The sequence below is a fragment of the Paenibacillus sp. FSL M8-0142 genome (assembly GCF_038597315.1).
Lineage (GTDB): Bacteria > Bacillota > Bacilli > Paenibacillales > Paenibacillaceae > Paenibacillus_AQ > Paenibacillus_AQ lactis.
In genome coordinates this window covers 3,166,937-3,224,607 of the sequence record NZ_CP152008.1, presented here as the reverse complement: position 1 = coordinate 3,224,607, position 57,671 = coordinate 3,166,937, and the positions used below count along the sequence as shown (strand labels likewise).

The 57,671-nt window shown below is 48.8% G+C and carries 49 protein-coding genes and 1 other annotated feature (2 of these 50 running past the window's edge); of the genes, 8 read left to right on the top strand and 41 right to left on the bottom strand.

What is annotated here, in order from left to right:
- The 3 genes from NSQ46_RS14995 to NSQ46_RS14985 all read left to right on the top strand — a co-directional run.
- Positions 1–129, top strand: the end of a protein-coding gene (locus NSQ46_RS14995) for an NAD(P)-dependent alcohol dehydrogenase (protein WP_213615683.1). It extends 912 nt beyond the left edge of the window; the window shows 129 of its 1,041 coding nt (coding positions 913–1,041); the start codon falls outside the window, past its left edge; its stop codon occupies positions 127–129.
- A gap of 414 nt (positions 130–543) precedes the next feature.
- Complete coding sequence (locus NSQ46_RS14990; protein WP_341341951.1) at positions 544–1,425, top strand: AraC family transcriptional regulator; 882 nt, start codon at positions 544–546, stop codon at positions 1,423–1,425.
- Between the two features lie 108 nt (positions 1,426–1,533).
- Positions 1,534–2,820 carry a glycoside hydrolase family 27 protein gene (locus NSQ46_RS14985; protein WP_342576933.1) on the top strand — a complete coding sequence of 429 codons (1,287 nt, stop codon included), beginning with the start codon at positions 1,534–1,536 and terminating at the stop codon, positions 2,818–2,820.
- 149 nt (positions 2,821–2,969) lie between these two features.
- On the opposite strand, the gene NSQ46_RS14980 is transcribed toward NSQ46_RS14985, so the two are convergent.
- Positions 2,970–3,923: an ArsR family transcriptional regulator gene (locus NSQ46_RS14980; RefSeq protein WP_051425220.1), complete on the bottom strand. Its 954-nt coding sequence runs from the start codon at positions 3,921–3,923 to the stop codon at positions 2,970–2,972.
- 173 nt (positions 3,924–4,096) lie between these two features.
- Between NSQ46_RS14980 and NSQ46_RS14975 the strand changes: the two genes are divergently transcribed.
- Entirely contained in the window at positions 4,097–5,587 is a 1,491-nt protein-coding gene (locus tag NSQ46_RS14975; RefSeq protein ID WP_028406862.1) for a glycoside hydrolase family 43 protein, read from the top strand.
- 93 nt (positions 5,588–5,680) lie between these two features.
- Here NSQ46_RS14975 and NSQ46_RS14970 read toward each other — a convergent pair whose 3' ends face one another.
- The 3 genes from NSQ46_RS14970 to NSQ46_RS14960 all read right to left on the bottom strand — a co-directional run bounded on the left by NSQ46_RS14970 (position 5,681) and on the right by NSQ46_RS14960 (position 9,525).
- Positions 5,681–6,787, bottom strand: a complete 1,107-nt coding sequence (locus tag NSQ46_RS14970; RefSeq protein WP_232239421.1) for an alpha/beta hydrolase — start codon at positions 6,785–6,787, stop codon at positions 5,681–5,683.
- Positions 6,788–7,037: 250 nt separating this feature from the next.
- Complete coding sequence (gltX, locus tag NSQ46_RS14965; protein WP_342576932.1) at positions 7,038–8,705, bottom strand: glutamate--tRNA ligase; 1,668 nt, start codon at positions 8,703–8,705, stop codon at positions 7,038–7,040.
- A 45-nt stretch (positions 8,706–8,750) separates the two neighbouring features.
- Positions 8,751–8,992, bottom strand: a binding site (T-box leader).
- Positions 8,993–9,072: 80 nt separating this feature from the next.
- Positions 9,073–9,525, bottom strand: a complete 453-nt coding sequence (locus tag NSQ46_RS14960; RefSeq protein WP_007128130.1) for a hypothetical protein — start codon at positions 9,523–9,525, stop codon at positions 9,073–9,075.
- Between the two features lie 232 nt (positions 9,526–9,757).
- On the opposite strand from NSQ46_RS14960, the gene NSQ46_RS14955 reads away from it, so the two are divergent.
- Positions 9,758–10,726: a bile acid:sodium symporter family protein gene (locus NSQ46_RS14955; RefSeq protein WP_251534754.1), complete on the top strand. Its 969-nt coding sequence runs from the start codon at positions 9,758–9,760 to the stop codon at positions 10,724–10,726.
- 33 nt (positions 10,727–10,759) lie between these two features.
- On the opposite strand, the gene NSQ46_RS14950 is transcribed toward NSQ46_RS14955, so the two are convergent.
- The 21 genes from NSQ46_RS14950 to NSQ46_RS14850 all read right to left on the bottom strand — a co-directional run bounded on the left by NSQ46_RS14950 (position 10,760) and on the right by NSQ46_RS14850 (position 33,862).
- The gene (locus tag NSQ46_RS14950) at positions 10,760–11,875 is read right to left on the bottom strand and encodes a hypothetical protein (protein WP_213615693.1); all 1,116 of its coding nucleotides are present in this window, start codon (positions 11,873–11,875) and stop codon (positions 10,760–10,762) included.
- Between the two features lie 46 nt (positions 11,876–11,921).
- The gene (vat(I), locus tag NSQ46_RS14945) at positions 11,922–12,551 is read right to left on the bottom strand and encodes a streptogramin A O-acetyltransferase Vat(I) (protein ID WP_341033304.1); all 630 of its coding nucleotides are present in this window, start codon (positions 12,549–12,551) and stop codon (positions 11,922–11,924) included.
- Between the two features lie 405 nt (positions 12,552–12,956).
- Positions 12,957–13,808, bottom strand: coding sequence for a copper amine oxidase N-terminal domain-containing protein (locus tag NSQ46_RS14940; RefSeq protein ID WP_342576931.1), 852 nt, complete (start codon positions 13,806–13,808; stop codon positions 12,957–12,959).
- Between the two features lie 217 nt (positions 13,809–14,025).
- Positions 14,026–14,436, bottom strand: coding sequence for a DoxX family protein (locus tag NSQ46_RS14935; protein ID WP_007128135.1), 411 nt, complete (start codon positions 14,434–14,436; stop codon positions 14,026–14,028).
- A 436-nt stretch (positions 14,437–14,872) separates the two neighbouring features.
- Entirely contained in the window at positions 14,873–15,724 is an 852-nt protein-coding gene (locus NSQ46_RS14930) for a sulfurtransferase (RefSeq protein WP_007128136.1), read from the bottom strand.
- Positions 15,725–15,764: 40 nt separating this feature from the next.
- Entirely contained in the window at positions 15,765–16,538 is a 774-nt protein-coding gene (locus NSQ46_RS14925; RefSeq protein ID WP_007128137.1) for an ABC transporter ATP-binding protein, read from the bottom strand.
- Between the two features lie 22 nt (positions 16,539–16,560).
- Positions 16,561–17,577, bottom strand: a complete 1,017-nt coding sequence (locus NSQ46_RS14920) for an ABC transporter substrate-binding protein (protein WP_007128138.1) — start codon at positions 17,575–17,577, stop codon at positions 16,561–16,563.
- Positions 17,578–17,617: 40 nt separating this feature from the next.
- On the bottom strand, positions 17,618–18,394 hold the full coding sequence (locus tag NSQ46_RS14915) for an ABC transporter permease (RefSeq protein WP_007128139.1): 777 nt from the start codon (positions 18,392–18,394) through the stop codon (positions 17,618–17,620).
- A 5-nt stretch (positions 18,395–18,399) separates the two neighbouring features.
- Positions 18,400–19,740, bottom strand: a complete 1,341-nt coding sequence (locus tag NSQ46_RS14910) for an LLM class flavin-dependent oxidoreductase (RefSeq protein ID WP_210094829.1) — start codon at positions 19,738–19,740, stop codon at positions 18,400–18,402.
- Between the two features lie 56 nt (positions 19,741–19,796).
- Entirely contained in the window at positions 19,797–20,777 is a 981-nt protein-coding gene (locus NSQ46_RS14905; RefSeq protein WP_007128141.1) for an aldo/keto reductase, read from the bottom strand.
- A gap of 483 nt (positions 20,778–21,260) precedes the next feature.
- Positions 21,261–21,896: a hypothetical protein gene (locus tag NSQ46_RS14900; protein WP_007128142.1), complete on the bottom strand. Its 636-nt coding sequence runs from the start codon at positions 21,894–21,896 to the stop codon at positions 21,261–21,263.
- Between the two features lie 16 nt (positions 21,897–21,912).
- On the bottom strand, positions 21,913–22,275 hold the full coding sequence (locus NSQ46_RS14895) for a hypothetical protein (RefSeq protein ID WP_007128143.1): 363 nt from the start codon (positions 22,273–22,275) through the stop codon (positions 21,913–21,915).
- A 1,012-nt stretch (positions 22,276–23,287) separates the two neighbouring features.
- On the bottom strand, positions 23,288–24,133 hold the full coding sequence (locus NSQ46_RS14890) for a hypothetical protein (RefSeq protein ID WP_342576930.1): 846 nt from the start codon (positions 24,131–24,133) through the stop codon (positions 23,288–23,290).
- Positions 24,134–24,254: 121 nt separating this feature from the next.
- Positions 24,255–24,833 carry a sigma-70 family RNA polymerase sigma factor gene (locus tag NSQ46_RS14885; protein ID WP_007128146.1) on the bottom strand — a complete coding sequence of 193 codons (579 nt, stop codon included), beginning with the start codon at positions 24,831–24,833 and terminating at the stop codon, positions 24,255–24,257.
- A gap of 234 nt (positions 24,834–25,067) precedes the next feature.
- The gene (locus tag NSQ46_RS14880) at positions 25,068–26,411 is read right to left on the bottom strand and encodes an FAD-dependent oxidoreductase (protein ID WP_007128147.1); all 1,344 of its coding nucleotides are present in this window, start codon (positions 26,409–26,411) and stop codon (positions 25,068–25,070) included.
- Between the two features lie 192 nt (positions 26,412–26,603).
- Positions 26,604–27,407: an undecaprenyl-diphosphate phosphatase gene (locus NSQ46_RS14875; RefSeq protein ID WP_213615713.1), complete on the bottom strand. Its 804-nt coding sequence runs from the start codon at positions 27,405–27,407 to the stop codon at positions 26,604–26,606.
- A 118-nt stretch (positions 27,408–27,525) separates the two neighbouring features.
- A complete protein-coding gene (locus NSQ46_RS14870; RefSeq protein WP_342576929.1) occupies positions 27,526–28,302 on the bottom strand; it encodes an NAD(P)-dependent oxidoreductase in 777 nt (258 codons plus the stop codon).
- A 181-nt stretch (positions 28,303–28,483) separates the two neighbouring features.
- Entirely contained in the window at positions 28,484–30,391 is a 1,908-nt protein-coding gene (thrS, locus tag NSQ46_RS14865) for a threonine--tRNA ligase (protein WP_342576928.1), read from the bottom strand.
- Between the two features lie 620 nt (positions 30,392–31,011).
- Complete coding sequence (locus tag NSQ46_RS14860; protein ID WP_007128151.1) at positions 31,012–32,466, bottom strand: Msr family ABC-F type ribosomal protection protein; 1,455 nt, start codon at positions 32,464–32,466, stop codon at positions 31,012–31,014.
- A gap of 533 nt (positions 32,467–32,999) precedes the next feature.
- Entirely contained in the window at positions 33,000–33,356 is a 357-nt protein-coding gene (locus NSQ46_RS14855; RefSeq protein WP_232239373.1) for a hypothetical protein, read from the bottom strand.
- Positions 33,357–33,379: 23 nt separating this feature from the next.
- Positions 33,380–33,862: an SRPBCC family protein gene (locus tag NSQ46_RS14850; RefSeq protein WP_007128154.1), complete on the bottom strand. Its 483-nt coding sequence runs from the start codon at positions 33,860–33,862 to the stop codon at positions 33,380–33,382.
- 172 nt (positions 33,863–34,034) lie between these two features.
- On the opposite strand from NSQ46_RS14850, the gene NSQ46_RS14845 reads away from it, so the two are divergent.
- A complete protein-coding gene (locus NSQ46_RS14845) occupies positions 34,035–34,850 on the top strand; it encodes an AraC family transcriptional regulator (protein WP_007128155.1) in 816 nt (271 codons plus the stop codon).
- Between the two features lie 209 nt (positions 34,851–35,059).
- Here the strand turns inward: NSQ46_RS14845 and ppsA are convergent, their stop codons facing one another.
- The 10 genes from ppsA to NSQ46_RS14795 form a co-directional block, all read right to left on the bottom strand.
- Entirely contained in the window at positions 35,060–37,714 is a 2,655-nt protein-coding gene (gene ppsA, locus NSQ46_RS14840; protein WP_007128156.1) for a phosphoenolpyruvate synthase, read from the bottom strand.
- A gap of 270 nt (positions 37,715–37,984) precedes the next feature.
- A complete protein-coding gene (locus tag NSQ46_RS14835) occupies positions 37,985–40,192 on the bottom strand; it encodes a hypothetical protein (RefSeq protein ID WP_342576927.1) in 2,208 nt (735 codons plus the stop codon).
- 34 nt (positions 40,193–40,226) lie between these two features.
- A complete protein-coding gene (locus NSQ46_RS14830) occupies positions 40,227–42,620 on the bottom strand; it encodes a glycoside hydrolase N-terminal domain-containing protein (protein WP_342576926.1) in 2,394 nt (797 codons plus the stop codon).
- 22 nt (positions 42,621–42,642) lie between these two features.
- Positions 42,643–42,957 carry a hypothetical protein gene (locus NSQ46_RS14825; RefSeq protein ID WP_342576925.1) on the bottom strand — a complete coding sequence of 105 codons (315 nt, stop codon included), beginning with the start codon at positions 42,955–42,957 and terminating at the stop codon, positions 42,643–42,645.
- 76 nt (positions 42,958–43,033) lie between these two features.
- Positions 43,034–44,644 carry an extracellular solute-binding protein gene (locus tag NSQ46_RS14820; protein ID WP_251534732.1) on the bottom strand — a complete coding sequence of 537 codons (1,611 nt, stop codon included), beginning with the start codon at positions 44,642–44,644 and terminating at the stop codon, positions 43,034–43,036.
- Positions 44,645–44,753: 109 nt separating this feature from the next.
- Positions 44,754–45,632 (bottom strand): carbohydrate ABC transporter permease, encoded by an 879-nt coding sequence (locus tag NSQ46_RS14815; RefSeq protein WP_007128161.1) that lies wholly within the window; start codon positions 45,630–45,632, stop codon positions 44,754–44,756.
- Positions 45,633–45,660: 28 nt separating this feature from the next.
- Entirely contained in the window at positions 45,661–46,569 is a 909-nt protein-coding gene (locus tag NSQ46_RS14810; RefSeq protein WP_342576997.1) for an ABC transporter permease subunit, read from the bottom strand.
- 79 nt (positions 46,570–46,648) lie between these two features.
- Positions 46,649–47,608 (bottom strand): aldo/keto reductase family protein, encoded by a 960-nt coding sequence (locus NSQ46_RS14805; protein WP_342576924.1) that lies wholly within the window; start codon positions 47,606–47,608, stop codon positions 46,649–46,651.
- 155 nt (positions 47,609–47,763) lie between these two features.
- Positions 47,764–48,126: a cupin domain-containing protein gene (locus tag NSQ46_RS14800; protein WP_007128164.1), complete on the bottom strand. Its 363-nt coding sequence runs from the start codon at positions 48,124–48,126 to the stop codon at positions 47,764–47,766.
- A 343-nt stretch (positions 48,127–48,469) separates the two neighbouring features.
- Positions 48,470–48,949 (bottom strand): GyrI-like domain-containing protein, encoded by a 480-nt coding sequence (locus tag NSQ46_RS14795; protein WP_007128165.1) that lies wholly within the window; start codon positions 48,947–48,949, stop codon positions 48,470–48,472.
- 109 nt (positions 48,950–49,058) lie between these two features.
- Here NSQ46_RS14795 and NSQ46_RS14790 point away from each other — a divergent pair, with 109 nt between their 5' ends.
- Positions 49,059–50,018: an HTH domain-containing protein gene (locus NSQ46_RS14790; RefSeq protein WP_341341942.1), complete on the top strand. Its 960-nt coding sequence runs from the start codon at positions 49,059–49,061 to the stop codon at positions 50,016–50,018.
- A gap of 56 nt (positions 50,019–50,074) precedes the next feature.
- On the opposite strand, the gene NSQ46_RS14785 is transcribed toward NSQ46_RS14790, so the two are convergent.
- The 6 genes from NSQ46_RS14785 to NSQ46_RS14760 all read right to left on the bottom strand — a co-directional run bounded on the left by NSQ46_RS14785 (position 50,075) and on the right by NSQ46_RS14760 (position 56,724).
- The gene (locus NSQ46_RS14785) at positions 50,075–51,142 is read right to left on the bottom strand and encodes a HAMP domain-containing sensor histidine kinase (protein ID WP_342576922.1); all 1,068 of its coding nucleotides are present in this window, start codon (positions 51,140–51,142) and stop codon (positions 50,075–50,077) included.
- Positions 51,139–51,840, bottom strand: coding sequence for a response regulator transcription factor (locus tag NSQ46_RS14780; protein ID WP_341341940.1), 702 nt, complete (start codon positions 51,838–51,840; stop codon positions 51,139–51,141). The genes NSQ46_RS14785 and NSQ46_RS14780 overlap by 4 nt, the downstream gene beginning before the upstream one ends.
- Before the next feature lie 155 nt (positions 51,841–51,995).
- A complete protein-coding gene (locus tag NSQ46_RS14775) occupies positions 51,996–52,769 on the bottom strand; it encodes an ABC transporter permease (protein ID WP_342576921.1) in 774 nt (257 codons plus the stop codon).
- On the bottom strand, positions 52,766–53,503 hold the full coding sequence (locus NSQ46_RS14770; protein ID WP_342576920.1) for an ATP-binding cassette domain-containing protein: 738 nt from the start codon (positions 53,501–53,503) through the stop codon (positions 52,766–52,768). The genes NSQ46_RS14775 and NSQ46_RS14770 overlap by 4 nt, the downstream gene beginning before the upstream one ends.
- A gap of 577 nt (positions 53,504–54,080) precedes the next feature.
- Positions 54,081–55,097: a phosphotransferase gene (locus NSQ46_RS14765; protein ID WP_342576919.1), complete on the bottom strand. Its 1,017-nt coding sequence runs from the start codon at positions 55,095–55,097 to the stop codon at positions 54,081–54,083.
- A 319-nt stretch (positions 55,098–55,416) separates the two neighbouring features.
- Entirely contained in the window at positions 55,417–56,724 is a 1,308-nt protein-coding gene (locus tag NSQ46_RS14760) for an ADP-ribosylglycohydrolase family protein (RefSeq protein ID WP_210094825.1), read from the bottom strand.
- 30 nt (positions 56,725–56,754) lie between these two features.
- Between NSQ46_RS14760 and NSQ46_RS14755 the strand changes: the two genes are divergently transcribed.
- A protein-coding gene (locus tag NSQ46_RS14755) for an AraC family transcriptional regulator (protein WP_342576918.1) crosses the window boundary here: on the top strand, positions 56,755–57,671 show its 5' portion. It continues 37 nt past the right edge of the window; the window shows 917 of its 954 coding nt (coding positions 1–917); its start codon is at positions 56,755–56,757; its stop codon lies beyond the right edge, outside the window.

Genomic DNA, 57,671 nt, shown 5'->3' with positions numbered 1-57,671 from the left:
TTCTGTGCCAAGCATAACATTTCTCCTAAGATCGAAGTGATCTCAGCGGACCAAATTGATGAAGCCTACGAACGTGTATTAGCTTCAGACGTAAAGTATCGATTCGTCATTGACATTAGCACGATGTGAGAAATGGATGTGTTAACTTAACTCTCTCATATCCTTATTATTAAAAATGCCCCCAAGCTTCTTGGGGGCATTTTGTTTGAAGACAGGAGGTATTTAGAGACTTCAATGTTGCAACGTTCTTGGTACGCAGCATTTTCGTACCTTCCATGTTTAAAAACGGCCGGCCCCATTTGGTGACCAGCCATTCATACCTGCTTATACCCCAATTACCGCCAAAAATGAAGCGCTGTCCATCGCCCTGCTTTCTCGACATTTATCATTTATTATATAATCGCATTTGAGGTAAAGTTTAATCCAAATCCGACAGGATTTTATACTGAATCAAGATCGTTATACAATTCAATCCGGACGCGGATCAAATTCTTTACACACCGCTCTAACTATTATTGCATCATCCCTGCGAGGAGGACGATTATGGACATTCCCAAGGGTACTTACGGCTTTCGGTTCGCCGAAGATAAGGAGCTCCAGTTGTGCGTATTATTTGCTGCCGGCTATGATTCGATCACAACTTCTTCTTATCGCTGGGACGGACTTGAGCGGGCCGATGGCCCTCTCCTGCTGTTCCAATATACCCTCTCTGGCGAAGGCGTATATGAATCCGGGAACCGGACGCACCGCGTCACCGCCGGACAGGCTTTTCTCGCCGAAATTCCGGGCCCCCATCGCTACTATTACCCCGCGGAGTCGAACGAGCCTTGGGAATTCATCTTCTTGCTGTTCCGGCCCAATCTCATTCTCCCCCATTGGCGCAGATTCCTGCGCGAGGCCGGGGAAGTCCCTTATCTGCCTGTAGATAGTGCGCCAGTCCGCTTATCTCGCATCATTGTGGCCGATGCGGGAGCAGGCCGAATCTCCGATCCCCTGATCGCGTCGTCTTGCGTCTATCAGTTTATGACAGAACTGACCAGAATGCACGTCACAACGCTGCGGAACCGGGAGAACTGGCCGGAGAACGTAAGGCGCGCAGCTGAATTCATCGAGCTCAACTATTCACGGATGATCAGCATTGACCAGCTTTCTGAGCAAGTATCCCTATCCAAATACCATTTGATCCGCCGGTTTTCCGCAAGCACGGGCATGACGCCCGGCGCTTACTTAACTCGTATCCGCACCGAAAAAGCCATGGAGCTGCTTCGGGGAACCGGCCTTAGCCTGGAGACCATCGCCGAGCGGATTGGTTATTCCAGCGGTAGTTATTTCATTAAATCGTTTCGCAACTTGACGGGGCTCACGCCGGGAGAATTTCGAAGCGGAGTCGACAGCCTTGCTTATCGTAAGCTGTTCTTCGATTAACCGCAATATTCTGCTATCGAGTCTTCAAAATTACTATAGATGTGGCTAGGCTCCTTTATTATGATGAACATGGAAAGAGCAATAATGAATCAGTAAAGGAGCTTGGACATGGATCATAAGCTTGCAGCACCTACACCGCCGCTTGGCTGGAACAGTTGGGACTGCTACGGCGCGGCCGTAACGGAAGACGAGATTCGAGGCAATGCGGAATACATGGCGAAGCATCTAAAGGCATTCGGCTGGAGCTACATCACCGTTGATATCCAGTGGTACGAGCCCTATGCGAATTCTTCGCAGTACCGTCCGTTTGTTCCGCTCGTAATGGATGGATATTCCCGGCTCATGCCTGCCGAGAATCGGTTCCCCTCCGCTGCTGGCGGTCAAGGCTTCAAACCGTTAGCCGATTATGTACACAGTCTTGGACTGCAATTCGGCATTCACATCATGCGCGGCATTCCCCGGCAGGCTGTTCACGCGGCCGCTCCGATTCTGGGGACGACGGCAACGGCACGTGATATTGCGCATACGAATTCGATCTGCCCATGGAATACGGATATGTACGGCGTGGATGCCTCCAAGGAAGGAGCACAGGCCTACTACGATTCGCTCTTTGAATTGTATGCAGAATGGGGCGTAGACCTGGTGAAGGTTGACGATATCGCAGCTTCCAAACTGTACGATACCCATCAGCCGGAGATCGCCATGATCTCTAAAGCGATCGAGCGATGCGGCCGGCCTATGGTGCTTAGTCTATCCCCTGGCCCTGCTCCAGTGGAATATTCGCCGTTCTTCGCCGAGCATGCCAACATGTGGGGAATCACGGACGACTTCTGGGACCGGTGGCCGCTCTTGCTTGATATGTTTGACCGCTGCCGGGCATGGCAAGGCGTTCCTCAAGGTGGCTGCTGGCCGGACTGCGACATGCTGCCGCTCGGTCACATCGGCATTCGCTCGGTGGATGGCGGGGGATCAGACCGCTGGACCCGCTTCACGCGCGACGAACAGTTGACCATGATGTCGCTATGGAGCATTTTCCGCTCGCCACTTATATTCGGCGGCGAGTTGCGGGATTGCGACGACTGGACGTTGTCGCTGCTTACTAACCGAGAGGTTCTGCGCATGCACCGGGAGAGCCGCGGCGCGAAGGAAGCATTAAGTGAGGGCGATCTCATAGTCTGGACATCCGAAGAGCCGGAGGGCTCCCGATATGCGGCCGTATTCAACATTGGAGAGAACCCGCTGCCATTGAATCTGATCCTTGAACGGATCGGCCTGACGGGCGCAGCCTCAGGCACCGAGCTGTGGAGCGGAGCGCCAGCCGAGCTTGCGTCAGATGTGCTGCAGGCCACGGTGCCGCCACATGGGGTACGCCTTTATCGGTTCTTTTATTCATAGCATCACGACGTATTCTTCAATGAGCCAGACCGCGTTCATCGATAGCTTCATTGCGGTATCAGGCTGCTGATGTTCCGAAGTTATCCTTTCAATTTTTTAACCAAGAGATCCGTCCGCGATGAGACGGATCTCTTTTTATCCTCTAAGTCTCAACGATATTCAAGCATAACTCCCGTCCTGTTGCTGATTTTATGGTCATCGTTAAGGTATGCACGAATCACGATGTCTTGATCGTGATTGCCGAATCCGGCTCCGTAGAGCGTCAATCCCCCTACATTAACCGCATGCTCATCCACCGCGAAGCGAAGTGTCCAGAACGGTTCCCACAGCTTGAGATCCCCCAGGGTCACCTCCGACATCCGTTCTTGATCCATGTACGTACCCGATGCATCAATCCGAATCGTCTTCAATAACCCGTATTGATTCACGTTTCGATGCCACCATTCAGGTGTAAATCTCCCCCGGGCCGCTCTTCCGAAATCAGCCGGACTCGTCCATGTGCCAAGGGAGATCCCGTTGAAGGTGAATTCAATATCCGATGGCCAATAATCTCTTAAGCCTGGAGCTTCCGAAGCAATCTCCATGGAGATTTCAATCGCTTCCGCGGTTTGATCAGCCAGCAAAAAGTTAGGCATTTTGTATTCTACAAAACCCCAGCCAAACCACAGAATGGCGGCGTGTACCCGTTCGGGATCTAGAAAGTAGCGCGGATCGTCCCAAACTCCGATTTCTTTCTCGCGTGTACCTAGCCCGCAAGTCGGATGGACCTCAAAAGCGGTGTAATGACCGACTGAGATCCGCTGCTCTCTGATTCTCGCGGGCTCGCTGGCAAAAGGCAGCTCAATCTCGATGGTTTTTTGTTTGAGAAAACACATTTTGTGCGTCCCCCCGCCCTGCCGGACCCTCCGACTTCCGATGAGTCCGGCTTGTTCGAGTTTTCGGATATGCATGGTGACGATAGATGGACTGAGTTCCAATCGATTGGCAATATCCTTCACATTCATCTCGTGATCGGCAATGAGGCTCATGATGCTCCATCTGACCTCGCTGGCTAAAGCTTCATACAACGGCATAAATTTCGGTTCCCCGTCTGCTTTGATGATCATCATAATCTCCTCACCGCTTCTATTGGATTCACATATATATTAATTTAATGGATTTAACATGCATCTTCAAACCGAATCCATTGCAAGACTTTAATCCATGGTGTTTAATTTCATTAGCTGCTCATCCTGTTAGATTTATATACATGTGAATTTATGAAAGAGGTGCCCCAATGAAATACAATAACCCGGTCATCAAAGGCTTCTATCCTGACCCCAGTGTATGCAAAGTTGAAGATACATATTATCTAGTATGCAGTTCCTTTCAATACTTCCCCGGTGTTCCGATTTTCGAGAGCAAGGACCTGATCAACTGGAAGCAAATCGGTCATTGCCTAACCAGAGAGAGTCAAGTTCAGCTCGGCAAGGTAAGCAGTTCCGGCGGCGTCTTCGCCCCTACGATCCGGCATCACAACGGAAGATTCTATATGACCACGACCAACGACACTACACGTCAAAACTTCTATGTATGGACGGACGATATTTACGGTGAATGGTCCGAACCGATTCATGTAGATCAAGGGGGGATCGATCCCGATTTGTATTTTGAAGACGGAAAAGTGTTCTTTATGAGCAACGGGAAGGACGATAACGGGATTGGCGGAATCGTTCAGTGTGAAATTGATATTGAAACGGGCGACAAGCTGTCGCCGAGTCGTTCCATATGGCAAGGGACAGGCGGACTCTATTCGGAAAGCCCTCATATGTATAAAATAAACGGCCGGTATTACCTCATGGCGGCTGAAGGCGGCACAGAATACGGACATATGGTGACTTATGCACGGGCGGATTCGATCTCTGGCCCGTTCGAAGCCTATCCGAACAATCCCGTATTGACCAATCGCAATCTGGGTGGTTATGAGCTGCAGGGAGTTGGCCATGGCGATCTGATTCAAGATAACGACGGAAATTGGTGGATGCTCCACCTGGGTTTCCGTCAAATCGGCCAATGGCTTACCTATCATCATCTAGGCCGCGAAGTTTTCCTTACGCCGGTAACGTTTGGCGAGGATGGCTGGTTTACGGCAGGACATAACGGCACCGTCCTTACGAGTTTTGAAACCGATCGGATCTCCAGTCATGTCATCCAGCGGGAGAAAAAAACCTTTACGTTCGAGAACACGGATTGGAATCTGGACTGGTGCTTCCTGCGCCATCCCGCTGTTGAGAACTATCGGTTAGAAATCGATAAAGCACAGCTAAAAGGGACCGCAGTGAGTTTGGATGTGCCGGAGTCCCCGACTTTTATCGGCATTCGTCAAAGAGACTTCAACGCTGAAATCTCATGCGATGTGCAGCTTACAAGCGGAGAAGCCGGCATCACGCTCTATATGGATGAACATCATCATTACGATTTAGCCTTAAGTAAAGAGGATAACAATTATAAAGTGATCGAGCGGCTGAATATCGGTGATATTAAATCCATTGAATCTGAAGTAGAGCTGGGGAATGTCAACCATGCAACTTTGAAAATACGGGCAAGTCATGAGCGCTACAGCTTCTTCATTCACGCTAACGGCAAGGAGATACAATTAGGAACGGCGCAAACCAGATACCTTTCCTCTGAGGTTGCGGGAGGATTTACAGGCGTACTCATCGGTTTATATGCCTTTGGAGAAGGCTCCATGGCCGAATTTTCAAGGTTTACTTGCGATTATTTTTAAAAGCTCCACCTGATCGGTTTGTCTAGACAAATAGAGAGCCGGTTACTCAGGATTAACCTGGGTACCGGCTTTCATATTCATATTTACCATGGCTTATTCTATTTTCTTCAAAAAATCAACCATAATCGTTATAAATTCATCCGGCTTCTCAAAATGAATATCATGCCCGGATTTTATGGTGATCATCTCGCTCCCTTTTAGAAGGCGATGTACCTTTTCAGCATCCTCATCACTGTTAGCTGCATAAAGGACTCCATCTTCGCCATATTGTGTGGCTGCCTTAATATAAACAGAAGGAGCGTTTATTTTGGACAAGGTTTCCTCCTGATTAAATCCTTTAAACCAATCACCCGTATAAAAAGTTTCGGCAAAATCGAGGTCAAAATGATCTAAATAAAGGGTTCCATGTATCCATTTATAGGGGACGTACCACAATTTCAACGGCTCTCCAGGATGTGATTCCCGGTACTGCTTCGTACTCTTGGCAGTAAGCTTTCTTAAATCACCAAACTTTCCCCATAAATAACTGTTTTCCATATAGTACACGACATAATCATCTACGACGGATTGATTGTTAAAGTTATGTATGAGTTCAAAGCTATCAAGCCAGACAAATGTATCCTTCATTTCATGGGGCTCCACACTAAAAAATGGCGGGTCTTCCAAAACGATGCCTTGCACAACCTCCGGTGCATTAGCTGCAATCCATGCGGCTAAGATGCCCCCGGAAGAATGGCCTGATAGCACAGCCCGTTCACCAATGACATTTTCAATAAACCAAACAAAGTCCTTTCCCATAGCAGCAGCCGTATACTTTGAAGCATCATGACTGGAATCTCCATGCCCGTGACAGTCAATTGCATATACATGATAATACTGCGCGAGCTCCGGAAGCACTCTTGAATAATCCTCCCACTGCATGGACTGCCCGTGTATTAACAGAAGAGGAGGTCCATGAGCCGGTCCTTCCGCGTAATTTAATATCGTTCCATCATCAAGAGTCACTTGCTTTTCTACATAACCGGCACGAAATGTTTCCTTTAACGGTTTCTTATCATAGTTCATATTTTGATACGCATAAATACCAAGAGCTATTGCGGTGATAGCCGTAATGATCGCAATCACTAGTAAAATAATTTTCAGCACTCTAAATTTTGTCTTGGTTTTTTGAATTGAGCCTCTTATTTTACTATGTATCACTCTTCTGCTCCTCCAACGAACTTACTTTAGCTTGGCTTACATGTCCTATATAAATATCATAAATTTATCTTCACCAAGGCATTTCGCCAAACCTCATCACCAAAAGCCAGTAATCTATTTCGCATTATACTCTTCTCATTCGGATAATCTACCAACCATCCGTAACATCAAATGTCATTCCGAGTTAACATCCTGCCCGGCCTGACATCCCATCCCAAATGAAAATGACCGGCGGCTCGACCGGTCATTTTCATTTAAACTCCGATGACAACATAAATCTCTGCATTCGTGCAAGAACCCGATTCTCGCCCATGACTTTCATCATTTCAAACAAATCAGGAGTATTGGTTCTATTGGTTAAAACGACCCTAATGACCATCGCGACATCACCGACATGCCCCTTGTACCGGTTAGGATCGGCTTTATATTGTTTCATATCTTTTGCATATCCGAGTTCAGCAGCAAGCTCTTTCAAGGTTTCGAACCCATCCTTGTCATGATTAAACCTATACGATTTGCTGAAACCTCGTACAATTTCTTTCGCAGCATCGAAACTCACATTGGCAGGTAACTTATAGCCGCTCAAGACATCCTTCTCAAACCATTCGTCATAGAAGAATGCAATCATGGTCTTCACATCTGACCACTTGGCATAATCCTTTCTTGGCTTCTCGATGGTTCGACCAATGTTTAGAATTTGAACGGTGTATTCCTGGTTCTTCTCGATTAATGTGTATAGCTCGGGATCAAATTCCTTAGACCAAGTGGACAAATGGTCAAACATTTGTTTACCCGTAAGCTTTGAGATCACATCCTTGCTGATATCGCTAAGTTTATTCATGTCTAACAAGGCACCGCTGGCATTCATTTTGTCCGTATCGATTGAAAAGTCTCTAAATGAGGCATGCGGGTTCCCCTTCCTCCATTCTTCAAAGTCAGAATTAATGAGAGTCATAAAGTATTCGCTTATTGCAAATCCGGGGTATCCTTGTTCTTGGTAATACGCAGAGGTACCATCAAGATCCTTACGTTTACTGAACTTCCGTTTAGAAGCTCCGACTTGCTTCATGATTGGAGCAATATGTCCATATTCCGGTGCTCTAAATCCCAGGGTTTCAAACAGCTGAATGTGGACAGGGACTGAGGAAAGCCATTCATCGCCCCGAATGACATGGGTTGTACCCATCAGATAATCATCGATGGCATGAGCAAAGTGATAGGTTGGTAAACCATCCGTTTTCATGATCACAATATCCTGCTCATTTTCGGGTAACTCTATCGGGCCTTTCACCAAATCATTGTACATGATCCTCCTGTCTAGTGAACCTGAAGATCGAAGCCGGAGCACAAACGATTTGCCCTTTACAATCTCCTCTTTGGCTTGCTCACAGGTGAGATCCCGATGTTTAGCCCAGCTGCCATAATATCCTGTTGTTACTTTTAACTTTTGCTGGGTTATTCTTATCTTTTGTAAATCACCCGGATCACAGAAGCAAGGATAAGCCAATCCATGCCGCACCAAGTGCTTCATAAAAACCTTATAAATTTGGATACGCTCGCTCTGTTTATAAGGTCCGTATGCCCCTTGATCGACACCTGAAAGATCAGGTCCCTCATCAAAATGAATCCCGAAGGATAACAATGAATGGATCATGTCTTCCACGCTGCCCTGTACTTCTCGTTTCTTATCGGTGTCTTCGATCCGCAGGATAAAAACTCCATTGCTTTGGTGAGCTAATCGTTCCGATATGAGAGCTGCGTAAAGCCCGCCAATATTCAATGAACCCGTTGGGCTCGGTGCAAAACGCGTCACCATAGCCGATGCAGGCAGATTTCTCGGCGGATATAGGGAGTCCATATCTGTTGGTAACTGCTTGACATCCGGAAACAACAGTTCTGCCATATTCTCATTTGACATCTTTTATCCCCCTCATGGTTCAATAAAAAAAAGCCCCTCATCCTGTTAAAGGACGAAAGGCTTTGCTTCCGCGTTACCACCTAAATTGGTTATACACCCGCTCATTATGCAGCAATCCATGATGTTGCCGCATATTTCGTTAACGGGAAATCCCCGATAGACCTACTCCCGTTATTTTCGGTCTACTGCTCCAAGGCTTCCTTCATTAAGCTCGAATACCCATTCTCACCGGCATGGGCTCTCTAAGATTCGAGGGATTAACTACTCTTCCTCTTCCCTGCATTTTACAATATGTGGATGTCATTGCTAATACAATAATTTATGATGACCACGTTGTCAAGAATCGATTCGAATCTGTGACCGTTAACTATGCACCTGCGAAAGAACTGAAGTATTTATTCGCTGACGGCCGATACATAAAGATTAATGCAGCAATTACAGAGGCCAAATGAACGATTCGACTTATTCCAAACAAAGTGGAGGATACCGTCATCCCCGTTAAGGCCGTATCCAGCGAATTTCCTTCCATTAACCATTGGATTGGGTCCATTAATAAGCTAACCGTTCCAATCCCCCCTAGAAGAATGGTTAAGACGATCCGGGCCCACTGTTTTCCTCGTTGCATTTTAACAATAACATATACGAGTGCGGCAAAAATAAGGCTTCTGATTCCCACTTGAATCATAATGCCCATCCCGGCTTCTGATCCGCTTGATAGCATTTGAGTCACAGCTATAGCCATCTCGAATACCCCCGCTCCAACTGCAACAAGCCACAACAAATAAGACTTTTTAATATCAGATGGAATCCTCTTATTCATCAATACACATTCCTTCCATTTGGTTGTTATCGTTATGTTACTTGAATGAGGGTTTACTGCAAAACCGCCTCAAGACGGATTGAGAGCTCAATCTACAGCATCATATTACGATCATGAATGAAATTAGCGGAGGAAAGGAAGTCGAATGTGTATCGTTTCCCATAAAAACGAACGCCTGACTCTATTAAAGATGTATAATAGAACATCATATGGTAAAAGGATGTCTACTTCTATGCTACAGGTTCTGAATCAACACTTGAATCGGATTATGCCCCTGATTACACCCTCGAGCATTCTGCTTGGCGTGCTCTGCGGTAGCTGGCTCTCTCCTTATACCTTTCTGTCCCCGTGGCTGTTTGCTTTTATGACGTTTTCAGGCAGTATCAGCCTCAGCTTCCGGGATTTAGTCGGAGTTCTTCGCAAGCCGCTTCCTCTCTTTGTATGTCTGTTCATCTTGCATCTTGCCATGCCTCTTGTTGCTCTGGGACTCGGCCATATCGTTTATCCGACAGATGCATATACCATTACAGGAATGGTGCTGGCTGCCGCGATCCCCACGGGGATATCGAGCTTCGTCTGGGTGTCGATCTATCGCGGCAACATCGCGCTTACGTTGAGCATCATTCTGATTGATACACTGCTTGCGCCCTTTATCGTTCCGGGAATCATGTCACTTCTGCTCGGTACGAGCATTCATCTGGATTCGGCAGCCATGATGGGCAGCTTGTTCTGGATGATCGTGGTTCCCTCCCTCCTCGGCATGCTATTGAATGAATGGACCAAAGGTGCCATCGCACCGGTTTGGGGACCCAGGCTGAATCCCATCTCAAAGCTGTTCATGGCTATTGTGGTAGCCATAAACGGCTCCGTTGTTGCCCCTTATTTAATGAATATTGACTGGCAGCTTGTCTTAATGGCCCTTGTCATTATTCTGCTAGCCGCCACAGGGTATCTGTTATGTTATCTGAGCTCCCGCTTGCTGAGATGGAATAAAGCTGATCAGGTAGCTCTCATGTTCAACGGAGGGATGCGAAATATTAGCGCAGGAGCCGTACTGGCTGTTACCTATTTCCCTCCCCCAGTTGCAGTTCCGGTCATCCTTGGGATGATTTTTCAGCAAATGATGGCTTCGATGATTGGCTATCTGATTGGTCGGCGCTTGGAGCCGCGGCAAGGTTCCAATAAAGCGAATGCAGCTTAGGCGAACGGGTCGGACTCAGACCTAAGACATGAATCAAACCCTGTTCACATAAAATGATTCGAATTCAGCAACCGAGTCGAACTGATTCAAAGCCACACCTTCTATTCTAAGGTGATTCTCTAATTGTTCGATCATCTGCAGGACAGCTATTCGCAATGGTTCGAAATCTTTGGGATCCAGAAGCGCTGTGAGATCCGGATAGCCGAAGCGATGGTAAATTTCCCGATATTCGCCCAAATCGAACATACCCGGCCAGCGTCCCGTTTCGGCTGCGTACAACATGCGTGCCAAGCTATCCTGTATACCTGCAGCAACGAAAAATGCGGTTTCATAGTGGCCTTTTTCGCAAGCGGTGAGGAGTTTGTTAAGCATTCCTTTCTCCTCTTCGTAGTATCCCTTCATCCAAGCTTGGTATGAACGCAATCCTTTGAGTTTATTTCTTTGTTCTGTAATGAGATAAAGCGTGTCTAAAGTCAGTTTCTCGCAAGCAGACTTGATTTCCTCTATTGATTGGCTGAACATCATTGTATCAAGGCAGAGATCCAGTTCGTCTGGCTTAATTAGGAGGTCTCTGACTTGCTCGCGATAATGGCCCCACATGCGTGTATAGTAAGTTTGGTTTAACAATGCAAGAGCTTTAAAAATGCTAGCGGCAATTTCATGTGCCAATATCCGACTAAAGGATAAATCCATGGCTTCACCGGCAAGCTGGAACTTCACAAGGCCAGTAAAACAATCACGGACGACACCCTCAGCCCTGTTAATGAATGTTAATGTGTTGGACGGCTCCCGCATAGAGGATATCGTCCTGCGCAGTTTCATGAACCTCGCAAGGTCTTCTTCTGAACGCACATACAAGAGTTCACAATCCGCGATAATGGTCGTGCTCCAGTCTTCAGAGGTTGACATTCTTTCAGCACGATCCCATCCGATCGGCCAAAAATCAAAACTAATCCCGTCGATAATAAACTGTAATTCCACTTGTTTTCCTCTAGGTGTGGCCGGAATAAAGAAAAAGTCTAAATCCGACCGCTCTGTCGCCCTTCCCTGCAAATAGGATCCGTAATATCCGACAATCGCAACATCCTGCGGGTAATGGGTCTTAATATGCTTGACGATGATATCGGCTACGGCAAAAACATCAACCATCTAATAACCTCCTTGTGTATCGTGTCCCCCAATCCAATCATGAAGCCTACCGTCTCATTTTTCTGAGCAAATCCATATCACCGCTTACAATCGCGCCTATATATTGATTGATTACTTCGATGTCGCAATCCCACCACTTGATCTCTAATAACTCTTGAATGACTTCGGTGGAATACCGCTTGCGAATTTCCCTTGCAGGATTCCCTCCAACGATCGTATAAGGCTCCACATCCTTTACAACGACAGCTTCTGCGGCAATGATAGCCCCGTCTCCGATCCGTACACCCGGCATGATCGTTGCCCGCCTTCCGATCCATACGTCATTTCCAATGACCGTATCTCCCTTGATCGGCAATTGATCTAAAGATGGAGTGAATGTCTCCCAACCGTTTCCGAAGATGTTAAATGGAAAGGTTGAACCATCCATCCGATGGTTTCCTCCATCCATCATAAATCGGGCTTCAGAAGCGATTGAGCAAAACTTGCCTATTATTAATTTCGTTCCAATGAACTCGTAATGGTACAATACTTGATCCTCGAAGGATTCACCGTTTAACGCATAGTAATAGGAATAATCCCCTGCGGTAATATTCGGTTTGGTAATCGTGTTCTTAATAAACTGGAGATTCTTATCCCCGGGTATTGGATATCTCTCATTTGGATTCGGTCCTGTCATGGTTACATCATCCCTTCTCTTGTCAATTGATCCGGCTGGAACGCTAATATCTTTAACATCATAATCGGCCGCACAACAAAAAGCCCCCTTTCCGGTCATCGGATAGGAGGCACATATACAAACAAAAAGACGTCCTGCAAGCCAAAACAAGCAGTCGCTCTTTATGGTTATATAAAAAAGCCCGCACGAATCCTATCCCGAAAACCTGAAAACATAGTTTCCTTTGGTGGATAGGATTAGTAAATCATCGGCTTGTGGTCACCCTTTCTTTACTGAATAAGATAAATTTACCATACCCCTAAAGGTCGAATCAACTCTCTTTTTTACCAATTGCGTTCCCCAATCGTTAGACAATCGAGAAACTCTGGTACCTTCGACTTGCCTTACACAAGTTCGCTGTACCGTTTATCGGGCAAACACGTTCAGCACATTGCCGCTCTCATCTTCGATCATACGGATATTGTGATCATCAATGAGTTGAATGGTACCGTCCGGCTTTAAGGTTTCATGCCTCTCCAATAATCCATGGGCAATGGATTTACGAATCAATCCTTGATTTTTAAATATTAGCGTATACAGATCATATTCTTTGGTCTCTCGATTCGTGTATTCAATCGTTACAATAAGCAGACCCTTAGGAGTCCAATTGAAGTTTTGGGTAAGATTATGCGTATTCGCATTAATGTCTTTCATGCCTAGCGGAATTGTAGTTTTTTGATTCGTGTACGCATTCGTAATTTCCAGATCTCCTTTTGCTGCCCGAATCGTATAACTGTATCCCATCTTGCCGCCGCCATAGAAGATATCCGTGTAATTATTGAGGCCCGTCACGGTTACTTTTCCCGTCTTGGCGTCCCGATTGGTCACTTCCCCATCCAAAGCTGCCGCGAGGAACCGAATCGGTACATAAAGGTGACTCATATACCGTACAGGTTCTCTGCCCATATCCACTTTACGACCATCGACTTCAGCAATGCTGCTTCCCATACGTATAGCAATGCGTTTCTGATCCGACTTGAGCACCACCGTATTGTCTTGTTCCATCCCCGAATGCAGACGTGCCATGTTACCCAACGAGTAAAAGCTTCCGTAAGTCACTCCGTCCTTCTTAAGCGTCTTTATACGCGAGGTACGACCATCTTCCCATTGCAGCTCCAGCACAACGTACTTGGAGGCAGCATGAGATTCTTGAGCTCCCATAGGCAAAAGCACGGAGATAAGAAATATAGCGGCAGCTGCATGTTTCCAGTGCTTCATCTTCACAGTGATCTCTCCCACTAATTGTATTTTTTATGGCTATAATAGAAACGCTTTTAGGTTCATAAAAGTTGCTTGCATATCAAAAGCCATCATACAGAAGAATGACTTTTGGACGAAAATATAACGGGACAAAAAACACCATCGAAGCCATTGGGTTGTTGTTCGGGTTATGCGCTTGCGTTTTCGCTTATGTAAGTCCGGGAACCTCAGATGCCTATTTGGCCTTTCGATCCTCAGGTCTGAAATACCAGGAGACACCGGTTAGGATGAAAAGCAATAACGACTGATAGATCTCGCCAAATGAATCGCCTAATCCAATATGTGAAATGATGGCTCCTGACATTGTAAAGAAAAAACCGGCGTAAGCCCATTCTTTAAGCAGAGGAAATTTAGGGATTAAAATTGCAATCACGCCCAAAATTTTAGAAACGCCAAGGATAATGAGAAAATAGGAAGGGTAGCCTAAATGCTTCATCATCTCCACTTCGGCATCCATTTTCATGAGTTGAACAATCCCCGCTGAAAGCATTCCTAGTGCAAGCCAAGCGGTAGCAATCCAATAGATCATTTTATTTCTTTTGGTCATGCTCCTTGCGTTTGTTTTCTTACCAATCACCGTGTTCATCTGTTTCCTCCTCCATATCATGTGGTTCAACTTAACATACTCAAGAATCCAGTCAGCTCAAATGGATTGCTCTTATTAAGACACCATTTGGTGTCTGTTTGATTATAGGTCACCTTTTGGTGTCGTGTCAACGCCCTTTTTAAGCACCGAATGGGACGGGAAGGTCGGTCCGGGAGATAAGGCTAGTCAAGTCCTTGTAGGTAACCCAAAAAAGAATGAGCGCAGGATTTTATCCTGCGCTCAACGTGGTACTAGGGCTATATGTACTAGTCAAATGAAGCTACGGTTGCAGTTGCTAAACTGGCCATCGGCTCCTCAATGCATTGCCATCCTAATGCTCATTCTAATGCGCTTAAAACTTCAATTAAAATGTATCATCGATAACTTTACCTCTAGGAATAGGAAAGCTGCGAGACATATCTTATATCAGGCATATTCAGCCCTCTGCAGCTGCTCCTACGGCAATCTCATTCTCCTCATAACTAATCCAGTCGCTCCAACTGCCTGCATACAATTTTACCTTACGGTATCCGGCTTCCTGCAAAGCCAGGACATTGGGACAAGCCGAAAGTCCCGAGCCGCAATACACGATCACTTCATGCTCGGGAGGTATCGCGGCAAAACGCTCCTTTTGCAGCTCAGCCCCCTTCATGGTCCCATCCTCGTCGACCCCGTCCTTCCAGAAAGCGTGCACCGCCCCCGGGATATGGCCGGCCACCGGGTCCAGCGGCGCCGTTTCTCCCGTGTACTGTTTCCAGTCCCTTGAATCGAGCAGGGTTATACCGCCTGCACCAATCTTTGCTCTCACCTCGTCCACGTCAGCCAGCCAATCCTTCCGTACATTTGCGCGGAAAACACGCGGGGCTGAATGGCTAATCGCCGGTGTAAGCGGATATCCGGCCGACTTCCAGCCTGCGAACCCTCCATCCAAAATATATGCCGATTCGTGGCCCAGGTATTTCAAAACCCACCATAGCCTCGCAGCTTCAGGTCGAAGGTCATCGTCATAGACAACGACAGGCGTATCCGCATCGATCCCAAGCTTCCCGAGTCGCCGGGCCAGCTCCTCCGGTGGCGGAAGCGGACTCCGGCCGCCGTGCTCCCTTGGAGGATCCATTAAATCCTTTTTCAAATCAACGAATACGGCACCGGGCAGATGCTCGCGCTGATAGGCTTCGAAACCGTAACCCGTATCATCCGGACGAAAGCGTACATCCGCAACGATCACTCCACGCGGATCGGATCGCAGCTGCTCGAGCACCCATTCTTTACTCACGACATTTGACACAAGCTCCTCATCCCTTCTAAATTCAAGCTAATGTTGCCGTTTAAATCGTAAATTCCAAATCTGCTTCCGTCTTCACGTCATAAATCGCGGAATAGATGTCGTTCTGAATCTTTAGAAGGCGGGCATCCTCCCGCTTCCGCGGACGCTCTTGGGAAACGTCAAAAATATGATGAATGCGACCTGGACGCGGGGACAACAAGACAACCCTGTCCGCAAGAAAGACGGCTTCGGATACGTCATGCGTAACAAATACAACCGTCTTCCTCTCCTCTTGCCATATGCGGAGCAGGTCATTCTGAAGCTGTAGGCGGGTAAGATGATCCACTGCCCCGAAAGGCTCGTCCATCAAGAGGATGTTCGGACTGCTCACGAGCGCCCTTGCGATCCCTGCACGCTGCCGCATGCCTCCGGATAGATGATGAGGGTATTTCGAACCGAATCCCTGCAGGCCGACCATGCTCAGGTATTTGTCTACAAGCGCCTGCCGCTCCGCCTTTCTCATGCCGCCCAGCTCCAGGCCGAGACCCACGTTCTGCGATATCGTCCGCCATGGGTACAGGGATGCATCCTGGAATACAACGCCTGAGCTCCGCGAGGGGCCCTGTACCTTCGCGCCATCCAGTCGAATTTCGCCTTCCGTCGGAAGCTGCAAACCCGCCAGCAGCTCCAGCAGCGTGCTCTTCCCGCAGCCGCTCGGACCAAGGATGCACAGGAATTCGCCGTCCCTAACCTCCAGGTTGATATGTTGTAGCGATACCGTAGGAAGATCGCCGTCATACACCTTCGAGACATTCTCCACCGTAAAGCCGGCCATATGCAAGCCTCCTGCCATAACTTTATTTTTTCGGAATAAACCTCAAATCTAGAATGTCCTCCAGCTCGTAAATCTCGTCCTGGAAGCCCAAATCCTTCTGAATTTGCTGGGTGTCGTTCAGCGCGTTGATGTCAACGTCCGGATTGTTCTCCCACAGCACCTCTTCACGCTTTAGCGCCAGATCCAGCACCTCGGGATCGATCTCGATATTTTTCAGATAGTAAGCCTTATACTCGTCCGGATGGCTTTTAGCATATTCCTGCGATTTGAAGTAGGCCCGCAGCAGTTTCTCAACCAACTCCGGCTTTTCTTCCAAAATGCCGTCGCGTGCTGCCAGCACCCCGGTGTGGAAGGTCGGCAGATAGTCCCAGCCTGTTGCGATGATATGACCTTTTCCCTGCTTCTCCGCCAGGGACGCGAACGGCTCATGGATGATGGTTGCGTCGACCTGTCCGGTCTCCAAACTCGCGTAAGCGGCCTGATGCGTGCTGTTGGCAATGAAGGTCACATCGTTTGGCGTCAATCCGTGTTCCTTCAGGATAAACTGCGTATACACCTCCAGCCCGCTGCCAAACACGGCAATCCCCACCTTCTTGCCCTTCAGGTCTTCCACGTTCTGGATCTCCGGCGAGGCGATCAGGTAGAACGGTCCTTTGGTCCGAAACATGGAGGAGACGATTTTGACAGGTGCGCCTTTGCCTGCAGCTACAATCGCCGTCGTTGTAGCAACGTCCACCACGTCAATGTCCTTGCTGGTCAAGCCTGCAATCGGATCCTTGGTAGAGATAAACTCGACATCGAGTCCTTCCTCTTCAAAGAAACCCTTTTCGGCCCCGAAGGACACCGCTAATCCGCTGACGCCGCTAAGCGGTGCGTAGCGGATCTTCTCGAGCTTGCTGCCTGCCGCGCTTTCTCCATCCCCACCGGACGCAGCCGCTCCATTTCCGCTGTTTGGACCGCTTGCGCAGCCTGCCGTCATGGCGATCAGCCATATCACTGCAAACGCAATTATGTATGAACGTAATCCTCTTCTGAACATGTGGACCTCTCCCCCTGTAAGTAAGCACATTTTTGATGATCTATGACGATTTCCATTTCAAAAACACGCTGCGTTCCAACCAATCGATCAATGCAATGATGAGTACGGACACGACGGTAACGAGCGCTACGATAGCAAAAGCCTGGGCCGTATTGTACAGCGACGTGGCCTTCACAAGTATGTTGCCAAGGCCATCCTTCGAGGCGAGCATCTCCCCAAACAGAGCTCCGACTAATCCGGTTGCCGCCGATAATCGAAGACCGGCAAAAATCGTGGGTGCGGCAGATGGCAAAATCACCTTCATGATCGTTTGGTAACGCGTAGCCTCAAATACTTTGGCGACCTTCAGATGATTATCCGCCGTCTGCTTGATCCCGGTCATCGTATTGACCGTAATCGTAAAGAAACAGAACAGGAACACAATGGAAATTTTATGCGTGATCCCGATCCCGAGCCAAAGCGCAAGCAAAGGCACGATCGTGACCTTCGGAATTGCCATCAATGCCGAGAGATACGGTCGGAAGAATTGCTCTGCCCAAGGGATCAGCACCAGAGCCATGCCGACGGCCAAACCGCCAAAGGCGGCTAAGCCGTAGCCTACAGCGAACTCGGCCAATGTAACGTACAGATGCCTCCAGATTTCCCCGTCGCCGAACAGCTTGAACAGCTCTCGAAATACCTGGGAAGGTGCAGGCAAATACAAGCTGCTGATGGTCTCCGTACGAACCAGAAGCTCGCAGATCCCCAATATGACCAGCAGCAAGCCGGTTTGTCCCGCCCAGATCATCTTCTTATTCTTGGCTTTCCTTGCTTTCATCAGGCTCACCCCTTGACAATCCGTTCAAAACGGTTCCGCGGGCGGCTTAATCCCAGATGCTCTCGGAAGGTGCTGCCTTCATACTCGGTACGGAACAAGCCCCGGCGCTGAAGCTCGGGTACAACCAGTTCCAGGAACAGGTCCAGACCGCCCGGCATATAAGGAGGACATACATTGAACCCGTCGGCGGCTTCATCCCTGAACCATTCCTCGATAATATCCGCAACCTGCTGCGCGCTTCCGACCACGAGCAGATGCCCGCGTACCGTTACGGTGAAGAAATAGAACAGATCCCGGACCGTAATATCCTCTCGCCCGTTAGCCGCTCTGGCCAAGTCAGCCCACTGCAGCGCGGTTTCCGAAGCGGATACATCCGGCAGCGGATCGTCCAGCGAGTATCCCCTGAGGTCGATTCCGATCTTATCGGACAACGGCCCCAAATCGTAATCCGTAACGACCAGTTCATTCAATTCCGCATATTTAGCACGGGCCTCTTCTTCCGTTCGGCCGACGATCGGAACTAAGCCGGGAAGGACCTTCAAATCCGAATCCTTCCTCCCATACTCCCGCAAACGCCCCTTCACTTCCTTGTAAAATGTTACGGCGACTTCCTTCACATTCGTTCCTGTAAAGACCATGTCGGAATATTTGGCGGCCAGCATTTGACTGCGTAATGAGGTTCCAGCCGTGATCAGCGGCAGCTGTCCCTGTATCGGACGCTGAATGTTCAGCGGCCCCGCAACGGAAAAGTGTTCTCCGACATGGTTCAGCTCGTGCACCTTGCTGCCGTCGGCGAATACGCCGCTAGCCTTGTCCCGCGGGAGTGCATCGTCCTCCCAGGTGTCCCATAGCCCGCTGACGGTTTCGATAAACTCCTCCGCATAATCGTAGCGCTTGGCGTTATCCCAATGCTTCTCCCGGCTGAAATTCAGCGCAGCCCGGGTATCGGAGCCTGTCACGACATTCCATGAAGCTCTGCCCCGGCTTAAATGATCCAGCGAGGCGGTAAACCGCGCGATGTTATAAGGCTCGGCATAGGTGGTGTTCACGGTGCCGATCAAACCGATTTTATCCGTTGCCGCCGCCAGATAGGACAGCATGGTGAATGGCTCGAGCCGGGTCATTTGCGAAGGAAACAAGTACTGCATATCAGCGCTCGTGGCCAGTCTGTCCCCCAGGAAAAAGAAATCGAACTTGGCCTTCTCGAGCTTTTGGGCAACCTCCTTCAGGAATTGGGGATCGTAAGCGCCGTCGGTTTTCCCTTCGGGCAGCCTCCAGCCCGCGGGATGATAGCCTGTCCCGAATAGAAACAATCCAAGATGCAATTGACGTTGATTAGAACTCATAATGATGTCACCTTCCTGATCTGTAATGGTTGATATCCTTTTGGACGTATTCCTTTTTAGCCCCGAAGCTCCTCTGTCAACCGGTCGACCTCCTTTAACTCTTCCTCTGTCAGCCGTTCATCGGAATGCTTCAACGCCTCTGAAATATGCTCGGGTTTCGATGCACCGACAATGGCCGACGTGATGCCCGGGCGGCTGAGCACCCAGTTCAGAGCGAACTGGGGAAGCGACCATCCCCGCTGTTCGGCTAACGGCCGGATCCCTTCCACGATGGCGAGCGAGTGCCGCTGGTTCAGCAGCAATTTCAATCTCTGCTCACCCGCCGCAAGGCGCGAGTCCGTCGGAGGAGCTTGGCCCGTCCGATACTTCCCGGACAATATGCCGCGTCCGAGCGGGCTGTATACGATAACCCCGACTTGCTCGGATTGGGCGTAAGGAATCAGCTCGCGTTCAATCTCCCTCGTAATAAGGCTGTATTCCGGCTGCACGCTCTCGAATCTGCGAAGTCCATGGAGCGCACTGATGCCATGGGCCTTGGCAAGCTGCCAAGCCGCATAATTCGAGCAGCCGATGTAGCGGATTTTGCCTTCTCGAACAAGATCCGTAAGCGCCTCAAGCGTCTCGTCCAGCGGGGTGATCTCATCAAATCGATGGACCTGATACAAGTCGATATAATCTGTTTGAAGCCGGGTAAGGCTGTTCTCCAAGGCGCGAAAAATATGGTAGCGGCTTTGGCCTTGGTCATTGATGCCGGGTCCGACCGGGTTATGCAGCTTGGTAGCAAGGAGAATATCCCGTCTTCGCTCCTTCAGCAGCCTGCCCAAAATTTCTTCCGATTCTCCAAGCTGGTTGACATTCCCGGTATCCATCCCCGTGCCGTACACATCAGCCGTATCAATCAGATTGATGCCAGACTCAAGCGCCTGGTCCAAGACGGCGGCTGAAGCCCGCTCATCGATCCAGCGGCCGAACGCCATGGTCCCGAGGCTCACCTCGGAGACCCGAATCCCCGTTCTGCCGAGTGTTCTGTACTGCATACTTGCTGCCCCCTCATATTGAATCGAATAAAAAAACAACCGGAAGACACACCTCAGATCACACGCATGATCCAAGGATGCATCTCCGGTTGTCCGGTAGAATACGCATCCATCCTATTGATATAAAAATCATCCACCCTTACAGGCTAACCTTTCACTTCCAATGGTTTGGTAGGTGAAACAAGTCTATAATTATAGATATATCCGATAAGTTAAGTAGGATTATAGCACCGTCTAATTTCTTCGTCAATTGATTTCTTATTGGAGCACTTTCTTGAAAACCTAGTCCAACGGAAGTCCGATTTATGCAGGGACCATTTGCCGTGTAACTGGCATACCAAAACTCGCCTACCTCGCTTATCGGTTAGCTTGCCACCGGTTGCACGTTGTCTTGACTAACCAACTCGAGAATCTAATAAAAGCAGTTATGAAACCGGCCTTCCAAAACCGTTCTCCCATAAGAGCAGTCCTCATGGCTGATTATCATGCACCCTCATTATCGGAACAGCAGATACAAACGAACTCTCTAACCTCCACAAAACCATTGCAAACTGCCCCGACTGGTGGTGGTTGGACCGACGATTCACATCTAATCGATACACTAGCGTAATTATCTAACTCCAAGAAGATCACTTCTTGAAAAAAACTAGGAGGGCGCCTTGGAGGCAATTCCCTTTCGATAATCGTCCCATCCTGCAAAGTTACAGCCAGTATAGCTTGACAAGGAGCGGTAACCAATTGGCTCGAACTTGCAATGATGAATACTCTCTCTGGTGGAGTAGAAGCACGCTGCTGAATGATCGTACTGCTTGTTCCGCAAGGTATTGAGAAGCCTTGAGATTGATTAAATTGTTGAACTGTGCAATTCGATTGGCTTCGATTGTTCATATTACTAATCACAGTGTTCGTCGAAGTTGTAACTCGATTGCTTAGGCTCGCGTTTAATGAGCTGATTGCATTCACCACATTAGCGTTCAAGTTGCTGTTGTCGTTGCTGATTACACTGCTGAGGTTATTCAGATCATTGTTCATCGTCGTATTAATGCCGATCAGTTGACCATTAATCGTGTTGAGCAAACGAACAACTTGATTGATGTCGTTCTTTCGACGTGCTTTCAAGTTAACCTTCCTGCATTTAGTTAGTGTTCTCACCGCGAATCATCGCTCCCTTCGCTGGTGACTCAGTGCTTCCGCAACCGCAATCCCAGTCTTCTCCTACCACTTTTAACATGAAATAAACCATTCGAAACTGGTGATCTTTGTGGATCCCCTCTTGAATAAATCTGTCCTTCATGATGCTTAATATTTGCTGTGAAAGGAACTGTGTCGTATTTTGCTGCAAGAACCGTTGGTACTCCTCGCTTCTCTCGAGAATGAATGATTCGAATGCATCCAGAATCACGATTGGTTCCGCACCGTTTCTCAGCAGCTCCTCGACATACGGCATCTTCAGTCTCGATAGACGGTCCAACAGAAATTCTCGTTGTATATCGTTCAACGAATATCCTCCTCTCAATTATCGATACTGAATACCACTTTCTTGATCCTTAGCAACAGACACAGAAAAACTCATTTATACCAACAAAACCGTTACAAGCTGCACCGGCGGGAGGAGGTACGCTGGATTCGCAGCGAACCGATATGCTAGAGAAGTTATCAACTCGTATGCTACTAAACGTTTGCGATATGGGTTCTTCAAGCACGCTGCCCTCACTTGTTACGACTACTAACACAGGCTGGCAGGGATTGGTGTTTGGCTGGAAGCTTTGGAAAAAGATAATGACGGTTTCCGGTGCGGACGCCGATAGATTTTCAAAATAGGTTGTACTTGTGCCGCAAGGAACGTCAAAGTTTGTTGAGTTGTTGAATTGTTGAACCGTACATGTAACGTTATCCCCGTTATTCATATTGCTAATTATAGTGTTTGTGTTCGTCTCGATGGTATTGTTCAAACTGGCGTTTAATGTGTTCAAAGAATTAATCAGGCTAGCATTCAAGTTGTTGTCCGTGTTGCTGATTACCGATGTTAGGCTGTTAATATTATTGTTCAAGTTCGAGTTGATGCCGGTGAGCTGCGTATTAATGGTGTTAAGGACGTCGACGACCCTGGTAAGCTGCGCTTTACTTCGTTTCCTTTTTATGCGAATACCTGATCGTTCGCAGCTCTTACTGTCCTCCTTCTTTGTTGTACCCAACCCTGATCACACCTTTCGTTCACTTTTAAGCATGTGGACGTTTGAGATGACCCTCCATCTGTCTAGAACCAGCATACACAGGTGCCACTGCCCTGGTCTGTGCGAATGCAGGATGGCAGTCCGCGGATATTTCGGTACAAGCGCCGCAGAAGTGAGAATCCCTCTTAATTGAAGAATAATGCTGCTTAAACTGTCTAAGGCGCAGGGAAGTAACCCTGCGCCCAAATAATACATGGATGTATTCATTGTATCTTGCATGGCTCCGGGCTGAATCTCCCGGAAACAGTAGATTCAATTAACCTCGCCTGCATCAGCCTACAGATTTTTCGCAGCCTCCATCAACTGCTCTTTCGTCATAGCAGGCGAGTCGCTGCCTAAGCGATAGATGATCGACTCGCCGTCTTGTTCAATCATCCAGCTGATTTCTTGGTAGAAATGACTATCGGTATATACATAGGCATCGTTTTTAAAATAATGAGCCCCGTGTCCATTTAGGTCCAGCTCTTCATATTCAGCTGAAGGCGGGGCTAACGACTGTATTTTCACTTTGGAATCGGGTGCATTTTCCATGATCAAATATAGCGTCTCTTGATCTGCATTGCGATACACGGTGGTGTACGTTAACAACGGAAATGAGGCTGGTACGGAAGTTTTTCTCCATATAAGGTCCTTTCCTGTCTCCTCACTTTCGGCCTTTAACTCTTCCAGTAAAGCTGCACTATCCGTTTCGGAGCCCACATAAGCGCCGAAGGGAGAAAGCTCCATTCCTCCCGCGAACCTGTACGTTCCAAGCAAGGATTCCGGAGGCATCCTATCAAAATGACGGTCCATTAATGCCTTCCGCCAGACATCCAGGTCCTCGTTCACATCCGGTTGCGAGACCGGAATGAACGGCAAGCTCCTGACGTTGCCCAAATCGGTTAAATAGATAACGGCCGATTCTCCCGGGTTCAACTGGGTCTTCACCTCATTTCGGGCCTTGCTGATCCGCTCGAGTTGAGCCTTGCTTAACTTTAACTCCTCCAGCGTTTCGGCAGACATCGTCATATTGCCTTTCGTCTCCTCAAAGAGCAGCGTTCGACCCGCATAAGCAAAGCCGCTGACGACCGCAATCAGTAACATGACCATTACTGCCTTTGGCCATCTCCGTCTTCTTCCCATCGATTGCACTCCAATCTCCTCCCGCATTCGCTCCCTGTATGCGTTCATTACTCGGATATCTATGGAAGGAGGACACACGACGTTTTTATCATTTTGTTGAAAATCATCTTTCAATTGCTGCTCAATAGACATAGCCGTCCCGCTCCTTTCTGTGGTCGCGCTGACCATACATATGGCGCAGGCGCTTCAGGGCATGATGGTGCCTTGATTTTACCGTCCCTATCGGAACCTTCACCAAGTCGGCGATTTCTTCAAGCGTCAAATCCTGATAATACCTGAGGACGACAACCTCTTTAAGCTTCAAAGGCAGCGCTTCGAGCATTGGAATCAGCTCCAACCGATCACTCAGGTGGGATACTCGATCTTCCAACGCCAAAGGAGGCGGTTCGGAAAATACTCCCTTCACCCTTTCCAGCATACGACTCCTTCGCCAACTTTTTCGCTTCCAGTTACGAACTTGCCTGATAATCAAGCCGTTGAACCAAGAACTGAATTTCTGCCCCTGCTCATAATTGTCCAGACTCTTGATCAGCTCGATATATACCTCGCTCATAATGTCCGGAACCTCTTGTTTGTTGGGAGCCAAGTAGTAGATTAATCCGTATGCCTGATCGCGCGTTAAATCATAAACTGCCCGGAACGCTTCTTCATCTCCCTGGCTCATCCGGATGAGCCAAGGTTTAATATCCATTTCATTCATAGGGCCGGCCTCCATTGTAAGACTTACACTTGATATTGGCTCCATCGCCCAATAAGGTTCAAATTTGATGTTACAAAAATTTTTGATAGAGGGCATGCCACCCCTTTTGTTCGAAATTGCAGCATCGGGTAAGCCTGCTCTTACCCTACGAAAAAACGCAGCACTCCTGCTGCGTTTCATCGAAAATATGAAGTTAGGGTCATCATTGGTTTATCGCTATATATCTGACTAGCGTCAAAGCCCCAGTTCCGCTTCGCCCGCAAGAAGTGCCGCCTGCAAGCGATCAATGGGCACATCCGCAGTGCGGCAATCGATACGAGCCGCCAGAGCCGCCGCCGCGCCCGCCGCTTCGCCTATGGCCATGCAGCTAGGGGTCAGACGCGTCGTTGCTTGCGCTTCATGCGTAGTCGAAATACAACGCCCGGCAAGCAGCAGATTATCCACATCTCGTGGAACGATGCTGCGGTAAGGAATGTCATACGCACCGCCTTCACGGATGAAGTTAGCCGTAACGCCCGTCCCTTCCGGGTTGTGGATATCGATCGGATATCCGCTTCTCGCAATGACATCAGGGAACCGCCGCCCATCCAACACATCCATGCCGTTCAGCACATATTCGCCAAGGATTCGTCTTGTCTCCCTGATGCCGATCTGAGTGCCGACTGCGCTGATAACGGCGTTCTCAAACCCCGCGATATGTTCCCGGAAAAACCGTTCGAGCAGGAGCACCTGTTTCCTGCCTTCAATCTCTGCAGAAGTAAGATGTTCCGCATCCGTCGGATCCAATCCCGAGACGCGCGATACGTTAATCAACACTTCATCCGGACCCGGTCCGGTAAAGAATAGCACGCCATCCCTAGGAATCGGCAATCCCGCCTCTTCCCATTCTTTGTAGAATCCCATCACACCTGTCAGCGGGAGCTGATCAAGTTCGGCGATTAATGACTTTTCATAAAATTGTTCCGGATTGCGCTGCATGTATGCCTTCACGGCATCGAGATTAACGCCGCGCATGCGAAATTTCATTGTCATCGGCTGCACTTTCCGGTTCTGATTCCCCTGCTCCCAAGCCGCACCGGCGGCAAAGGCAACATCTCCATCGCCCGTCGCGTCAACGAATACTTTGGCTGCGATTCGCCTGCGACCGCTTTTATTCTGAACGGTTACCTCCGTAATGCGCTGGTCTTGTACTTCAACATCCGTAACAAATGAATGCAGCAGCAAGTGCGCTCCGGCTTCTTGCAGCATGTCAAAGGCCAGTACTTTATACACTTCCGGATGATATGGGGTTAACGAATATACAAAACCGACCGTATCCCGCAAATGTCCCGGAGATGCGCCGAGCAGCATCAATCGGTCCACTATTTCTTGCGCGACGCCCTTAATGACCTGTTCTCCGACAGCCGTGTGAAACGTCATCCAAGGGTAAACCAATGCCACGGTAGACATTCCCCCAAGAAAGCCGTAACGTTCGATAAGAATCGTACGCGCTCCGTTCCGGGCCGCGCTGATTGCTGCAGCGATGCCGGCCGGTCCTCCTCCGAGAACTGCGACATCAAAGCGTTCACTCTGTTGCAACCTGATCCCAACCTCTCTTGTACAACTTGTGACGAGCCTGATGGGCTAACGATTCTCTTCTCTTCCTATTGTTAGTCCATCGATGAATTGATATTGCTGATTTTTGTTTATTCTTCATATTCGATAAAGCAATCCTCAATCCTATCTGAAAACCAAATATTAATAAAGAAAAAAAGAGCGGAACAATCCCGCTCAAAGTATGATGATAAAATAGAAGATCGCTGCCAAGACGAAACGATATAGAGCAAACCATTCCAAACGAAGCCGTTTAATCAGTTTGATAAACGTCACGACTGCAATCATTGCCACAAGAAAGGATGTCACAAAGCCAATCAACATCAGGACCAAATCGTCTGAGCTTAGCAAATCCCGACTATCGTATAAATCCAGTAAGGTTGCGCCAAACATAACCGGCACGGAAATGAGGAACGTAAAATCTGCGGCGGCTTTCTGGCTGGTGCCAAGCAAAAGACCGCCTGAAATCGTCGAGCCCGATCTCGAGAACCCCGGCCACAATGCCAAACACTGGAACAGGCCGATCCCGAAGGCTTGTTTATAATTTATCCGATCCATCGTATCGGCGGTTTCGGTTCTCCTGCTCCGTGCAGCAATGATCATCAACACGGCTCCGGCCACTAAACCGATCAAGACAGGGGTTGGGCCGAACAAATGGCTTTTTATCGTGTCCTTGAGCAGGAGATATACGATTAGTGCAGGTAACATTGCCAAAATCATATGTATGACATTTAGTCCTCGACTACGAGAAAAATCCATTCGAATCAGATTAGTCCCAATCGCCAAATATCTCTTCCAATATAGGATGAGAACGGCCATGACCGCACCCAGCTGTATAACGATTTTAAAAGTTGTGGCAGCGTCTCCCTCAAAGTTTAGCAAGCTGCCAGCTAAAATCAGATGTCCAGTAGACGATACCGGTAAAAATTCGGTTAAGCCCTCTATAATGCCGAGTATGATTGCTTTAACTACATCACTCATTAATGGATATCCCCCTTCGGAAATCTAACATTTCCAGTATAAGGGGGACATCCAACGTTTCCCATCGATTCATATAACAAAATTCCATTTCGAGTGACAACATTGTCACATAGCTCATTTACGCTTGCTGTCCACCCTGATAGATCGTTTCATCCTGACGCACGTTCCGTCCTGTTGCCTTGGCCAGCTCAAGCAGCTTTGTCGCATCATCCTCAGGTTTGTATCCGATCAGTTCCTCCAGATAATCGATGTTGTAGTAGTTATCACTGTTGGCTGAGGTGCCGTACAGATTCAAATATTTCAGCTCGTCATCTGCTTCAATACAACAAACGATCAATGAAAGCATATCACGCTCCGATATCCAGATATGACCCGCACGCTCAGAATGAGGACGATCATCCCCAGGAAAGTTGCCAATACGAATATTGAACGAGGAGATCTTGCCTTGATCCGAGTAAAGCCTGCCCAGCAGTTCAATATAACATTTGCTGAGACCATAAAAGCTATCCGGACGGTATGGATCATGGGGACCAACCTTCTCGTCAGTCCTGTAATATCCGGTTGCGTGATTAGAGCTGGCAAATATCATACGACGCACGCCGTTTTGTACCGCCGCCTCGAATAATTTGTAGGCACCGCTCACATTCCCCGCCAGGACCTTGCCGAGAAAATCCCCGTCGTCCTTGATCCAGGCAAAATGAATCACCGTGTCAATCCCCTGCGTTAGCTCTGCCAGCCGGGCTTCGTCACCGATGTCCATTTGTACAATGCCCAGCTTCTCGTCCGCTTGTATATCAGCTCCGACAACGTCATACCGATTGTCTTGCTGCAGTCCCTTGAATACGACGCTTCCGATAGTACCTGCCGCACCCGTGATTAACAGTTTGCGTTTCATCTCCTCTAACCCCTCTCTCGCTTCATCCTCACCTGATTGCTGTCCTGTTAGTTATTACCCGCGTGGAAAAGGATGTATACGGAAATTTCGGGAGCTGTTGATTCCGTACCATTTCGCTAGACGAAATGCCGTCCGGGATGATGAGAGTGGACTAAGCAGAACCATTGCCGAACCATCGCTATCACTTTTTCTCGCGGATCTCGTTCAAAATTTGATCCATGAAATCCTCCACTTGCTTAACGCCAAGGTCTCCTTCGCCGCGTTTCCTGACAGCGACGGCTCCGGAGGCAACTTCGTTTTCTCCGAGTACGAGCGTGAAAGGAACCTTCTGCAGCTGTGCTTCCCTGATTTTATAGCCTAATTTTTCGTTGCGCCCATCCACTTCTGCCCGAATCCCCGCATCCCTCAGCGCTTCCTTTACTTGAAGGGCATAATTGAGTTGGTGATCCGATACCGGCAAGAGTTTGACCTGAACCGGGGCGAGCCAGAGCGGAAACGCGCCGCTATAATGCTCTGTCAAAATGCCGACAAACCGGTCGACCGAGCCGTAGATCGCGCGATGAATCACTACCGGCCGATATTTCCGGTTATCTTCCCCGATGTACGAAAGATCAAATTTCTCCGGCATTTGAAAATCAAGCTGGATCGTTCCGCACTGCCAGCTTCGTTTTAAGGCATCAAGAATGTGAAAATCAATTTTGGGCCCGTAAAATGCGCCATCCCCTTCATTCAATCGGTAAACGATCCCCATGCGATCCAAGACGTTTCGAAGTGCCGATTCTGCCTGGTTCCACAATTCCTCGGAGCCCATTGATTGTTCAGGCCGGGTCGACAGCTCGATTGTGTATTCAAAACCAAACACCTGATAAATCCGGTCGATCAACCCGATAACTCGGCCGATTTCATCCTCGATCTGATCGGGTCTGACGAAGATGTGCGCATCATCCTGACAGAATGTGCGAACTCGCATCATCCCGTTCAAGGCACCCGAAAACTCGTGACGGTGTACTTGGCCGAATTCGGATATTCGAATCGGAAGCTCTCGATAGGAATGCAGGCTGTTTTTAAAAATCAGCATATGTCCAGGACAATTCATGGGCTTCAGCGCAAATTTTGTTTCGTCGACCTCGGTAAAGTACATGTTTTCATGGTAATGATCCCAGTGGCCGGATTGCTCCCACAGCTTCTGGTTCATCATGAACGGAGTGCGGACTTCTTCGTAATCCTGCTTCCTCTGTTCTTCACGCGAGAAATGTTCAAGTTCATTACGGATAATCATTCCCTTAGGCAAATAAAAAGGCATGCCGGGCGCTTCTTCGGAAAACATAAACAATCCGAGCTCTTTGCCCAGCTTCCGGTGATCGCGCTTCCTGGCTTCTTCGAGCATTTGCAAATGTTCATCCAGCTGAGCCTTTTTGGGAAACGCCGTTCCGTAAATCCGCTGAAGCATTGGATTGTTTGAATCCCCACGCCAATATGCTCCGGCAACGCTCATTAATTTAAATGCTTTGATTCGTCCTGTAGACGGCAAATGCGGTCCGCGGCAAAGGTCGAAAAACTCGCCCTGATCATAAATCGAAATAACCGCATCCTTGGGCAGATCATGAATCAGCTCCAGCTTTAACGGATCTTCGCTGAAAATCTGTACCGCTTCTTCACGACTGATAACTCGGCGAACAATGGGAAGATCCTCTTGCACGATCCGCTCCATTTCCTTCTCGATGGAAGAAAGGTCGTCGGTTGTTAATGCTTTTCCGAGGTCGATGTCGTAGTAAAAGCCATCGTCGATGACAGGTCCTATTCCCAGGTTGACTGCTTGATTCCCGTATATGCGTTTGATGGCCTGCGCCATTACGTGTGCCGTGCTGTGTCTGAGGATTTCGAGTCCATCCTTACTGTCAAGCGTAATGATTTCGACCTGACAGTCCTCCTTCATCATCCAGTTTAAATCGACCGGTGCGCCATTGATTTTTCCCGCTACCGCATGTTTCATCAAGCTTGCACCAATGGACTTCGCGACTTGTTCAATTGTCGTGCCCCGATCATATTCCCGTATATCCCCATCGGGCAGCATTACTTTCAATTTCATGAGAAATCCTCCACTCCATATCGATATTTTTGAACGCAAAAAGGCGCACTTGTCCGCAAGGGACGAGCGCGCTCGTGGTTCCACCCTAAATTTGACCCGCCGTAATCGCGAATCCTCATTGGATCCTGTAACGGGAATACCCGGCGAAGTATACTCTCAAGGATAAACCTTGATTTCCATATCGCAGCTGCAAGGTGGTAAATCCTTAGGGGTGCCGAAGAGGATTTCAGCCCATGTCCTCTTTCTCTGAACGGCCCTTGGTTAAGGATTCATGTCCTTGGTCATCGCTATTCTTTCTTTCGTTTTCAATCTCACGCAAAAAAGCGCACTGATCCCGCAAAGGGACGAGTGCGCTCGTGGTTCCACCCTAATTCGACCCGCTTATAAAGCGAATCCTCATTGGATTCTGTAACGGGAACACCCGGCGAAGTTTACACTCAAGGATCATCCTTGATTTCAACATCGCAGCTACAAGGTGGTAAATCCTTAGGGGTGCCGAAGAGGATTTCAGCCCATGTCCTCTTTCTCTGAACGGCCCTTGGTTAAGGATTCATGTCCTTGATTACAGCTTTTATGTTTTTACATGGTACTTGAAATATTTGCCGGCGTCAAGCTGGAAGTTACTCCAATCGAACAAGCCCGCCATCCTTCACTTCATACACCTGATCGGCGACGCCTTCGAGCAGGCGAACATCGTGGGATATAAATAGGATGGTGCCTGTGTAATTTCGCATCATCGTCTCAAGCGCTTCCACGGCTGGAACGTCCAGAAAATTGCTTGGTTCATCCATAAGCAGGATGTTATAGCGCCCAAGCAGCAATTTGGCCAGCTGGAGCTTGATGATTTCGCCCCCGCTTAATACTGACAGCTCTTTGCGAACATCCTGCTGCGTGAACCCCATGGACGCGAGTACCGCTCGAATGTCCGAAACCGGGTATTCACAGTTTTCCTGCATGAATGCCATGACGTTCTGATTCCGATCGAACTTGTAACCGGTTTGGACAAAGCAGCCGATTTCCGCCTTGGGCGATAATGCAATACCGCTCTCCCGATTGCGGATCATGTTGAACAACGTCGTTTTTCCTGCTCCATTTGCGCCCGTGATTGCAATTTTTCCTCCAAGCGGGAATTGGAAGGACATATTGTCGAAGATCACCTTATCACCGAATCGTTTGCAGATATCCTGCCCTGCAATCGGAAATGGATTGTGGAGCTCCAGCGCTTTGCTCTGTCGGAACTGGACATTTCGCATGGCCTCGGGGGCGGTAACTTCGCCAAGCGCTTTGATTCTCCGTTCCGTATTTTTGACTGCGTTATGGAGCTTTTTTTGTTTGCTCCCTTGGGACTTTTGATGGCCGAGGCGTCCGCCGCTTTCCGATCTGATTTTGCTGTTCGTTCCCTTTGAATCAAGCTTCCGAGCCTGATTTTTCTTCTCGATGATAACCTGCTCCAGTCGCTCCCGCTCTGCCACGTATTGTTTATATCGGGTTACTTGGCTTTGTCGTTCCTCTTCCTTCTGAACCAAGTAATCGGTATATCCTCCCCAATATTCGGTGATCTTTCCGTCTCTCAGCTCCCAGACCTTATCGACAACCTGGTCCAGGAAATAACGATCGTGACTGATGATGAGCAGAGCTCCGGAATAATGTTTAAGCTGGTTAACGAGGAAGTCGATGCCGCCGCGATCCAGATGAGATGTCGGCTCGTCGGCAAATATGCCGTGCGCTTCGCCCGACAGTGCCTGTGCAATTTTTAGTCGTGTTTCTTCCCCGCCGCTCATGGTCTCGGCTTGCACTTGGTTGATGCCTAATCTGCCAACGATGGCGTAATCCTGCACATCTTGGACGACTACCTCATCCAATTGGGGGAGATAGGTAAACGTTCCTTCCCTTGCAATCTTGCCGTGCTGTACAGGCATTTTGCCTAGCAACGCTTTGAGCAGTGTACTTTTTCCAGCTCCGTTGGCACCAACCAGACCGATTCGATCAAACTCATATAACTCCAAATGGTCGATATCGAGCACAGTGCGTCCCAGATATTCCACATAAAGATCCGTTGCTTTTATCAACAACATTTAAATACCTCCTTCGAAAATCGCAGTTTCCGTCGTTTCGTTCGCAGGTTGGACCTGCGATTTGCAAAGAGAGGATTATATAAAGAAGAACCAGTGTATCCTATGCATCCTCATGCCTCCTTTTCATATCAATGACTTTGACGTTACATTGCCAGCAGGAGAGCAATAAAAAATGCAGATTCAAGTCCACGTGTGGGCTTGAATCTGCATGGGTTACGTGCCAGAACAGAGCGAAATAAGGCACAGCAAATATGCCGTCCAGGTCGCAATCAATGTCCTCATACGTAAAAATAAGCAGCTCAAAAAAAGCCCACACGAGTGGAAATCCGCTTCTTTATCGCATACTTACCATAAACGCATGGAGTGAACCATTGATCGCAATCCTCCTCTTCTTTAATAGCCGTATCTTAACATCATCGGCTTCAACCGTCAATTGATACGCTTCCTGATATACAGTTAGTTTACATGTCCGCATGATCTAACCCTAACGGTTTAACTGCAAGAACGCATTCTCTTCCCCGCTGGAATCACCTTCAAATCGCCTCCGCCCTAATCAATTCCAGCCAATGTTCAAGCGTTTCTTTAATCTCAAAGCGATTTCTAGACCGCATTTCCTTTAATGTATCCCAGTTATCATTTACGACCACCAACAGATATTCTCCGCTGGCACTCGAATCCGGTGACCAACCTAAGTCGATAATCAATCTCTCCTGCCCGCTTTTGGGCACGATCCATTCACCTTTCTCCAGCCTCATCTGAATGATTTGCAGCAGATCCTCGGTGAAATAGTGCCAGTTCTTGATAAATCCATCTGCATCGGGCTCAGGTTCAACATCATAGAACTTATTGTAGCAAACGGCAAAACCTGCCGGAATTCGAAGCTCCATCATTTCCAATGTTCATGTACTCCTTATCAATGTCCGCCAAGCTTCTCAAACTCTTTTTTATACAATTCATATTTAACCGCCCACGCATCTTTGCGGGATTCCATCGTTCTTTCATCAAGCAGCGCCTCGATGACATCCAGGCATACATCCCATCCGGCAATGTCCTTAGGCGTATGGTCCGTGATGCTCGTGATTCGCTCTGTCAGCACCAACCGGCAGCCGCCTCTTTCCGGATGCAATTCGAAGCGGACCCGGTCCTCACCCCACGTATATTCCAGAACGGACAGCTCTTTGTAATCGGTAATCTCAAATACCTCGAATGTTCCGTCCTGCATATCAAAAGTAATGGTTCCGCCCAAACGCAAGTCTTCCACCTTGAGTTCAGAAAACCACCTTGTCAATTTTTCGTTATCCGTCAGGTAAGACCAAACGTTCTCCACGGAATGCTTCAATGTGCGTTCGAATCGGACCCTTGTTCCAAACTCGTCTTGCTCTACCACAGCCAACATTATATAACCTCCTTCCCGTTATCGACGATCTCAAACTTTTAGAATGACTCCATTGACATTAAGGATAAACTGCGCTTTCCTTAATTTAATAGAATTATAGCTCCATATGCAGCTATTTCATACCTGCCATGGTCCTTCATATAATTTTCGATTAGGAAAGGAGAACACTTCATTGTCCGGAATTACCTTTGTTCGTAACCCCGATTTGCCGTTCCTGGAGCTTAAGCACTGCGATTCCCTAGATCATTTGTCGTACAAAAAACATTTTCATGAGGAGCTCTCCATCGGTTTGGTTGAGGAGGGAACCACACGCGTCTGGTCAGAAGGACAGCAGTTCCAGGCTTCAGCGGGACAGGTCGTCTGTTTTCCCCCGCTGGTCCCTCATGCCTGTCATCCGGAGAATCCCTCCATTTGGAAATATACGATGATATTTATTCATCCCGAATGGTTTGCCGATGTTCCTTGCGATCTTCCGATCCGCCGTCCCCATTTCCCGGTTCTTCTCCAAGGGGCTCGGGGGAGCCAATGCCGCCAATTGATCCTTGCTTGCAGATCGCTGCTTCACGAGGATGCCTCGCCCTTAGAGATTGAGTCGATGCTTCTGGAATTAATGCATTTAACGAAGGTCATATTGCAGCCCTCAACCCCCGTCTCGGACATGGAACGTGCAGCCCCCGCCGTTCTGCAGGTCAAGTCATATCTCGATCTTCATTTCAAAGAGCGCATTACGCTGGATACACTCCAAGAGATCTCGGGTATCAGCAAATTTCATCTGATTCGTCTGTTTAATGCGACATTTCACCTTGCTCCCCATGCCTATCAAAATTTACTGCGCATCAATTATGCCAAGCGGGAGCTGTTAAGCGGCCGGCCGATTGCCGACGTCGCTTTTGATGCCGGATTCTACGATCAAAGCCATTTTACGAGAACTTTTTCAGGCTGTGTCGGCACGACTCCGCTTCAATATATAAGGGCAGCTACAACCTGACCGCAATTTTTTACAAGACCGCCTTGCGCACGAATTGTACAATCGAAAAAAATCGAGGGTGCCTTGACGAGAATGATCAAGGGCAATCAGGGAAGAAAACCCGTCAATACGGGTTTCTTCCCGAGAGTGTCCTCAGCTTTGCATCGGTGCCTGTTTCCATGTAATGCCGTCAATGAGGCCAAAGCCCTTTTCCTTGACGTAATCGGTCTTTACAGTAATTCAATATACCCTTCCGTTCCATGCACCCGGATTCGCTGCCCATCCTTTATCCGTTTGGTGGCATTCTCCACGCCGACAACGGCCGGCAATCCATACTCACGTGCAATTACGGCGCCATGGGTCATCAGTCCGCCAACTTCGGTGACCAGTCCTTTGATGGATACAAACAATGGCGTCCAGCTGGGGTCTGTAAAGGAGGTGACTAAAATATCTCCCTCATCCAGATCGGCGTCTTCCATGTTTAAGATGACGCGTGCGCGTCCCTCGATAACGCCGGAGGAGACGGCAAGACCTGCAATTGCTCCGTCAGGAAGATCTTCTCGTTTGTAGGCCCCTGTGATGATTTCACCCTCCGATGTGATGAGACGCGGCGGCGTTAATTTTTCATACAATTTATACTCGTCTTTTCGCTGGCTGATCATCTTTCTTGGCGCAAGCCTCGCTTGCTGCTCGACCATGCAACCCGGGTCATCCAATGTATTGGTGCGCACGACTTCGTGAAGTTCCTCAAAAGTAAGATAATAAATATCTTCCTTTTCATGAATAACGCCCGCTTGCACGAGCCGTTCGGCTTCTTTCAGCAAAGCCTGCTTATAAACGAAGTACCGACTCACCATGCCGTATTTGGGATATTCCCGGTAACCGATGAAATTCCGGATGAGGTCGATCTTTCGTTTGGTTTCTTTGGCTTTTTGTTCACCATCCGGCAATTGCATCAATCGCTCTAATAGTTCTTTTTCTTTTTTCAAAGCTTCCTGGCGCCCCTGCTCAAACTTCCGAACACTTTCATTTGGTTCAAAGTTTTTGATGTTGCCCAGGATCAAAGGGATAAGCGTGCTTGGTTTTTCACTCCACCGGGTTCTTGTGATATCGATTTCTCCGGCACATCGCATGCCATACTTGTCGAGAAAACTTTGAATTGCGTCAAGGGCTTCCTGCCCGCCATCCAGCTTAACCAGTTCATCCAAGAAGGCGTCGTCTTTGACATGCTGTAAATAATCGATGACTTCCGGATAAGGACGGATTGCATCAGCGACATCGAGCAGGGCCAAGCCCATTTCCGAAGTAATATTGTGGGGTACAGATTGTGAAAGCGTGTCTGCTGCGTTTTTTTCACCTAACCATTGGTTCATTCGCTCATTAACCCATGCTGAAGCATTCATGGCAGCCATAAACACAGCCGAACTTTGCGGGTCAAACAAGATCTTCTTTAATTGCTGAATATCTTCCAGGATAAAATCAAACAAATCCGATCCAGACTTCGTTTGGATGTGTTGTTTTAACTCTTCGATCGATGTCTGACTACGTTTAATCAAATCAGAAACGATCGTCGGATCGTTATCGAATTGCGGTTGGGCACCGGCAGGCGGCATACCTTTATTGCTTTTACCCGGGCTTGATTCGTTTTTATCGTTTGGTAATAGTTTTATGAAATCTCGATCGATTATGGTCATAAGCGCGTCTTTTAGAAGCGGATCGTGTTGTCCCATGCCATTCACTAAAAATTCTCTGCTGTCAGGTGATGCCAGATTCCGTGTGACATCAACAAACAATCTTCCGCCAGCTTTATGCATGGGGGCTGAAGTCGTCATCAGAAAAAACGACAATCCAAGCGGCTTTATGGGATCCGTCATCATTTGTTGATGACCCACAGAGATATAGACGTGATTTTCTTCATCATTCGCTTCAGGGATCGGAAATAAAGTCGTGATAGGCCGGCTTTGGACCATATAAAATATGTCATCGACTAGGCACCATTCGATATCTTGCGGCTGACCGAAATAAGCTTCAATCTGTCTCCCGATGCTTGCCAGCTGTAATATTTGCTCATCCGTCAGGGTTTGAGCCTTTTGCCGATCCGGATCCAGCTGCTTTGTTTCTGTTCCTCCTTCGTTCCGTGCATAGATTGCCAAAGTTTTAGTGGCGATCCGCTTCTCGGCGATTTTTCCTTCCCGTACTTTGTAACCATCGGCAGAAACCAAGCCAGAGACTAGCGCTTCTCCAAGTCCATAACTGGCATCAATGGAGAGGAGCTTTCGGTTTCCGGTCATCGGATCAGCGGTAAACATGATCCCCGAAGCAAGCGGGAAAACCATCCTTTGAACGATAACGGATAAATAAACTTGACGGTGGTCAAATCCATTTTGCATACGGTAGATGACCGCGCGGTCCGTAAATAGCGAAGCCCAGCATTTGCGGATATGCTGCAGGATGGCATCTTTGCCGATGATGTTTAAGTAGGTGTCTTGTTGCCCCGCGAAAGAGGCATGCGGCAAATCTTCGGCGGTCGCGCTGGAACGTACGGCATAAGCATGCTCCTCGCCAAACCGGGAGAGAGACTCGGTTACTGCAGTCACCACGTCGGAAGGGATCTCAACGTTCATAAGGGTTTCCCGAATCTTCCTGCTGATTTCACCAATTTGATCTCGATCCTCTACGGATAGCATGGTTAGTCGATGGAGCAAAGCATGATACGTTTCGTTGTGTTCGACGGCTCTTTGATATCCCTCGGTTGTCACGCAAAATCCTTCAGGAACTTGGATTCCTTCGATTTTTGATAATTCCCCTAAATTCAATCCTTTTCCGCCAACAAGCCAAAGCTGGGATGTTGCCATTTCCTTAAAATCGATAACCAACGAACTCATTCAACATCTCTCCTAACCATGGATTTGAAAAAAAACATTTGACAAGAGATTTTTCGGCATGCTACAATGAAAATGTAAGATAAGATATTTATGACCTTTTACATAATCTCAGTCGTGGTCTGATTATATCACCGCGTCTGTTTATATGCAATAAAAAAGAACCTGGTCCATCGACTCAGGTTCTTTTTTTTATGACCATCCGCTTCTTTGCTTCGTCGTTCCTGCTTCGGGCTTGGACAGTGCCTGTTCAATTTTCGATACGGATCGTATTTACCCAGGCAGGAGCAGAAGCCGCTCGCCGGGCATCGTCTCAAGCTGAATCCGTTCTCCTGCAATCGCTTGCCCTTCCGCCCCGTCCCGGTGAACGATGACGCCCCGATCCGGCCATGGATTGAGCAGCTTGAGCTCTCTTCCACGCTCGCTTGTAATCAGAACGTATCGCACCTTGCCGTTCTCAATCTCGCTGCTTACGACAAAGGCGCCTACGGCTCTTAGCTTCTTGAATCTCGCTGTTCTGTCTGCTGGCCAGGTCGGAAAAAGGCGCAGGATGCCTTGATGGCTCTGCAGCAGCATTTCGTGCAGGCATGCCGGTACGCCGGCCGCATCCTCAATTCCTCCGCCTCCGTGATGGATCGACAGATTGGGCAGCGCGTACCGCTCGCATTCCGCTCTCAAACGTTCCAGAAGCTCGGCCGGGTCATGGCCGACCCGCGCGGCTGCAGCGTAATAGGTTGGAAAAGCGTTGAAGTCGGACCAGCGCTGCATCTCTGCCACCGTATCCTGCGCGATCTTCAGCTCTTCGGGCGAACTGTCGAGTCCAAGGTTCCCGGCCGGGAAAATATGCTGCACCGCCAATGAATTGCGGTCGTTCCAGCTCATTCCCTCCTCGGTCAATCTATAGACCGTTTTGCCGCTTCGTTCCATCAGCGGATAAGCGCTCAAGTTCGCTAAAATGTGCCGCCACTTCGGCTGTCTATGCGTATCCCGATCCAGCTCTGCACTCAAATGAAGCATCGCTCGCATGATCATTCGCACGAAGCCGAGCGAAAGAATCGGGTTTTTCCGGTCTTGGGAGCGCTCGTGGATGTCATCATCGTAGATAACGTAACGTCCATTCTCAAAGACCAGGTAGTCTTCCCAAAAATCGGCGACCGCAAGCAGATAAGGATAGACCTTTCGCGCGTAGTCCAGATCGTATGTATAGTAAATATGCATAAGCAAGTTGACCGCCGCAAACGAGGCGTTTGATTTTTGGCCGTGAAACAGCGCGGAACAAACCATGCCGTCCGGACCGAGTTCGACCGGCATGTAGATGCCCCGGCAGTTCAACTTCTCGCGGGCCAATACTTTTCCAAGGGGAAGGAAGGCCAGCAAGGGATCGCAGTAGCCTGAAGACAAGGCGATCCGATTTCCGGTATACAAGCCGAAGTAAGGCGCTTCAAAGTTGTAATTCATCGTGTAGGACCCGGTCCATTTCGGCCGGTCCGTCGTCACCCAGTTGCCGAACAGGCCCGGCTGGACCTTGTCTGGACGCATACAGGATCCAATGATGTAGTAAGAGGCGTAATAGTACTTCTCTAATACGGGATCGCCGATTTCGATCGAGGACGCGCGCCAGTACTCGCGCCACCAGCCCCGATGGTTTTGCTTGCGTTTGGCCAGATCGTCCAAGCCTCCGGTTGCGTAATCATTCAGCAGGCCTAGTGCCCCTTGCAGGCAATCCGGCTCGTCTCGGTTGCTGACGATCGCCGTCACAACAGCCAATCGTTCTCCTTCCCGGATCTGAAAGGAAGCTTCCACATTCTGAAACAGCCACTTGTTTTGCGCGTTCGTACCGATGACACGACATGCGGCAGCCACTCGTCGAACTTGCGGCAGGCTGCCTGGATTGGCGGCGTAGCGGAACCAGATTGCTTCCGGGTCGGCCCCGTTATCGTAATGGTAGACCTCATCGGTGGCACTATCGCCGGCATGGAGTCTGGCGGTTACATCCAGCTTCCCTGCCATGCATTCCAGTTCGGTCACCAGCACGTTGGAATCTGCGGAAACCCAGGAACATAGCCGCAGATTCACCTGCTCATTTCGGAATGATCCCCTCGTTTCGGCATTCAATATGTCCTGCTCCAGGTCATACGACGCATCCGCGAGCCCGGGCATCAGCAGCGATATCTGCCCGACCGTTATGATGCGCGCGCCCGTTCTCCGGCCGTTGTCCCGGAGCAAGCGTCCAATCCGCTGTTCTTTACTTTCGCCAAGATGAGGCTGAACCCAAAAATCGTTTTTGCCAATGTAAAAGGTCTGATGATGGGCCTCGCCACCGATCGAAACCCCTACGTCGCCGTTGCCGAGCAGCGGCGCGTCCGTCCACGTATCCGTTGGGATCCGGGTTGGCGGACGTCGGAATACGCCTATACGGTCTTTCCATTGCTCTTCCCGAATGCTTATTTCATCCTGGTTCATCCATACACTCGATTCCATTGCTCTCCTCCTTGGTTAAAATCCTTGACAGATGCTATGACAAAGGCTTCAGCTCCAGCCGCAAGCGACGAGGCCTTTCATCCAGCTTGACATTCACCGGTTGTCCTGGCCTAAATTCGAACTCCTGGATTCGCGCCACCATGTCCGGCAATATGAGCCGGACAGCCTGCCTTCCGCTGCATGTGCGAAGCGTCACGTCCACCATCTGTTCTTCCCGATCCCAGCTTAACTCGCACTGCACCCCGCCTCTTGCCAGCAAAGGCCCGACAGATCCCCGAATCCACCGTGTCGGCAAGGCCGGAAGCAAATGCAGCTCGCCTGGCACAGAGAACAACAGCATCTCCTGCATTGCGGCCGTCCATCCCATATTCGCATCCAATTGAACGGGCGCCCAGTCCATATCCACGCCGATCCCCATGCCCCGCCAGTCGTTATGAAGCGTCATCAGATTATTCATGACGCAGGAGCGGCCGAGGATATCCAAACATTCTAGAGCCAGGTCCCCTTCTCCCATGCGCGCATAATTATTCGCCATATGGGCGAGTGACCAGCCGGACTGCTCCTTCAGACCGATGACGAGCCGCTTCCGGATAGCCTGGACGAAAGCATCGAACAGCGCCGGATCGTTCTGCCTGGTCACTTCAATCCCCGGAAAGACGGGGTACGCATGCGACTGATGGCGATGATGGTAATTGTCATCATAATCGGGATGCATCCATTCGCGGACGGCACCGTCCTCGTTGATCTGATATGGAGGTATGCGCTCCAGCATAGCTCTCCAATGATTCTCTTCCTCCTCACTTTCCCCGATCGCACGCAAACCGTCGGCCAGATTTATTATTAATTCCTTGGCGATCGCGAAATCCATCGTAGCGTTAACCGTTGTGCCCATCGAATGGCGGGGCCCTCTCCAATAGTTCCCCGGCGTATTCTCCGGCGAATTGGAAGGCGAACTTACATAGAATCCATCCTCGCCAAGGATGAAGAAATCCCTGTAAAACCATGCCGCCTCGCGCATGAACGGAATCGCGCGTTCGCGCAGGAAGGCTATATCGCCTGTATGCAGATAATAATCGTAATACAGCTGGCTGACCCAGCCCGCGCCCCCGGTCCAATGTACGATGTGGGGCTGGAGATGTTTGAGCAGCCCCGAGTCCGGCGCAGTCGGAGCAGGAATGAATATTCCGCGGCAGCCGTACAGGAAGCGCGCATTCGTCCGGAAGTCGTCCATCAGCGATTCCATGTAGTCGAACACGGCCAGCATTAGGCCCGGCATATTGCCGGAGAGCGCCTGCCAATACATCATTTGCAAATTTTCGTTCACCATGTGAAACGCCCATACCGCATCGTAATCGCCAGCCCACAATCCGTAGAGATGGCAGGGCTGCCCCTTCTCGCGCGAGGCGGATATAAGCAGGTAGCGTCCGTACGCCCACATCTTCTCCATCAGTGCGTCCGGAACCTCGCCCCTGTATGCTTCCATCAGCAGCTCCTCATTGGAGCGCTCCCTTCCTTGCGCCCTCAAGTCGAAGGACGATGCGTGGAACAATCTGCCGTGCTCCGAAGCATGCCGTGCGAGCAGCATCTCGTAGTCGGCTGCCAGATCCCGAAGCTCGATTGTCAAGCGCTCCCACTGCTCTTCCCTCTTCCCCGATGGAAACAACCGGATGATCACGAGCAGCGACTCGGCGTCTTTAATTGAGTACTCCCGTTCATTGGCACCCAATGTCCCGGACCGATTGACGATCCTGGCGACTGCTCCGAAGTCCGAGCCGTCATTGTTGCGAGCGGCGTAGTATAAATAATGGCCGTCCCGCTTCGATTCGGGAGCCTCCGGGATGTAAGCCGTTCCCGGCCGGCGTGTATCCTCGGGATTATGCGGCTGAAAGGTCATCGTGGCTTCCAGGGCAAGCGGACCCTGCTTACGGATGGCCAAGATGACGGAATCGTCCGTGCGGGAGACGAATAACGATCTTTCGTACGCGGTCTCCCCATCCGTCCAACGAACCGTAACTTCCCCTGTGGCCATGTTCAGTCTTCGCTCATAACCGCGGAAGGCGCTGTGCTGCGGCATATAAATCTTCAGGTCCCCCAGCGGAAGAGGCGACGCAATCTTCGGCTCGTATCCGCTCGTGCGCAGGCACTTGACTAGAACGCCATCAGCTTCCTCTGCTTCTCCTTCGGCGAGAAGGCGCCGAACCTCGGGAAGTATTGCGCTCACATCCGGCAACTCCGGTGTCGAGCCCTTACGCCACAGAAGCTCATGATTGAGCAGTATGGTTTCTTCGTACACTCCTCCGTATACCGAAGCACCGATGCAGCCATTGCCAGACGGCATCGCTTCCCTCCACTGGGACCGCCACCATGCTACGGGATAGCGCATCGTCAAGATATGTTTCTGATCGGTATTGCGATGATCTGAATGCATGCCATACATCCTCCTCTCCAAGTCAAATCATATCCGGCACTCCATAGCTTGGGCCCGAATCGACGGTATCGAGATCGAGGTTCTTAAAAAATGGGGACAGCAAAAACTCAATCTCGTTCATGTCCTGGTCCTCGATGTCGGTAACGATAAGGCCATCCCCCGGGGATGGCCTCAGGCTGTCGAGAAACCCCCTGTTTTTTTGCAGGGGGTTTAAAATTGCCTCGTCGGTCACTGAAGTAGGGTTCTCAGAGCGCTTTAAATCGATTTTTATTTTAAAAGATATGATTCCCCATATAAAAAATAGAGTGTCGAAAAGTCCGTTGGACTTTCTCGACACTCTGAGGCCATCCCCCGGGGATGGCCTGGTATCGGCGACTGGATTTGCAAGCCTTGCATTCCAAGCATTCGCTGGGTTATCGAAGGCGCGACTCCTGGATAACAACGCCGTCCTTGTTGTTAAATCGTTCGGTTGCTTCCTTAATAATCTCGTTGCCGCCTTTCTGGCGATATTCCTCGATGACCTTGGGCCAATCGGCGATATCCTCGTTGCCGTAAATCATTTTGACCATATGGTCGACGATGATCTTAGGCGCCTGATCCGGCCGCTTGGAAGCGAGGTCCGGATACCGCTGGAACGATTCCAAATCAGGGATAAAGATAATGCCGCCCACCCCTTCTCTGGCCAGTGTGTTATCCAGCGCATCCAGCACGTCTTGGCCGCCTTCGAGCTGCTCCATCCGCATCCGATTGATTGTCGCATCGCCCACGAATCCCAGCATGCCCCTGAAGCCTTGCTCGGCTTCTTCTTCCGCGGTTGTAGGCGCTTTGTAATTCACTTTGCCATTATCGATCGTGTAATTCTCCCCTTCGATGCCGAAGGTGAAGAACATTTTGGCTTCATCGGTCAGCATCCAATCCAGCATCTTGATAATGCGGATCGCTTTTTCCTCCGGCACATTCTTGTTGATGTACAAAGACGTAATAACCGAGCTGTACAATCCGTAACCGCTCAGTCCTTCAGGCCCGACCGGTGACGGAATGATTTCAACCTCGGCCTTCGGATCAACCGCTTTGATCTTCGAGCGGAAATCGAGCAGCCCCGCAGCGTTGGACGTCCACATGCCGGCTTTGCCGCCATTGATATTCTCTGCGTATGTAGTTACATTCAATGTGGCAAAGTCTTTTGGTACCAAGCCTTCATCATACATGGTTTTGTACATGGTCAGCGCCTTGGTCATATTGTCTACGTCGAAAAACTTGGGAACGATCTCGTCGCCCTGCTGCATGAACTGATAGCCTAACGCGTCGTAAGGGCCGAAGAAGAGGTCGGCGTACTTGAAGTCCATGCGAAGCTGGTACGGATTTTCGACACCCAGCTTCTTGAATGCGCGAATGACATCAAGGAATTCCTCCGGCGTCTTCGGCACGGGCAATCCGGTTTGCTTCAGCAGATCGGTCCGAATGAACGTGGCTCGTCTGGACGGATTGCTTAGCCAGTTCGGGATGCCGTAAATCTTGCCCTTATAACTGACTTCGTCCCAGGCTGCTTCCGTGACGTGCTTCATGATGTTCGGCGCGTGTTGCTTCAGCAGATCGTCGAGCGGCATGAAGACACCGGCTTGGACGGACCCTGCCATCGATTTGTCCGTCGCACCTCCCACGTTTTGCACGACGTCGGGGATATTATTGCTTGCGAACATAATCGACATTTTGGAATCGAAATCTTTAAGCGGAATCGTAGTCAACTGAACGTCGGTATTCGTACGCTTCTCCAGTTCCAGCACCCATTTATCTTTGTTGATATCCGGAGACTGCTCCACATGGGGATTGCCGCTTGTCGTGATCGACATGCTGAACTTCAGAGGCTCCTCCGCTCCCGAATGGCCGGTCTCGCCGGTTTGGGCCGGTTGTTGATTGGTCTGCCCCTCACTCGAGTTGCCTGGAGTGCTGCCGCCACCAGCGCAAGCGCTTACACTTCCGACTGCAAGAATGATGGCTAGCATCAGGCTTAGTCGTCTCTTCATCGTAACCTTCATCTCCTTTTCATTGAATAAACCACAACAATAAGTTACTAAATATAAAAATTAATGGTTATGGCATATTTATTATGGATGTGTGTTTTTTTATCATGGGCTACGATTTGATCGAACCGATGAGCATGCCTTTCACAAAATATTTTTGCAGAAAAGGATACACCAGCATGATCGGCAGCACCGATACGATTATGACGGACATTTGGACGCCGCTTGGCGACACGTTCGACAACTCCTCCATCAAACCTCCCGCCTCGGCCATGGAGTTATTCATCACGATTTCCTGAAGCCTGAGCTGCAGCGGATACAGCGTGCGCGAGTTGATGTAATATAACGCTTGCGAGTATGAATTCCAATGCGTGACTGCATAGAACAACCCCATCGTCGCCATGATCGGTTTGGACAGCGGGAGCACGACGCTCCATATGATCCTAAGCTCTGAAGCTCCGTCTGTTCTGGCGCAGTCGATCAACTCATTAGGCAGGCTCATATAGAAAGACCTCATGATGAATAAATTATAGGCGCTGATTGCGCCTGGGATCATAAGTGCCCACAGCGTATCGAGCAAATGCAGATTTTTGATAAGCAGAAAGTTCGGGATAAGCGGCGCCGAGAAAATGAAAGTAACGAGAATGAGCATCAGAATGGGCTTGCGTCCCTGATACTCCTGCCTGGACAGGGGGTAAGCGAGCGATGCGGTCGAGACGAGATTGATCAAGGTGCCGACGACCGTAATGAACACGCTGACGCCGAACGCGCGCAAGATCGACGGATCATTGAGAATAACTTGATAATTATCGAAGGTCAGATCGACCGGAATCAGCGAAACGCGCCCGCTATTGATAGCCGCTTCACTGCTCAGAGACTTAGCCAGTACGTGTAAAATCGGAAAAATCATCATTATCCCGAGCAGCGTCATAAAGATATAGTTCATGCCGTCAAATAAATGGAAACGACGAAGCTTCGATGATGGCTGCATGCCGCAACCCTCCTTTTGATTCGTAAAATTAATACAGTCCGCTGCCCGTCGCTTTCTTGCTCAGCGTGTTGCCGATCATGATCAGGCCAAGGCCGACCACGGATTTGAACAAACCGATGGCGGTCGTGTAGCTGTATTGCTGCTGGATCAAACCGACGCGATAGATATACGTATCCAGAATATCGCCGCTATTTTCATTTAACGGGTTCAGGAACACAAATACCCGTTCGAAACCGAAATCAAGAAAGTTGCCAATATGCAGCAAAAACATGATGACGACCGTTGGCAAAATGGCCGGTATAGTAATCTTCGAAATTTGCTTCCAGCGATTGGCACCATCGATGCGGGCAGCCTCGTACAGTTCAGGATTGATGCCGGCGAGCGCCGCAAGGTATACGATCGTGCCCCAACCGCTGTCCTTCCAAATGCCTGATCCTACGAGAATGCTTCGGATATAGGACTCTTCCCCGAGAAAATAAATGGAGTCCAAACCTAGCGATTCGAGCATGCTGTTTACGAGCCCCGTGGACGGGGACAAAATACCGATGGCGATGCCCCCAATGATGACCCATGATAAAAAATGAGGCATGTACACGACGGTTTGCAGCACTCGCTTAAACAAAACCACCCTCATCTCATTCAGCAGGATCGCCAAAATGATCGGCACGGGAAAAGCAAAGATGAGGTCATAACCACCGATTAAAACCGTGTTCTTCAAAATCCGCAAAAATTCGCTGTATTCAAACATGCGTCGGAAATGCTCCAGCCCGACCCACGGACTTGCAGAAAATCCATTGAATATGTTGTAATCCTGGAACGCCATGGCCGAGCCTAGCAACGGAATGTATTTGAATACGATGAAATACAACAATCCTGGCAGCGAGATGATGTAAAGAACCTTGTATTTGCGGAACTGGCTCAACCTCGATCGGGACATGGAAGTGCGTTTGGGCGGCTTCGATGCGGCAATGGGCGTGTTTCCCGGCATATTCTTCACTCCTTCTGTAAATCATGTGCTACTTCTCTTCGAATTTAAGCGCAGCATCAATGGCATCGAGCGTAGCCGCGTCAAGCCGGATACCGGAAGCGTGGACGTTATGGTCCACCTGCTCTGGTCTCGAGGCTCCGACGATGCAGCTGGCCACGGATGGCTGACGCAGAATCCAGGCTAGCGCCATTTGTGCAAGCGAGATGCCGGCATGATCCGCGATCGGTTTCAGTCGCTGCACCCGCTTCAGGTGATCCTCGTCAATCCAGCGGGAGATGGCTCCGTTCTGCTTCGGGTCCGCCGCCCTCGAGCTTGGCGGGATCATACCGCCAGGCTCGTATTTGCCAGTAAGCGCGCCTTGGGCAAGCGGAGAGAATACGATTTGGCCGAGACCCTCCTTCTCGCAAACCGGGATCAGCTCCAGTTCCGGTTCGCGAAGGAGCATATGGTATTGCGGTTGACTGGAGATGATGCGGTTCAGGTTCAATTCGGCGCCCGTCCGAACCGCATCCACGATCTGCGCCGGTTTCCACATGCTCACACCTGTGTACAACACTTTGCCCGCTTTCACCAGATCATCGAGAGCCCGGAGCGTTTCGTCGAGCGGCGTGTCGGGATCGTACCGGTGACACTGATACAAGTCGATATAGTCGACGCCAAGCCGCTTCAAGCTCAAGTCGCACTGCTCGCGAATATGCTTGCGGGACAAGCCGCGGTCATTGGGGCCGTCTCCTACCGGCACGCAAACCTTTGTGGCCAGAACATATGAGCTTCGTTCGTATTTGGCCAATGCATGCCCAACGATCCTTTCTGCTTCACCATGATGATAGACGTTCGCCGTATCAAATAGATTTATGCCATGCCCATAAGCGCGGTCGATGATCCTCTCCGGAAGCCTGGGATCTGAAGCCGCTCCGACGGTAAGCCAGCTGCCGAGTGCGATTTCGCTCACCTTCAATCCACTGTTACCCAGTCTTCTGTACTGCATAGATGTCAACTCCATTCCATCTTCAAAATTCAGGCTGTGCCCGCACTGTTTGGTACAGGTTCTCATATCCTGCAAATCGATCATAAAACGACAGACTATGTAAGCTCCATGTCGCGTCTCCATACTGCCCTGTGTTTTTCTACGACGTTGTTTCATCATTCCGCCTGACTTTTATGGCGAACGTGCCCCGCGTGACACCACAATGTTACGAGCGGATCGTCTTCGCTGGAACGAAGGTGATGGTCTTCGCCAGCTTCAATAATCAGGATATCCCCTGTGGTTACAACGTGCTCCACTCCATCCACCTCCATGATGCCGTACCCTTGGATTATGATGAACGCCTCTCGATCCGGATGCGTATGTATATCCAAGCCTCCGGGTCCGTCGTTCGTATGGCTTCTTTCGCCGGGCTTCGTGAAAGCGAGACCACCGGCGCATAAATAATCGCCGGGCAGAAGGTCTCCGAGTATATGGCCAGACCTCGTATCCTTCAATTCATGAAGCCGAAATCGTAGCATTTCGGGTTCCTCCTTAATAGAATTTGATCAGCTTGGCTTTCTTGAACATCATACCTTCCGATCGCTTCTTGCAACATGTCGTTTCTTAAGCCGCAGCTGTGTTTTCTTCGAAGGGCGCTTACAATCGGAAAATCATAAATCTATATATAGAGAGAGAGGATTTTTGGATAAATAAAAACCGCCCTCATAAGAAGGCGGTAATTGCTATTATGGAAATCGTGCCCCGTTGCTTCTACACTGTGACCGGCTGTTCTCCTGTTTGATCATCCAGTTCTTGCACCGATCCCAAAAAGGCTGAAATGTTTTCGGTATGTAGAATGGCACAGATTAGATACGGGTCTACTTATTTCCTAACGACAGGAATCCACATTTCACCAAATACGAGGCCGTTTCGCTGCCCCATTTCCACCGTTGCGTTGGGGCCACCGACATAGGCAACCTCCTGTGTTTCCGGCAGCGCTTGTCCAAAGGCGATACCTGTAAGCATCTGACTCAACTCATCAGCGCTCTGCGCTTCTCCTTTTACAACGAGGTATTCCCCTTTAGGAAATTGGATCGCTCTGGTCGCTTCCGGTATCGATGCCTCGGTCATCACGCCAGCGTAATACATCATCTTGTTATTCACGGCTTCGTTTACGGCAAAGATGTAGTCATTTGCGGCCACGGCCTTTAATGTGTCAAGCTTTCCATCTTGTTTTACGGCCTCCCAAAAGTCGGCCTTCTCCTTGTTGATGCCGGCATAGTCGGTGTAATCGCTTTGAAGCTCCGTTCCGATCCCTAATACGATAAAGCTGTCTTTTTCCTCAATACTGTAATTGGTCATATTCCAAACCTTCCTCTTCTTAAATTTATCAAATGATTTGTTTTTTCACTTGATGGGTTTATAATAACTTTAAACCATGTCAAAAAGTGATACTGTTTAGGAGGGCCCGATGAAAAAAGTTGAACGGATCAACACCATCATGCGGTATATCAACAACCGCGCCCACTTTACCATTTCTGAAATCATGAGGGAATTTAACATCTCTCGTTCGACCGCGATTCGCGATATCAGAGAAATTGAAGCGATGGGAATGCCGCTTGTCGCTGAGGTCGGGAGGGATGGAGGATATTTTGTCATGAACAACTCCGTCCTCCCTACGGTCCGCTTTACCGATAATGAGATTAGAGCCCTGTTTATCGCCTTTATGGCCACAAGAAATCAACAACTGCCATATTTAAAGAGCCGTCACTCTTTAGCCGAAAAATTGCTGGGTCTCATCTCGGAAAACCAGCAAGATGACCTGGTGCTTCTAAATCAAATTTTGCTGTTCGAAGGAACTAACCCCAATAATCCGGACCTGCTTGACCTGACTGATCTCCCCCATCCGATGTTGGAACATCTCATTCAAATTCTTCTTGGGGACAGGTATTTAATGCTCTTCGTCAAAGAAGAGAAGGTAACCAAGTCATATCCGATTTATCTCTTGCATCTATATCGGGAAAAAAGCCAATGGCAAATTGATGGCTTGGACCTAGAGGCTGAAAAAAGGCGGATCATCCCTGTCGACAATCTCACTGATGTACAACCATACCCTGTGAAAAAAAGAATGAACAAGAAAAAGATATCCGAGCTCAGTAAGCAGGAGGAGGCAGCCAACCTTGTCCTTGATCTCGGTCCAAAGGCGATTGCCCAGTTCAAAAAATACCACCCTTTGAGGTTTTCGCTTGCTTATACGAATCCGTATCAAACCACAGCGACCTTAAAGACTTTTATCAATGTGCATCATTCAGAAGAAGTAACCGAAATAACCAATTGGCTGCTTTTCCTCGGGGATGATATCAAGGTAAAGGAAATGCCAAGAGAAATTGCAGAAGGCTTAAAAGGGAGATTAAGCGTATACGTACCATAAGAAGCACTCTATCAATTGAGAGATGAAGGGAACATCCGGCGTCCGGTCAGGAACGTTTATTCATCCTTGAAAACCGGCAAGGTAAAATAAAATTCGGCTCCGCTACCATCTGTACTCCTGACCCAAATCCGGCCGCCATGATCTTCCACGATTTGTTTGCAAATGACCAGTCCCAGACCTGCGCCTCCGAACGCTCTGGAACGGGACTTCTCTCCACGGTAAAACCGTTCAAACAAATATGGCACATCCACTTCAGCGATGCCTTTCCCATTGTCTTTGACCGCAATAAGCAGACAATCTCCTTCATCTTTCATAGAAACGGTAATTTCCGTTAAATCTCCGGCATATCTTTTGGCGTTTTCGATCAAATTTTCAAACACTTGGGCAATACGATCAGCGTCCGCCCTTACAAGTCTGGAAGGGAATGGCCGTTCGACGGATAATCCAACCGGAGCATCCTGAAACTCGATCTCGTAAGGGGCTATGATTGCTTCAAGCAAGACTTGGCTGTCGATGACCCGGGCGTCCATGATTAGGTGCCCCGCCTCCAATTGAGCGAATTGAAACAGGTCTTCAATCATGCGATCCAGCTGCTCTGTTTTGTTTTTGATCACGGCCAGGTATTTGCTCACCTTTTGTTCATCGCGTGCTATGCCATCCTGCAAACCTTCGACATAGCCGCGAATCGAGGTTATCGGCGTTCGCAAATCATGAGAGATGTTGGCAATCAGTTCATTGCGCGAACGTTCGTAAGAAGTTTGCTGATCCAGGGATTCCTTCAACCTTGCACGCATTAATTCAAATACGTCGCTGAAGCGTCCTACCTCGTCATGGTAGCGGTTGCGGATTTGAAAATCCAAGTTGCCGTTTATAATTTGCTCCGCTGCATTGTTCAGTTCCTTTAGGGGCAGAAGGACACGTCTTGTAATCACATAAGCCAATATATAGGCGCATAGAAGATACGCCACCACTAGCGTGCCGATCACGAAAATGAATATCCCCATAGTTCCGCCGCTTGGGCCCTGCTCTTTCACGCGAACCCCGGATATCGTCATCAAGATTACAGGAACAAATATAATCCCGGTTAGTGAAGCGATCAGTTTAAAGCGGATTCCGGTCTTCATCGCAAACCACCATCAAGCTTATAGCCTACGCCCCATACCGTTTTGATCAAGGTCGGGTTGGCGGGATCCCGCTCAATTTTCTCCCGGATTTTCTTAATATGGACGGTTACCGTATTCAAGTCTCCGCGTTCTTCGAAACCCCAGACATTTTGAAAGATTTGTTCGCGAGTTAACACCTGATTCGGATGAAAGGCCAAAAAGCGGAGTACTTCAAACTCCTTCGCCGAGCATTGAACAGGTTGATTTCGAACGCTCACTTCGTAGGCTTTGAGATCGAGTTCCAGATCTTTATGTCGGATGATATCCGATGGCGGCATTGGTGACGACAGCTGATTCACTCTGCGGAGCTGCGCCCTGACCCTTGCAATCACCTCGCCTGGACTGAAAGGCTTGACTACATAATCGTCCGCGCCGATTCCTAATCCGAGAATTTTATCGACATCGCTCTTCTTGGCGCTAAGCATGATAATGGGTATGGACGATTCGGAGCGAATCGTTCGGCATACTTCAATCCCGTTTAAATGGGGCAGCATGATATCCAAAATCATCAATTGCGGCCGGGTTTCCCTGAACAATCGAACGGCCTCTAGCCCGTCGCTAGCGACGATGACTTCGAAGTGCTCTTCTACAAGGTAATCCTTTAACAAATCCGCAATTTCTTTCTCATCTTCCACGATCATAATCCGGTCGAGCTGCACGGGTTCACCTCATTCATATCCATATATATCCTTCTCCTGTATCATAACACTCGCTTCGTAGTAGATACCAATATAAGTGAAAGTGAACATGGCCTTCCTTGAAAAAATCGCCTAGTAGCACTTATCGGAAAACCTTGAGCAGGAAGGGCCCCCTCCTATTGGATTAGATCTTTTTTCTTGATGATCAACGCACTGGCGGCATAGAACAATACGATGTATGCTGCGATAATCGCGGTGTTCTGAAACACGGCTTCCCAAGTAGCCTTATGGACGATTTCATGAAAATAGTACATGTGGTTCACAACGGAATAGGGTTTGATCATCTCGAACGCATTCAAGGATTGTGCGGCAGTCAAAATTCCGATGGAGAGCCCAATCGTAGTACTAATGTTCGTGGCCATGACAGCCAATAAAACGACAATCATTCCGCAAGCCATGTACGGCAGCAGCATTGAGAACGTCAGCCGAATCGTTAACCATACCCCTTCCTCTCCTGTGTACTCCTCTCCAGCATAGAATGTATACTCGCCCCAACCGAAGGCAAGCGTTCCAATCGCGTACTCTGCTGCGAGGGATAAAACAACCAGGACTAAGATGAATACGAATAATGAGGCGATTTTGGCATTGAGCCATTCGATCCGTCCGACGGGTCGCAGCAGCGTCAGCTTGAACGTGCCTGCTTTTATATCGCCAGTAATCAAGTCTGCCACGTAAACGGGAATGAAGATGGTCATGAATTGGGCCAAGCTGTTTATGAGCGCTAAAGGAAGGGATTGCCCGTTCGGCGTAACAATGACCGACTTCCATTCCCCGCCAGACTGATAAAAATAGACGGTCATGCAAGCATGGATGATCAGAATGGCTATAAATATATACATTTTCTTTAATCTGAATGTTTTGTAAAGCTCGTTTTGGATCAATCGAATCACGACCTACCATCTCCTTCCGTTATGTCCAAAAAGTATTGCTCGAGCGTTCTGGGTCCTCCAGATGAGAGCAGCTGCTGGACATCGCCTTCCGCCACCAGCTTACCGTGTCGGATAATGCCGATCTTGCTGCACATTTGTTCGACTTCATGCAGCAGATGGCTAGAAATGAGGAAAGTAATGCCTTGCTCCGCAGCAAGCTGCGCGATCATTTCTCTAATTCCCTTCATTCCTTGCGGGTCAAGTCCGTTCGTAGGTTCGTCAAGAATGATCAGCTTCGGCTCGTTTAGAAGCGAGCTCGCAATACCAAGACGCTGCCTCATCCCGAGCGAATAGGAACCAACCTTGTCTTTTGCCCGATCGGACAGTCCAACGATCTCAAGGACTTCTAGCACGCGTCTTCTTGTCACGCCCGTCAGGAGGTTCGCTGTCAGCATGAGATTGTCATAGGCGGAAAGATAGGTATAGAAGGCTGGCTGCTCTACAATAGCGCCGACAAGTGCTATTGCATCTTTAAAATGTGACTTCAATTGATATCCTCCAATCCTCACTTCGCCTGCATCGGGATGGATAAGTCCCGTTAGTATTCGGATCGTTGTTGTTTTACCGGATCCGTTGGTGCCAAGGAAACCGTAAATATCGCCTTCCTTAATCCGAAGATTAAGACCATTGACAGCGGTCCTGGAACCGAAGGTTTTCGTCAATCCCTTTGCATCAAGTAGGATCTTGTTTTCCATAAGCGTTCTCCCCTCATGTCTTAGCGACCTTGTTTTCCTAATCGTAAAGGCTGAACATGAAAAGTTGATTTTTGAGAAATAAAAGATTGGTATGAAAAATATTAACATTCGATTAAGCATAGTCATGTGATCCGGCGCTTATTGAAGGGGCGCATCATGTTCCTTCTTAGGAGACTCTCTCAAGCTAGAAAAGAACACACTAATGACTCCGATGCTTAAGAAGGAATCAGCTGCTATTTGGCCGCCTGATCGGCAATTAATACAAAAGCGGCTATTATGTAGTAAAGGACCATTTTGTCAACTCCTCTCTATATTTTCTAAATCCTTCTCATTAGAATAAATGCATGATCTTAAGAGCTGGCCAGAAAGAAATTAACAGTTTATATCGAAATGATTAACATTCGATAAACTCGCAAAAAAACACCCCCCAAATTATGATTGGGGGGTGTGCTCCAAACATTCACTAAAATCATATATCTTCCTTCTTCATATTTTATTTTGAGTTCGCTATAATATCGACTTATATCTTACGTTCCTCATATTCAAAGGGGTCTTCGCACGAATAGATCTCATGGAACTATCCTTCATACGGGATATCGTCTTCCATGCATTTTATAAAATACGACAGCCGCTCATCACAGTCCGGTTCCTCGCCGGTGTTTTTCATCACTTCGAATGCATCCACAATATTTTCCATGACACACGCCTGTATAAATAATCGGAGCTGATCCAGCATCGAATCTTCCAGCTTGGTCTCGGATCTGTATCCCTCAAGGACCGTTTCAAAGTAATCATCCATAAAGGCTTTACGTTTACCGGCGTCTGGTTCGAACTGGATCCAGCCTACTCCGTTTCCCCAGACACTTGCCAAGTCATACATGTACCAGCCGAAGCATGAATTATCGAAATCGTATACCGTGATTTGCCCTGTATCAAAATCGATCGAATAATTCCCATCGTTGTAATCAAAATGGATCATACCGTAAGTCTCATGGCCTCTGTCCAATCCTTCTAAAGCATGAAGGAGCTCAACCAGCTTCTTCTTCAGCAGAGATAGGGAGTCAGGAATCAGTTTATCGATATATTCGGCATTGAATTTGTCGGAAAAATGATGCCTGCGGTGGACAGGTGTGTACTCTTTTGATAATTGGTGCAGCTTCCCTAAGACTTTACCGCAGTTGTAATAGTATTCGGATATAGGAGCTCCTTCCCGGTAACGATAATGATTTTCCGCAAGCATTTTTCCTCTAGCCTTTTCAAACAGGCAGATAAAAAAGGGATGCTGATTATGGGTAATCTCCTCAAGCAGATTCCCATTCCGGGAGCTGATTACATTGGAGACGCTGCCTCCGTGCTCAAATAAATAGCGGATATATTCAACCTCGGCCAGAAAATCATCCCGGCTTCTGTCAGGTAAGAAAGCGATTCGCAGTATTTTTGCGTCGGCTCCTTCTTTCTCAAAGGCATAAACGACATTCCGCCCTCCTTCATGGGGTGGAATCAGCTGGATTTCATAGCCCTCCAACCCGTACAATTCCAATACGGATGGAAGTAAGTGTGCATCCATGATTTGCAAAACCTCGTTATAATTCATAGCATCTCTCCTTTTTAACTGATAATCTATTTAGTATTTAACTGCAGTGTGTGTATTCATATTTCCTTGTTACATGAAGTTTGAATATCAAATTCGGATTATTACTCATCATGCATAGCACTATTCATCTGCTCAGCTACTTACAGGGTAAACGCTAAATACGGAAGATCACAAGGGGGAAAATGGTTTTAGTTATTCTTCGAAGGCGATCAGCAAGTAAGCTCATAATCAAATAATCGTCTTCTAAAACAAGCAGAAACCGCGATATTCGCGGTTTCTTATGTGAGTTATGCTCTTACCCTCGTAAATGGATCCTCGCTTAAGCATCGTTAAATGTTTGCTCCGCTACTGCGGCAAATCTCTCTACCAGATCGCTGATCTTGAATGTCTCCTTCCCGATCATATACGTCTTTACTGTATCATGGAATGGCGCGTACCAATGGGCAGGCACCCCCTCCTTGCCGACGATCGCACCGACAATGCTGCCCGCGGTCGCGGCCGTGCAATCATTGTCCAGCCCCATCGCCACTGTCTCCGATATGACCTTGGACACGTCCGTCCCTCCGATCATTAATCCGAATACGGTCAAGCAAGCATTGTTGTTCGTATGAACGCTGTGCATACCTTTAAAACGATTGTTCACAGCCTCCCTGGCTTCTGCATAATTCCGGATATCCTTTCCGATGGAGAGCGCCCATTCAATATCCTTATATAGGTTGCACCCTCTAGGAATTTCAGTTAACCCGATGCGCAGAGCATCTACCGGATGATCAACCTCGAAGGCGGCAGCTTGCGCGGCGCTGAAAAACATTTCGCCATAGATGCCGTTCCTTCGATGGCTCAAGTAGGCGTCGCGGTACGCATACTCCGCGGCTTTCGAGGGGATTCCGGGAGCGATATAGGCCCACGGGTCGGATCGAATGTCTCCGCCGATCCATTGACAGTACGGATTGTTCACATCCGCCGCTTCCATCGCCGTCCTGCCTGCCTTCAAGTTAAGAAGGGCGACTTCCTCAGCTGTGCAGGCATACGGCAAATATTTCAACCAGCTCTTCCCCACATCCTCCGTGGTAAAATGTGTCCCATGCTCCTCGGCAATGAGCAGTCCCAGGATCGTGTACGTAACGTCATCGTCAACCGGAACGCAATTCAGACCTTCAAGGGTATATTCATAGAAAGTGCTCTTCCCATATCGCAGATGGTTTGGAGTCTTCGCTTTGGACCAATAGTTCTGCGGCGGGAAATGATCGCCAATATACTCGGCCCAGCTCTTCATTTCATCGACTCCCCATAGTTCCACCGGAGCTCCGAGCGTACATCCGGCGAATCGAGCCAGCATAGCACCTTCCAGCTTATTTTTATAAACAGTCTTATCGAACGATTTCCACATTCTTCGGGGTCCGTCAGACCGTAACGCTTGAATCCCCTTCAGATCATTCGGCTCTTGCGAAGCAAGCGCCTCGTCGACAGGCAGATCTTGCATTTTTTGAAGAGAAGCCTTCATCGCCCGTTCCACTTCCAACAAGACGTCGGAAACGTCAGTTGCACCGTATTCATGAGCCAAACGCCCGTATTCAATGATTCTCGTGGCCAGCTCGTTCAATTTCGGTTCCGCCGGATACGCCATATCAAATCTCCTTCCGCTTTTGCTTTCCTAGTGTATTCGTTTTCAAATCCAGATTATAATAAAACAGATGACAATTCTGCTGAAAAGGAACCAAAAACTATGCAGAAACGACCAACCTCATATGAAGTAATTTCTCAGCCGTATCTACTTCCACCAAGGTTTCCTGTAGATTGGATCGAGAATTTTATCCAGAGAGATGCTGATATCACCTATTTGCACTATCATAATTGCTTGGAGATCGGATATTGCTGCGAAGGCTCGGGCGTGTTTATCGTAGAAGAAAAAATACTGCCCTATTCAAAAGGCGATGTGTGTATTATTTTTCCGGGCCAGCTCCATCTTGCCCAAAGCGTAAAAGGTCAGGTAAGCCGCTGGCATTTTTGCTTCTTGGATCCAAAAACGCTTCTCGGCACTGTATGTCCTCAAGCATGGAATGAGTCAGCTCCACCTGGATACTCACGGTTTACGAATATCGTCAATCCCAGCGACGCTCCCGAGATTTCGTTAATGGCGGAATTCCTTATGAAAGAATTGGGCCAGCAGATGACGGGGTATGAATCCGCCGTTAGAAGCTCTGTTTGGAGCCTGATAACCCTCATTGACAGAATCATCAAGCCTTTGTCTGACCAAGCGTTTGAAGCTGAAGCGATTGATCGGGCTTCCATGAACAAAATTTCTAAATCACTGGAGTACATCTCACAGCATTATATGGAGCCGACAGGAATCGATGCGTTGGCGGCAGCCTGCAATCTCAGCGTCACCCATTTCCGCCGTACGTTCCGCTCCTGTATGGGAATGGCTCCGCTCGATTACCTGATTCATGTTCGAATGCAGATGGCTTCCGCATTGCTGTGCCATACTGACAACAGCATTCTGAATATTTCGGAACAGGTAGGCTGCGCTACCCTATCCAGCTTTAACCGGCATTTCAAGCAAAGGATGGGGGT

What these genes read in the sequence shown, in the direction of transcription:
- NSQ46_RS14990 (WP_341341951.1), top strand. Translation starts at nt 544, where the DNA reads ATGGACATTCCCAAGGGTACTTACGGCTTTCGGTTCGCCGAAGATAAG.
- NSQ46_RS14985 (WP_342576933.1), top strand. Translation starts at nt 1,534, where the DNA reads ATGGATCATAAGCTTGCAGCACCTACACCGCCGCTTGGCTGGAACAGT.
- NSQ46_RS14975 (WP_028406862.1), top strand. Translation starts at nt 4,097, where the DNA reads ATGAAATACAATAACCCGGTCATCAAAGGCTTCTATCCTGACCCCAGT.
- gltX (WP_342576932.1), bottom strand. Translation starts at nt 8,705, where the DNA reads ATGTCAAATGAGAATATGGCAGAACTGTTGTTTCCGGATGTCAAGCAG.
- NSQ46_RS14960 (WP_007128130.1), bottom strand. Translation starts at nt 9,525, where the DNA reads ATGAATAAGAGGATTCCATCTGATATTAAAAAGTCTTATTTGTTGTGG.
- NSQ46_RS14955 (WP_251534754.1), top strand. Translation starts at nt 9,758, where the DNA reads ATGCTACAGGTTCTGAATCAACACTTGAATCGGATTATGCCCCTGATT.
- NSQ46_RS14950 (WP_213615693.1), bottom strand. Translation starts at nt 11,875, where the DNA reads ATGGTTGATGTTTTTGCCGTAGCCGATATCATCGTCAAGCATATTAAG.
- NSQ46_RS14940 (WP_342576931.1), bottom strand. Translation starts at nt 13,808, where the DNA reads ATGAAGCACTGGAAACATGCAGCTGCCGCTATATTTCTTATCTCCGTG.
- NSQ46_RS14935 (WP_007128135.1), bottom strand. Translation starts at nt 14,436, where the DNA reads ATGAACACGGTGATTGGTAAGAAAACAAACGCAAGGAGCATGACCAAA.
- NSQ46_RS14925 (WP_007128137.1), bottom strand. Translation starts at nt 16,538, where the DNA reads ATGGCCGGCTTTACGGTGGAGAATGTCTCGAAGGTGTATGACGGCGAT.
- NSQ46_RS14920 (WP_007128138.1), bottom strand. Translation starts at nt 17,577, where the DNA reads ATGTTCAGAAGAGGATTACGTTCATACATAATTGCGTTTGCAGTGATA.
- NSQ46_RS14915 (WP_007128139.1), bottom strand. Translation starts at nt 18,394, where the DNA reads ATGAAAGCAAGGAAAGCCAAGAATAAGAAGATGATCTGGGCGGGACAA.
- NSQ46_RS14910 (WP_210094829.1), bottom strand. Translation starts at nt 19,740, where the DNA reads ATGAGTTCTAATCAACGTCAATTGCATCTTGGATTGTTTCTATTCGGG.
- NSQ46_RS14905 (WP_007128141.1), bottom strand. Translation starts at nt 20,777, where the DNA reads ATGCAGTACAGAACACTCGGCAGAACGGGGATTCGGGTCTCCGAGGTG.
- NSQ46_RS14890 (WP_342576930.1), bottom strand. Translation starts at nt 24,133, where the DNA reads ATGGGAAGAAGACGGAGATGGCCAAAGGCAGTAATGGTCATGTTACTG.
- NSQ46_RS14885 (WP_007128146.1), bottom strand. Translation starts at nt 24,833, where the DNA reads ATGAATGAAATGGATATTAAACCTTGGCTCATCCGGATGAGCCAGGGA.
- NSQ46_RS14875 (WP_213615713.1), bottom strand. Translation starts at nt 27,407, where the DNA reads ATGAGTGATGTAGTTAAAGCAATCATACTCGGCATTATAGAGGGCTTA.
- NSQ46_RS14870 (WP_342576929.1), bottom strand. Translation starts at nt 28,302, where the DNA reads ATGAAACGCAAACTGTTAATCACGGGTGCGGCAGGTACTATCGGAAGC.
- thrS (WP_342576928.1), bottom strand. Translation starts at nt 30,391, where the DNA reads ATGAAATTGAAAGTAATGCTGCCCGATGGGGATATACGGGAATATGAT.
- NSQ46_RS14860 (WP_007128151.1), bottom strand. Translation starts at nt 32,466, where the DNA reads ATGTTGTTGATAAAAGCAACGGATCTTTATGTGGAATATCTGGGACGC.
- NSQ46_RS14855 (WP_232239373.1), bottom strand. Translation starts at nt 33,356, where the DNA reads ATGATGGAGCTTCGAATTCCGGCAGGTTTTGCCGTTTGCTACAATAAG.
- NSQ46_RS14850 (WP_007128154.1), bottom strand. Translation starts at nt 33,862, where the DNA reads ATGTTGGCTGTGGTAGAGCAAGACGAGTTTGGAACAAGGGTCCGATTC.
- ppsA (WP_007128156.1), bottom strand. Translation starts at nt 37,714, where the DNA reads ATGAGTTCGTTGGTTATCGATTTTAAGGAAATGGCAACATCCCAGCTT.
- NSQ46_RS14835 (WP_342576927.1), bottom strand. Translation starts at nt 40,192, where the DNA reads ATGGAATCGAGTGTATGGATGAACCAGGATGAAATAAGCATTCGGGAA.
- NSQ46_RS14830 (WP_342576926.1), bottom strand. Translation starts at nt 42,620, where the DNA reads ATGCATTCAGATCATCGCAATACCGATCAGAAACATATCTTGACGATG.
- NSQ46_RS14820 (WP_251534732.1), bottom strand. Translation starts at nt 44,644, where the DNA reads ATGAAGAGACGACTAAGCCTGATGCTAGCCATCATTCTTGCAGTCGGA.
- NSQ46_RS14815 (WP_007128161.1), bottom strand. Translation starts at nt 45,632, where the DNA reads ATGCAGCCATCATCGAAGCTTCGTCGTTTCCATTTATTTGACGGCATG.
- NSQ46_RS14810 (WP_342576997.1), bottom strand. Translation starts at nt 46,569, where the DNA reads ATGTCCCGATCGAGGTTGAGCCAGTTCCGCAAATACAAGGTTCTTTAC.
- NSQ46_RS14805 (WP_342576924.1), bottom strand. Translation starts at nt 47,608, where the DNA reads ATGCAGTACAGAAGACTGGGTAACAGTGGATTGAAGGTGAGCGAAATC.
- NSQ46_RS14800 (WP_007128164.1), bottom strand. Translation starts at nt 48,126, where the DNA reads ATGCTACGATTTCGGCTTCATGAATTGAAGGATACGAGGTCTGGCCAT.
- NSQ46_RS14795 (WP_007128165.1), bottom strand. Translation starts at nt 48,949, where the DNA reads ATGACCAATTACAGTATTGAGGAAAAAGACAGCTTTATCGTATTAGGG.
- NSQ46_RS14790 (WP_341341942.1), top strand. Translation starts at nt 49,059, where the DNA reads ATGAAAAAAGTTGAACGGATCAACACCATCATGCGGTATATCAACAAC.
- NSQ46_RS14785 (WP_342576922.1), bottom strand. Translation starts at nt 51,142, where the DNA reads ATGAAGACCGGAATCCGCTTTAAACTGATCGCTTCACTAACCGGGATT.
- NSQ46_RS14770 (WP_342576920.1), bottom strand. Translation starts at nt 53,503, where the DNA reads ATGGAAAACAAGATCCTACTTGATGCAAAGGGATTGACGAAAACCTTC.
- NSQ46_RS14765 (WP_342576919.1), bottom strand. Translation starts at nt 55,097, where the DNA reads ATGAATTATAACGAGGTTTTGCAAATCATGGATGCACACTTACTTCCA.
- NSQ46_RS14760 (WP_210094825.1), bottom strand. Translation starts at nt 56,724, where the DNA reads ATGGCGTATCCGGCGGAACCGAAATTGAACGAGCTGGCCACGAGAATC.